The organism is Streptomyces sp. NPDC050997, from assembly GCF_040660135.1.
In the GTDB taxonomy this organism is placed as follows: domain Bacteria; phylum Actinomycetota; class Actinomycetes; order Streptomycetales; family Streptomycetaceae; genus Streptomyces.
The window spans coordinates 286886-333387 of record NZ_JBFAGK010000001.1; the positions used below are offsets into that span (position 1 = coordinate 286886).

The 46502-nt window shown below is 69.4% G+C and carries 40 protein-coding genes and 2 pseudogenes; 33 read left to right on the top strand and 9 right to left on the bottom strand.

The window, feature by feature from the left end; translation table 11 throughout:
- The 4 genes and pseudogenes from AB0H86_RS01295 to AB0H86_RS01310 form a co-directional block, all read right to left on the bottom strand.
- A pseudogene (locus tag AB0H86_RS01295) lies at positions 1 to 220 on the bottom strand (endo-polygalacturonase); the annotation flags it as partial.
- A 33-nt stretch (positions 221 to 253) separates the two neighbouring features.
- On the bottom strand, positions 254 to 1126 hold the full coding sequence (locus AB0H86_RS01300; protein WP_362431448.1) for a carbohydrate ABC transporter permease: 873 nt from the start codon (positions 1124 to 1126) through the stop codon (positions 254 to 256).
- On the bottom strand, positions 1123 to 2121 hold the full coding sequence (locus AB0H86_RS01305) for a sugar ABC transporter permease (RefSeq protein WP_362431451.1): 999 nt from the start codon (positions 2119 to 2121) through the stop codon (positions 1123 to 1125). Before AB0H86_RS01305 ends, AB0H86_RS01300 begins: the two co-directional genes overlap by 4 nt.
- On the bottom strand, positions 2118 to 3467 hold the full coding sequence (locus AB0H86_RS01310) for an extracellular solute-binding protein (RefSeq protein WP_362431453.1): 1350 nt from the start codon (positions 3465 to 3467) through the stop codon (positions 2118 to 2120). Before AB0H86_RS01310 ends, AB0H86_RS01305 begins: the two co-directional genes overlap by 4 nt.
- Before the next feature lie 508 nt (positions 3468 to 3975).
- On the opposite strand from AB0H86_RS01310, the gene AB0H86_RS01315 reads away from it, so the two are divergent.
- The 7 genes from AB0H86_RS01315 to AB0H86_RS01345 all read left to right on the top strand — a co-directional run bounded on the left by AB0H86_RS01315 (position 3976) and on the right by AB0H86_RS01345 (position 12744).
- Entirely contained in the window at positions 3976 to 4989 is a 1014-nt protein-coding gene (locus AB0H86_RS01315; RefSeq protein ID WP_362431455.1) for a hydroxyacid dehydrogenase, read from the top strand.
- Between the two features lie 201 nt (positions 4990 to 5190).
- Positions 5191 to 6279 carry a LacI family DNA-binding transcriptional regulator gene (locus AB0H86_RS01320; RefSeq protein ID WP_362431457.1) on the top strand — a complete coding sequence of 363 codons (1089 nt, stop codon included), beginning with the start codon at positions 5191 to 5193 and terminating at the stop codon, positions 6277 to 6279.
- A gap of 384 nt (positions 6280 to 6663) precedes the next feature.
- Complete coding sequence (locus tag AB0H86_RS01325) at positions 6664 to 7998, top strand: extracellular solute-binding protein (protein ID WP_362431459.1); 1335 nt, start codon at positions 6664 to 6666, stop codon at positions 7996 to 7998.
- 11 nt (positions 7999 to 8009) lie between these two features.
- A complete protein-coding gene (locus AB0H86_RS01330) occupies positions 8010 to 8894 on the top strand; it encodes a sugar ABC transporter permease (RefSeq protein WP_362431461.1) in 885 nt (294 codons plus the stop codon).
- Entirely contained in the window at positions 8894 to 9805 is a 912-nt protein-coding gene (locus AB0H86_RS01335; RefSeq protein WP_362431464.1) for a carbohydrate ABC transporter permease, read from the top strand. The genes AB0H86_RS01330 and AB0H86_RS01335 overlap by 1 nt, the downstream gene beginning before the upstream one ends.
- A 22-nt stretch (positions 9806 to 9827) precedes the next feature.
- Positions 9828 to 11459, top strand: a complete 1632-nt coding sequence (locus AB0H86_RS01340; RefSeq protein ID WP_362431466.1) for a family 43 glycosylhydrolase — start codon at positions 9828 to 9830, stop codon at positions 11457 to 11459.
- 184 nt (positions 11460 to 11643) lie between these two features.
- The gene (locus tag AB0H86_RS01345) at positions 11644 to 12744 is read left to right on the top strand and encodes a substrate-binding domain-containing protein (RefSeq protein WP_362431468.1); all 1101 of its coding nucleotides are present in this window, start codon (positions 11644 to 11646) and stop codon (positions 12742 to 12744) included.
- Positions 12745 to 12773: 29 nt separating this feature from the next.
- On the opposite strand, the gene AB0H86_RS01350 is transcribed toward AB0H86_RS01345, so the two are convergent.
- Positions 12774 to 13682: an SMP-30/gluconolactonase/LRE family protein gene (locus AB0H86_RS01350; RefSeq protein WP_362432238.1), complete on the bottom strand. Its 909-nt coding sequence runs from the start codon at positions 13680 to 13682 to the stop codon at positions 12774 to 12776.
- A 160-nt stretch (positions 13683 to 13842) separates the two neighbouring features.
- Here AB0H86_RS01350 and AB0H86_RS01355 point away from each other — a divergent pair.
- Both AB0H86_RS01355 and ribD read left to right on the top strand, forming a co-directional pair.
- A pseudogene (locus AB0H86_RS01355) lies at positions 13843 to 14047 on the top strand (VOC family protein); the annotation flags it as partial.
- A gap of 660 nt (positions 14048 to 14707) precedes the next feature.
- Positions 14708 to 15583 (top strand): bifunctional diaminohydroxyphosphoribosylaminopyrimidine deaminase/5-amino-6-(5-phosphoribosylamino)uracil reductase RibD, encoded by an 876-nt coding sequence (gene ribD, locus AB0H86_RS01360; protein WP_362432240.1) that lies wholly within the window; start codon positions 14708 to 14710, stop codon positions 15581 to 15583.
- Between the two features lie 304 nt (positions 15584 to 15887).
- Here the strand turns inward: ribD and AB0H86_RS01365 are convergent, their stop codons facing one another.
- Positions 15888 to 16511, bottom strand: coding sequence for a hypothetical protein (locus AB0H86_RS01365; protein WP_362431470.1), 624 nt, complete (start codon positions 16509 to 16511; stop codon positions 15888 to 15890).
- 721 nt (positions 16512 to 17232) lie between these two features.
- On the opposite strand from AB0H86_RS01365, the gene AB0H86_RS01370 reads away from it, so the two are divergent.
- On the top strand, positions 17233 to 17700 hold the full coding sequence (locus tag AB0H86_RS01370; RefSeq protein WP_362431472.1) for a GNAT family N-acetyltransferase: 468 nt from the start codon (positions 17233 to 17235) through the stop codon (positions 17698 to 17700).
- Here the strand turns inward: AB0H86_RS01370 and AB0H86_RS01375 are convergent, their stop codons facing one another.
- Positions 17701 to 18639, bottom strand: a complete 939-nt coding sequence (locus tag AB0H86_RS01375) for a LysR family transcriptional regulator (protein WP_362431475.1) — start codon at positions 18637 to 18639, stop codon at positions 17701 to 17703.
- Positions 18640 to 18752: 113 nt separating this feature from the next.
- Here AB0H86_RS01375 and AB0H86_RS01380 point away from each other — a divergent pair, with 113 nt between their 5' ends.
- From AB0H86_RS01380 to AB0H86_RS01390, 3 genes are all read left to right on the top strand, one after another.
- Positions 18753 to 19646, top strand: a complete 894-nt coding sequence (locus tag AB0H86_RS01380) for an NAD(P)H-binding protein (protein WP_362431477.1) — start codon at positions 18753 to 18755, stop codon at positions 19644 to 19646.
- 72 nt (positions 19647 to 19718) lie between these two features.
- On the top strand, positions 19719 to 20081 hold the full coding sequence (locus tag AB0H86_RS01385; RefSeq protein WP_362431479.1) for a darcynin family protein: 363 nt from the start codon (positions 19719 to 19721) through the stop codon (positions 20079 to 20081).
- A gap of 625 nt (positions 20082 to 20706) precedes the next feature.
- Positions 20707 to 21111, top strand: coding sequence for a VOC family protein (locus AB0H86_RS01390; RefSeq protein WP_362431481.1), 405 nt, complete (start codon positions 20707 to 20709; stop codon positions 21109 to 21111).
- On the opposite strand, the gene AB0H86_RS01395 is transcribed toward AB0H86_RS01390, so the two are convergent.
- Together AB0H86_RS01395 and AB0H86_RS01400 are read right to left on the bottom strand one after the other, a co-directional pair.
- Positions 21091 to 21780 carry a helix-turn-helix domain-containing protein gene (locus tag AB0H86_RS01395; RefSeq protein WP_362431484.1) on the bottom strand — a complete coding sequence of 230 codons (690 nt, stop codon included), beginning with the start codon at positions 21778 to 21780 and terminating at the stop codon, positions 21091 to 21093. The genes AB0H86_RS01390 and AB0H86_RS01395 overlap by 21 nt on opposite strands.
- A gap of 88 nt (positions 21781 to 21868) precedes the next feature.
- The gene (locus tag AB0H86_RS01400) at positions 21869 to 23026 is read right to left on the bottom strand and encodes a YihY/virulence factor BrkB family protein (protein WP_362431486.1); all 1158 of its coding nucleotides are present in this window, start codon (positions 23024 to 23026) and stop codon (positions 21869 to 21871) included.
- A gap of 443 nt (positions 23027 to 23469) precedes the next feature.
- Between AB0H86_RS01400 and AB0H86_RS01405 the strand changes: the two genes are divergently transcribed.
- The 20 genes from AB0H86_RS01405 (at position 23470) to AB0H86_RS01500 (ending at position 46479) form a co-directional block, all read left to right on the top strand.
- Positions 23470 to 25908, top strand: a complete 2439-nt coding sequence (locus AB0H86_RS01405) for a Pls/PosA family non-ribosomal peptide synthetase (protein WP_362431488.1) — start codon at positions 23470 to 23472, stop codon at positions 25906 to 25908.
- 87 nt (positions 25909 to 25995) lie between these two features.
- On the top strand, positions 25996 to 28104 hold the full coding sequence (locus AB0H86_RS01410; protein ID WP_362431490.1) for a non-ribosomal peptide synthetase: 2109 nt from the start codon (positions 25996 to 25998) through the stop codon (positions 28102 to 28104).
- 59 nt (positions 28105 to 28163) lie between these two features.
- Complete coding sequence (locus AB0H86_RS01415) at positions 28164 to 29156, top strand: TauD/TfdA family dioxygenase (RefSeq protein ID WP_362431492.1); 993 nt, start codon at positions 28164 to 28166, stop codon at positions 29154 to 29156.
- Positions 29153 to 30187 carry a 2,3-diaminopropionate biosynthesis protein SbnB gene (gene sbnB, locus AB0H86_RS01420; protein WP_362431494.1) on the top strand — a complete coding sequence of 345 codons (1035 nt, stop codon included), beginning with the start codon at positions 29153 to 29155 and terminating at the stop codon, positions 30185 to 30187. The genes AB0H86_RS01415 and sbnB overlap by 4 nt, the downstream gene beginning before the upstream one ends.
- 34 nt (positions 30188 to 30221) lie before the next feature.
- A complete protein-coding gene (gene sbnA, locus AB0H86_RS01425; RefSeq protein WP_362431496.1) occupies positions 30222 to 31193 on the top strand; it encodes a 2,3-diaminopropionate biosynthesis protein SbnA in 972 nt (323 codons plus the stop codon).
- Positions 31194 to 31363: 170 nt separating this feature from the next.
- Entirely contained in the window at positions 31364 to 32998 is a 1635-nt protein-coding gene (locus AB0H86_RS01430; RefSeq protein ID WP_362431498.1) for an acyl-CoA dehydrogenase family protein, read from the top strand.
- A gap of 421 nt (positions 32999 to 33419) precedes the next feature.
- Positions 33420 to 34706 carry a GAF domain-containing protein gene (locus tag AB0H86_RS01435; RefSeq protein WP_362431500.1) on the top strand — a complete coding sequence of 429 codons (1287 nt, stop codon included), beginning with the start codon at positions 33420 to 33422 and terminating at the stop codon, positions 34704 to 34706.
- 238 nt (positions 34707 to 34944) lie between these two features.
- Positions 34945 to 36240 (top strand): hypothetical protein, encoded by a 1296-nt coding sequence (locus tag AB0H86_RS01440; protein ID WP_362431502.1) that lies wholly within the window; start codon positions 34945 to 34947, stop codon positions 36238 to 36240.
- 114 nt (positions 36241 to 36354) lie between these two features.
- Positions 36355 to 36927, top strand: a complete 573-nt coding sequence (locus tag AB0H86_RS01445) for a GNAT family N-acetyltransferase (RefSeq protein WP_362431504.1) — start codon at positions 36355 to 36357, stop codon at positions 36925 to 36927.
- Positions 36928 to 37054: 127 nt separating this feature from the next.
- On the top strand, positions 37055 to 37138 hold the full coding sequence (locus tag AB0H86_RS01450) for a putative leader peptide (protein WP_309486338.1): 84 nt from the start codon (positions 37055 to 37057) through the stop codon (positions 37136 to 37138).
- Between the two features lie 125 nt (positions 37139 to 37263).
- The gene (locus AB0H86_RS01455; protein ID WP_362431506.1) at positions 37264 to 38961 is read left to right on the top strand and encodes a nitrite/sulfite reductase; all 1698 of its coding nucleotides are present in this window, start codon (positions 37264 to 37266) and stop codon (positions 38959 to 38961) included.
- Positions 38958 to 39137 (top strand): hypothetical protein, encoded by a 180-nt coding sequence (locus tag AB0H86_RS01460; protein ID WP_362431508.1) that lies wholly within the window; start codon positions 38958 to 38960, stop codon positions 39135 to 39137. The genes AB0H86_RS01455 and AB0H86_RS01460 overlap by 4 nt, the downstream gene beginning before the upstream one ends.
- The gene (locus AB0H86_RS01465) at positions 39134 to 39853 is read left to right on the top strand and encodes a phosphoadenylyl-sulfate reductase (protein ID WP_362431510.1); all 720 of its coding nucleotides are present in this window, start codon (positions 39134 to 39136) and stop codon (positions 39851 to 39853) included. The genes AB0H86_RS01460 and AB0H86_RS01465 overlap by 4 nt, the downstream gene beginning before the upstream one ends.
- On the top strand, positions 39850 to 40422 hold the full coding sequence (gene cysC / locus AB0H86_RS01470; protein ID WP_362431512.1) for an adenylyl-sulfate kinase: 573 nt from the start codon (positions 39850 to 39852) through the stop codon (positions 40420 to 40422). The genes AB0H86_RS01465 and cysC overlap by 4 nt, the downstream gene beginning before the upstream one ends.
- Positions 40419 to 41357 (top strand): sulfate adenylyltransferase subunit CysD, encoded by a 939-nt coding sequence (cysD, locus tag AB0H86_RS01475; protein WP_362431514.1) that lies wholly within the window; start codon positions 40419 to 40421, stop codon positions 41355 to 41357. The genes cysC and cysD overlap by 4 nt, the downstream gene beginning before the upstream one ends.
- 2 nt (positions 41358 to 41359) lie before the next feature.
- The gene (locus AB0H86_RS01480) at positions 41360 to 42694 is read left to right on the top strand and encodes a GTP-binding protein (RefSeq protein ID WP_362431517.1); all 1335 of its coding nucleotides are present in this window, start codon (positions 41360 to 41362) and stop codon (positions 42692 to 42694) included.
- Between the two features lie 222 nt (positions 42695 to 42916).
- The gene (locus AB0H86_RS01485) at positions 42917 to 44026 is read left to right on the top strand and encodes an ABC transporter substrate-binding protein (protein ID WP_362431519.1); all 1110 of its coding nucleotides are present in this window, start codon (positions 42917 to 42919) and stop codon (positions 44024 to 44026) included.
- Positions 44027 to 44037: 11 nt separating this feature from the next.
- On the top strand, positions 44038 to 44841 hold the full coding sequence (locus tag AB0H86_RS01490) for an ABC transporter ATP-binding protein (RefSeq protein WP_362431521.1): 804 nt from the start codon (positions 44038 to 44040) through the stop codon (positions 44839 to 44841).
- Entirely contained in the window at positions 44828 to 45733 is a 906-nt protein-coding gene (locus AB0H86_RS01495; protein ID WP_362431523.1) for an ABC transporter permease, read from the top strand. The genes AB0H86_RS01490 and AB0H86_RS01495 overlap by 14 nt, the downstream gene beginning before the upstream one ends.
- Positions 45734 to 45738: 5 nt before the next feature.
- A complete protein-coding gene (locus tag AB0H86_RS01500; RefSeq protein ID WP_362431525.1) occupies positions 45739 to 46479 on the top strand; it encodes a sirohydrochlorin chelatase in 741 nt (246 codons plus the stop codon).
- Positions 46480 to 46502 lie beyond the last annotated feature (23 nt).

Here is a 46502-nt window from a genome sequence, read left to right on the forward strand (position 1 = left end):
GCCCTCGCGGTGATTGGCGATGGTTTTGTCGGTGACCTCGGCGAGGTTTGGTGTTGGTGGGCATGCCGGCGGGGGGGGGGTACGACACCCGCTTCGGCGCGACGGGGGCGCCCGCGTCGCCGGCCCGGGCCGACGACGCGGTCAGGTCGGTGAGGCCGGCGGCGAGCACGGTGGCGCCCGCCGCCTGGAGGGCGGTACGGCGGGACAGGGGCGTGTTCATACGTGACTCCTTGCGACAGATCTGGAGAAGGGACTACTTGAGTCCGGTCGTGGACATCCCGGCGACGAAACCGCGTTGGGCGATCAGGAAGATCAGCAGGATCGGGACGACGTACATCACGGACCCGGCGGCCGCGAGGTTGTTGACGGGCAGCCCGCCGTCCGTCACGTAGGAGGTCATGATGGCGACCGAGAGCGTCGTACGGTCGCTGGACAGCAGCAGCATGGGGGCGATGAAGTCGCCCCAGGTCCAGGTGAAGGCGATGACGAAGCTCGCGGCCAGCACCGGCCAGGACTGCGGCAGGAAGATCCGCCAGAAGATCCCGGTGTAGCCGCAGCCGTCGACGATCGCGGCCTCCTCCAGCTCCCGTGGCATCCCGGCGAAGAACTGCCGGAACAGGAAGACCAGATACGGGGTCGCCGACAGCCCCCACAGCACCCATGGCCAGTACGTGTCGACCATGCCGACCTTGGCGAAGATGAGGTAGGTCGGGAAGAGGGTGATCATCTGCGGCAGCATCATCGAGCCGAGCAGGATGCCGAACAGCACCTTCTTGCCGGGGGCGTCCAGACGGGCGAAGCCGAAGCCGACCCAGGCGGAGCTGAGGGTGACGAGGGTGGCGTAGATGAGGGCGATGATGAGGGAGTTGCGGGCGTATCCGAGGAAGTCGATGTCGGTGAAGGCGTCGGCGAAGTTGTGCCACTGGATCTTGTCGGGCAGCCAGTGCACCGGGGAGGCGGCGAGTTCGGGCGTGGTCTTCAGACCCGTGATGACCAGCCAGCCGAAGGGACCGATCAGCAGGCCGGTGACCATGACGAGGACGGTGTAGAGGACGAGGCGGGACGCGCGCACCCGCACCCGGACCGCGGGGTCGAGGTTCTTGGGGGTCACGGTGGTGGCGGTCACTTCTTCGCCTCCGGGTCGACGTTGTAGAACACCACACCGGATGTGAGCTTGAAGATCAGACCGGTCGCGATGAGGATCAGGACGAAGAGCACCCACAGCAGCGCGGAGGCGTAGCCGTAGCGGCCGAGCGCGAAGTACTCCGCGAACACGTGCATCATGTACATGTAGTTGGTCTGCGGGATCGCGGTGACGCCGGCGGGGGTGGGGTTGGGCGCGATCAACAGCGGCATGATCGTCTGCACCGAGGCGATCATCCCGGTCACGGCCTGGAACAGCAGCACCGGCGACAGCAGCGGCACGGTGATGCTGCGGAAGGTCCGCCAGGCGCTCGCGCCGTCGATCCGGGCCGCCTCGTGCAGCTCTCGGGGCACGTCCTGAAGCCCGGCCAGGGAAATGATCATGACGTTTCCGGCTCCCCACAGCACGGCCATCAGGATCACGTAGCGGGCGTACGGGTCGTCCAGCCAGGCGACGGCGTCGATGCCGGCGAGGTTGAGGACGCCGTTGGCGGCACCGGAGTCACGGTTGAAGAGCGTCTTGAAGACGAGGCCCGCGCCGACCGGCGGTACCACGGCCGGCAGATAGAGCAGGGTGCGCCACAGTCCGCGGGCCCTGATCGGGCGGTTGACCAGGACCGCGAGGCCGAGGCCCGCGACGATCGACAGCGGCACCGAGGTGAGGGCGAACACACCGGTCCGGCTCAGCGAGTCCCATGTCACCGAATCGGACAGCAGCTCACGGTAGTTGTCGAACCCGACGAAGCTCCAGTGCGGGGAGATCCCGTCGAAGGTGGTGAAGCTCAGCCACAGCGCGTACGCCATCGGCCCGACGGTCAGCAGCAGGAAGCCGATGATCCAGGGCGAGGTGAACAGATAGAACGCCCGGTGTCGGCGGGCCGTCATGGAGGTCCGGGGCAGATCGCCGGAGCGGATGGCACCGGTGCGGGTGGCGGGCCGGGGCCGCCGCACGGCCTCCGGTATCTGACTGACTGTCATCCCACCTGCTCCTTACCGCGCTTCAGCTGTTCGTTGACCGACGAGTTGAGGCGTCCCGCGAGGGTGTCGACGGAGATGTGGCCGTTCATCGCGGCCGGCATGACCTGGTTGAGGAGGGCTTCGAGCGCGTCCCACTTGGTGTAGGGAGTGAACGGGGTCACCGAGAAGTGCTTCAACTCGGCCTCCTGCACCTTGAGGACGCGTTTTTGGTACTCCTCCTTCCGCGGCATCAGCGGGCGCAGCGACTTCAGCGTCGGGATCCCCCAGCCGCCCGCCGCGCGGGCCTTGGCCGGTCCCTCGCCGAAGAACCACTCGAAGACCCGCCAGGCGGCGTCCTTGTTCCGTGCCTTCTTCGGCATCCACATGCCCGTGCCCGCCTGGCAGGAGCTGAGCCGCGGGCAGCCCTCGAAGACGGGGGCGGGGGCGAGGCGGGACACCTCCGCGATCTTCGGCTCGGCGTTGATCATGCCGCCCAGCCAGTAGCCGCTGCCCGACATGGCCATCCGGTTCGCGACATAGGTGGGCCCGTCCCAGGCGTCGGGGTTGGGCTGGATGAGACTCGGCCCGACTCTGGCCCTGGCGTAGTCGACGTACCAGGTCAGGGCTCTGCGGGCCTCGGGGGTGGTGAAGTCGACCCGGGTGAAGTCCTCGGAGAAGATGTTTCCTCCGGCGGCGGCGACCAGGTTCGTCAGGAGGATGACGATGTTCACGCCGTTGTAGCTGCCGCCGTAGACGGTGGTCTGGCCGTTCTTCCGCTCGACCAGTCGCTCGGCCTTCTCCAGCCACTCCTCGTACGTGATCGGCTCGGTCTCGGCGGGGTAGTCCACGCCCGCCCGGTCGAACTGCGCTGTGTTGTACCAGTACATGGCGTCCTGGGAGAAGTCCTTCGCCATGCCGTAGCGGGGGCCCTTGCCCTGGGCCGCGCCGTCGTAGCGCCACAGGTCGTTGACCGGGTCGAGGTCCTCGACCCGGAGAACGGTGGACTTGGCGAAGTACGGGTCCAGGTCCTCGGCGACACCCCGGGCCGCGTAGAACGGCGCGTCCAGGGCACCGACACCGCGCACCAGGTCCGGCGGGTTGCCGCTGGTGAGCATCGCGATCAGCCGGGTGATGTCGTCCTGCACCACGGTGATCCTGACGCCGAGCTCCTTCTGGGCCTGCTGGATCAGCTCCGGGGCGAGGTCGTCGAGCTTGGCCATCACCGTGATGCTCTCCCCGTCTCCGGTCGCCGCACCGGCCACCTGCAGGGCGCAGCCGCTCAGCGCCGACGCGCCGGCCGCGGCGCCTCCCGCCGACAGGGCGAGGAAACGGCGGCGGCCCATCGGAGCACCGACACGAGGGTGCATGAACGCACCACCTCCCACTTCACCTTGTTCGATATTTCGATCCGAGGTCGAGCAAGCGACCTGGTGCTCACTCTGGACAACCGGTTGCCGAGCAGTGGGGCAGAGCTTCTTCCTGTCCGGAAACCGCGTCAAGAGCCTTGACGAACTTTCGAAAAGCTTGTGTAACCTCGACGTCATGGACCGACCGGTCGAGCGGAACCGGTGACACGCGCTCTGATCTGCGCAGCAAACGAGGAACGAGACAGGGTTCCGGCGACTGACCACGGAAACCGGTTGTCGAGACGATTCCCTACGACCTCGAGGGCCACCCCGGCGCTCCCCGGCGCTCCCATGGGTGCCCCCGGAGTCTCGGCAAGCGATTTCCTTACTTCGGACACTCACGAGCACCGGCCGAACCGGACCTCGCCCGACCCCCCTGCCCATCCTGCCGATTGACCGCCCGTCTCCGCCAGACCTACGGTAGAAGACGCTTTCTGAAAATGTTTCCACCCAGTGCGTCAGGAGAGACATGCCCAGCCCTCAGCCACCCAGGGCCGTGTTCGCCATGGATCCGGTGCACCTCCCCCTGCTCTTCCCCCCGCCACTCATGACCCGGCTGACCGGGGCGGCCGAACTCGACCCCGCGCTCGTCGTAAGGGACTTCACCGATCCCGCCGCCGCGGACGCCCTGGCCCGGGCGGAGGTGCTGATCACCGGCTGGGGCTGCCCCCGCCTCGACACCGGCGTCCTCGCCACCGCGCCCCGGCTGCGTACCGTCCTGCACGCCGCCGGCTCGGTCCGCTCCCTGGTCGGCGAGGCCCTGTGGGAACGCGGCATCACCGTCTCCAGCGCGGTCACCGGCAACGCCCTGCCGGTCGCGGAGTACACCCTCGCGATGATTCTGCTCGCCGGGAAGGACACCTTCACCCACCGCGAGCGCTTCCGCGCCGACCACACCTACCTGACGCCCGCCGAGACGGCGTCCACGGGCAACGTCGGCCGTCGGATCGGCGTCATCGGCGCCTCCCGGGTGGGCCGCCGACTCCTGGAGCTGCTGCGGCCGTTCGACTTCTCGGTCCTGCTGCACGACCCCTACGTCAGTCCCGCCGAGGCCGCCGCCCTGGGCGCCGAACTCCTGCCGCTGGAGGACCTGCTCGGACAGAGCGACATCGTGAGCCTGCACGCCCCGGACATCCCCGAGACCTACCGCATGCTCGACGCCGGGCGGCTGGCCCTCATCCGGGACGGCGGCGTCCTCGTGAACACCTCCCGGGGCGCCCTGATCGACCCCGACGCCCTCACCGGCGAACTGGTCTCCGGCCGGCTGCACGCGATCCTCGACGTCACCGAACCCGAGCCGCTGCCCGCGGATTCCCCGCTGTACCGGCTGCCCAACGTCTTCCTCACCCCGCACATCGCCGGCTCGCTCGGCAACGAACTGGAGCGCCTCGGCCGCATCGTCGTCGAGGAACTGGAACGCCTGGTCGCGGGCCTGCCACCGGCCCACGAGGTACGCCACGCGGACCTGGCGAGGGTCGCGTGAGAGCGCCCCGGACCGGCCCGGGCACCCGGGGGAAACAACCGGAAACAATGGGATACGGTTTCAGTACCGGCGTGGAACAGCAGACGCCCCACGGACTCCGGCAGGGTCCATGAGGTGCGCGCCGTCCTCCCGGTCCTCCCGGTCCTCCCGGTCCTCCCGGTCCTCGGGCGAGTCGGCCGCAACGGTGAAGGAGCCGCAACGGTGAGTCAGCGCAAGGCGACGGGCGACGCCGGACGGGCCACCATCCGCGATGTGGCGGAACAGGCGGGCGTCTCGGTCGCGAGCGTGTCGCGCGTCCTGTCGGGCAACTACCCCGTCTCGGAGGACCTGCGCCGCCGGGTGATGAAGGTGGTCGGTGACCTGGACTACGTCACCAACGCGCACGCCCGCTCCCTCGCCGGCGGGGGTACGCCGACGGTCGCCATCCTCATCAACAACATCACCGGCGCCGCCTTCGCCCATGTCGCCAAGGGAGTCGAGAGCGCCGCCACCCTGCGCGGCTGGCTCTCCCTGGTCGGCACCACCGGCGACGACCCCGAACGGGAACTCGCGCTGGTGAACCTGATGCGCCAGCAGGGCGTGGCCGCGGTGGTCCTGCTCGGCGGCGCCTACGACTACGACGAGTACCAGCTGCGCATGGCCCGCTTCGCCCGCTCCCTGGACGCGGCCGGCTCACACCTGGTACTGGTCGGCCGGCCTCCCCTGGAGGGCGACGTGCCGGCGACGACGGTCGACTACGACAACGAGGGCGGCGCCTACGCGATGGCCAGCCACCTCCTGTCGGCCGGCCACCGCAAGGTCCTTGTCCTGCCCGGCCACGCCGAACTCACCACCGCCCAGGGCCGGTTGAAGGGCGCCAGGCGCGCCTTCGAGGCGTACGGCGTGCCCTTCGAGCCGGGCATGGTGCGGCACGGCCCCTACGACGACGAGCACGGATACGAGGCGGTCGAGGAGAGCCTGCGCGAGGGCCTGGACTTCACGGCGGTGCTGGCCGGCACCGACGTGGTCGCCGCGGGCGCGGCACAGGCGCTGCGCGCGGCCGGCCTCCGGGTGCCCGAGGACGTCTCGATCGTCGGCTACGACGACATCCCGCTGGCCTCCCAGCTGACCCCCCAACTCACCACCGTGCACGTGCCGTACGAGGAGATGGGCCGGGTCGCCCTGCGTGCGGTGGCCGACCGGCGCGAGGGCGGCGGGGGTCGCCGCAAGGGCATCGACGGGGACCATCTGGTGCTGGGCACCCATGTCGTCGTACGGAACTCCGTGCGGCCGCCCGCGCCGCGTGGGTGACCTGTCGGTCCCGATGCAGATCGTTTCGTAAACGTTTTCCGCGAAGTTTTTGACGACGACTGAGACACCTCCGGCACCGCCGCGCACACTGACGCCTTTTCCTGAGAATTCGCCGCTGACCTGGGCAGATCTCTCCGGGCACGACAACCGGCGACGTGCGGCCGCCCCTTACTCGGCGGACAAACCGGCGTAACAAATTGCCGCGCACCTCTTGCTATGGACAGGACCGTCGGCCTACCGTCCCAGCAACCGCTTACTACAGCTTCCGCTTGGCCGAACTCCCACAACCGCGAGCCGATGGATTTCCGGCCGCCGTTCCCGGCCGACACCGAGCCGTCACCCCCTCCCCTGCCTGAGCCCTACTTTCCGAAGGAACACGGTCAGATGAACTTCACCAGCCGCCGGAGAAGGTTCGCCCGCACCGCCGTAGCGGGACTCGCGCTGACAGGTCTGCTCTCCGCGTGCGGCGGAGGATCGGACTCGGGGGGCTCCGACGACTCGGGCCCGGTCACCCTCCCCTTCTGGGGCTGGGCCAACGGACAGGAGGCCGTCGTCAAGGCGTTCAACGCCTCCCACAAGGACGTCCGGCTGAAGTACACGAAGGTCACCGACCAACTGACCATGCAGAAGCAGCTGACCAACGCGGTGAAGGCCGGCAACGCGCCCTGCCTGGTGCAGAACACGGCCGAGTACGTCACGAGCTGGGTCTCGCAGGACGCGCTCGCCGACATCGGCCAGTACGTCGACTCCAGCGAGGACAAGTTCAACGCCGGTTCCTGGGCGAGCGCGCAGGTGCAGGGCAAGACGTACGGCGTGCCGACCAGCTCCGCGCCGAACTTCACGATCTACCGCACCGACCTCTTCCGGAAGTACGGCATCGAGGCCCCGAAGACCTGGGACGAGTTCGTCGCCGCGGGCAAGGAGCTGAAGAAGCACGGAGTGAAGCTCACCAACTTCGCCGGTGAGGACCCGAGCACCCTGGAGGTGCTCGCGATGCAGGCCGGGGCGCACTGGTACGCGATCGACGGCAACTCCTGGAAGGTGAACTTCCAGGACGAGGGCACGCTCAAGGCCGCCAAGGTGATCCAGGAGATCATCGACAACGACCTCAATTCCAAGCTGTCCTTCGCGGACTACGCGGCCGTGCAGCGCAACTACGACAACGGCGGCACCGCGACCCGGCAGATATCGACCTGGCAGATGGCCGGCATGGTGCAGAACTTCACCAAGTCCTTCGGCGACTGGGCCCTCGCCCCCTGGCCGGCGTTCACCGGCGAGACGGCCAAGACCCCGGCCGGCACCAACCTCACCGGCAGCGTGACCCTGGTGACCAAGGGCTGCGCCCACCAGAAGCAGGCCGCCGAGGCGGCGCTGTGGATGTCCACCGACACCGGCGCGGTCAAGACGATGGCGAGCCCGGAGACCGGCAACGGCGTGATGCCGGCGCTGAAGGACAGCGACACCTACGTCGGTGACGCGATCTCCGAGAAGCTGCTCGGCAAGAACTACGAGCCGGCCAAGAACGTCGTCACCGACAGCCTGGGCACGGTGACCACCGACTGGGTCTACGGCCCGAACTGGACCGCGATGTTCACCGAGATGCAGAGCGGCTGGGCGAAGGTCGTCAACAAGGAGGAGAAGGTCACCGACCTCCTGGCGCACATGCAGGAGTGGACGGTCAAGGACCTGAAGTCCCGCGGCATCAGCGTCAAGGGCTGAGGCAGTACACGATGATTCGCTCCCTGCGCTGGAAGGGCGCCGCCTTCACGGTGCCCTTCCAGCTCGGCTTCGTCTTCCTGTACCTGCTTCCGATCGGCTACGCCGTCTATCAGTCGCTGTTCAGGGTGCAGCAGTCCGGACTCGGTCTCGGCGGCTCCACGGAGGAGTTCTCCGGCCTCGACAACTACCAACAGGGCCTCACCGACTCGGCGTTCATGGGGTCGGTGCTGCGGGTGGTGCTCTTCGCCGTCGTGCAGATCCCGGTGATGCTGTCGGTCAGCCTGGTCCTGGCGCTGTTCCTCGACGCCGTCAACGCACGGCTGGCGAGCCGGTTCCGGATCCTGCTGCTGGTGCCGTACATGATCCCCGGGGTGGTCGCCGCCCTTGTGTGGATCAACCTCTACAGCCCCGACGTCGGTCCGCTGTCGCCGCTGGGCGAGGTGTTCGGGTTCGACTGGAACTTCTTCGCCCCCTCGATGGTGTGGCCGTCCATCGGCAACCTGCTGACCTGGCACGGCATCGGCTACAACATGGTGATCCTCTACTCGGCGCTCCAGGGCGTGCCCCGTGAGCTGTTCGAGGCCGCGCGTCTGGACGGTGCCTCCGAGCGGCGGATCGCGCTGAGCATCAAGATCCCGTACGTGCGCGGCGCGTTGGTGCTGACCGGGATGCTGTCGGTCATCCAGATGCTGCAGATCTTCAACGAGCCCGCGCTGTTCCGGAACGTCACCCCGCAGACCGTCAGCGACAGCTTCACCCCGATCATGATCATCTACAACCAGGCGTTCACCGCCGGCAACTACCACTACGCCGCCGCCCTGTCGGTGCTGCTCGCCCTGATCCTCGGCGTCGCCTCCTTCCTGTTCTACCGGCTGACCTCGAAGGAGGTGGACTGATGCTGATGACCGACAACGGCACCAGGCAGCAACCGCGTTCGGTCCGGCGGCTGACCGGCCCGGACCCCGCCGCGCGCGGCCGCGGCGGCCAGCGTTTCCTCCTGGTCGGGCTGGTCCTGGCCAGCGTCTACAGCCTGTTCCCGGTGTGGTGGCTGGTCGTCGCCTCCACCAAGGACCGCACGGGGCTGTACCAGTCGAACGGACTGTGGTTCTCCGGCTGGCACCTCTGGGACAACCTGCATCAGCTGTTCACCTACGAGAACGGTATCTTCCTGCGCTGGACGGCCAACTCGTTCCTGTACGCGGGAGTCGGCTCCCTCGGCGGCACCCTGCTCGCCCTCGCCACGGGCTACGGCCTCGCCCGCTTCGACTTCCCCGGCCGCAACCTGGTGTTCGCGTGCGTGGTGGGCTCGTTCCTGATCCCGATCGCCCTGCTCACCCTCCCGCTGTACCTGCTGTTCTCGGAGATCGGCCTGGTCGACACCCCCTGGGCGATGCTGATCCCCTGCCTGATCAACCCGTTCAGCGTGTACCTCGCCAAGGTGTACACGGAGGCCACCATCCCCTTCGAGCTCCTTGAGGCGGCCCGTATCGACGGCGCCGGGGAACTGCGGATCTTCTTCAGCATCGTGCTGCGGATGATGACGACCGGTGGCGCGACGGTGTTCCTGCTCGCGTTCGTGAACACCTGGAACGCCTTCTTCCTGCCGTTGACCGTGCTGCGCGGCGAGGAGAACTGGACCCTGAACCTGGGCCTGTACAACTGGTCCGGCAAACGCCTGGAATCCGGTGTCGACCTGACGAGTCTCGTCCTGACGGGCGCGCTGCTGTCCATCGTGCCGATGGCGATCATGATGGTCGCGATGCGCCGCTACTGGCGCAGCGGCGTGACGCTGGGGGCTCTCAAGTGACCGCGATCCAGGGGGCCTTGAGGTGACCCGTCTGACCAACCCGGTCATCCGGGGCTTCGCCCCGGACCCGTCCCTGGTGCGGGTCGGCGACTGGTACTACGTGGCGACGAGTTCCTTCGAGTGGTTCCCCACGATCCCGATCCACCGCTCCCGGGACCTGGCGCACTGGGAGTACGCGGGGCAGGTGCGAGGAGCGGCCCCCGGCGACTCGCTGGCCGGGGTCCCCGACTCGGGCGGCATCTGGGCGCCCTCACTGAGTTGGGACGGGGAGCGCTTCTGGGTGACGTACACGATCGTCCGCTCGGTCGGCACGCCGTACTTCGACACGGACACGTATGTCAGTACGGCCACGGACATGGACGGCACGTGGACGGCACCGCGCCGTGTGGCGAGCCACGGCTTCGACCCCGCGCTCTTCCACGAGGGGGGCAGGGTGTGGCTGCTGAACCTCCAGAACGACCACCGCCCGGGCGGCAGGCGCTTCGCCGGGATCGTCCTGACCGAGCTGGACCGGGACACGCTGAACCCGGTCGGCGCCACACACCTGCTGCTCCAGCACGAACGGCTCATCGAGGGGCCGAAGTTGGTCCGTCGCGAGGGCTGGTACTACCTGGTCCTGGCGGAGGGCGGCACCGGGTTCGAGCACGGCGTACGGGTGGCACGCGCTCGTGAGCTCACCGGCCCGTACGAGCTCGACGACCGGCCTCTGCTGACGTCCCGGGACGACCCGTCGCTGCCGCTGCAGAAGGCGGGCCACGGTGAGCTGGTGCGAACGCCCGGCGGTGACTGGGTGTTGAGCCATCTGACGGCCCGTCCGGTCAGCACCCCCGACGGTCCGCGCTGCCCGCTGGGCCGCGAGACGGCGGTCCAGGCGGTGACCTGGGACGCGGAGGGCTGGCCCCGGATGCGGCACGGGGGTTGGCATCCGGAGGTCGACGTCGAGATCGACGTACGCGAGACAGGCGACGTACGCGAGGCACTCGACACACCGACCGATCCGGTTGACCCGACACCTCAACTTCCGCACCACATCGGCCCGTTGGGCTGGCCGTGGAGCTCTCCGCGCGCCGCGCCCGATCCCTCCTGGGCGGACACCACTACACGGCCCGGCTGGATCCGGCTGCGTGGTCGGCACGGACCCGAGTCGCGCTGGGCGCACAGCCTGCTCGCCCAGCGCGTCACCGAGCACCGGGTCGAGGCGGAGGTCACCGTCGAAGCACGTCCACGCGCTTTCACGCAGGCCGCCGGGCTGATGCTCCGGTACAACGCCGAGGCGTATCTCGCCCTCGACCTGACCTGGGCGGAGCCCGAGGGCGAGGGGCAGCGGGGGCAGCAGTGGCGCGGGGAGGGCCGTACGGTCCTCAGTCTGGTGGAGCGGGAGGAGTTCGGGACCCGGCAGGTGGCCGTGGTCGATGTCGACCCGGCAGGGCCGCTGACCCTCGGGGTGACGGTCGACGGCGGTCAGGCGCGGTTCTGGTACGTCCGCGGCGGGGCACGGACACGGGTGGGGCCGCCGCTGGACTTCACCAGACTCTCCGACGACTACGGGTCCAAGCTGCGCTTCACCGGGTCGATGGCCGGCATCCATGCTGTGGACCTCGTCGACGCGGCGTTCTCGGCCGACTTCACCGGGTTCCGGCTCACCTGCCGGTAGTCGTTGGCCGCGCCCATGCCGACCGCCGGCACGTTCGACGTTTCGAAAGTTCAGGACCGTGAAGTCCGGCGAAGCTCGGCCTCTTCCCGACTTCGCGCGGTGAACCTAGGGTAGGAAGCGCTTACTGTTTCCGCTCTGGTCGAAACTTTCATGGCCCTCGGGCGGGCCGGAGAGGTGGTTCCCGATGGTCCGTACGGGGAGTGCGAGCGTGGCGGCCGGGCCGACCCTGGCGGTCGTGGCCCGCGAGGCCGGGGTGTCCGTGCCGACCGCCTCCAAGGTGGTCAACGGCCGCGAGGACGTGGCTCCCGAGACCCGTCGCCGGGTCACGGAGGCCCTGGACCGGCTCGGCTACGTCCGCAGACCCAGGTTCGACGCGGCGAAGTCGTCGGGACTGGTCGACCTGGTCGTGCACTCGCTGGACAGCTCCTGGTCGGGGGCGGTGCTGCACGGGGTGGAGGCGGCGGCCCACGACGCGGGCCTCGAGGTGGTCGTGTCGGCGGGCCTGACCCGGACCCGCACCAGCCGCCCCGAGCGCGGCTGGCTCGACAAGCTCATCGCCCGCGGCTCCTCGGGCGTGCTGTTCAACCTGGCCGAGCTCACCGAGTCGCAGTACGCGTGGCTCGACCAGCACGGCATTCCGTACGTACTGATCGACCCGGTGCTGGAGCCCCCGGCGGGCGTGGCGTCGGTCGGGGCCGCGAACTGGCAGGGCGGGGTGACGGCGACCGAGCATCTGCTGGCCCTGGGACATGAGCGGATCGCGGTGATCGCGGGTCATCAGCGCAAGATGTGCAGCAGCGCCCGGGTCGCGGGCTACCGCTCGGCGCTCGCGTCCGCCGGGATCCGGCACCGCCCCGAGTACGTTCGCCTCGCCGGCTTCGACGAGAGCGTCGCCCGCCGACGCATGCTGGAACTCCTCGACCTGCCCGAGCCGCCCACGGCCGTCTTCGTCTGCTCGGACCGTATGGCGCTCGGCGTCTACGCGGCCCTGTCCGAGCGGGGGTTGCGGGTTCCGCAGGACATCAGCGTCGTCGGCTTCGACGACCTCCCCGAGGCCCGCTGGCTCGCCCCTGCCCTCACGACGGTCCGGCAACCGCTGTCGGAGATGGCCGCGACAGCGCTACGACTGCTGGTGCGGATGATGGACGGTGACCGACCGGAGAGCACCCGTACGGAGCTGTCGACGCGGTTGGTGGAGCGGGCGAGTACGGCGGGGGTCGGTAGGGCGGGGGCTGGTAGGGCGGAGGCTGGTACGGCGAGAGTTGGCGTGGCGTCACCGGCCTGAGCCGACCTCCGGCACCTCTCGTAGCGCGCCTAGAGACGCGGCGCCCCCGTCACCGACATCACCAGCGAGTACAGGGACGTGGTGGCCGTGATGAACAGGCGGTTGTTCTTCGGGCCGCCGAAGGTGATGTTGGAGACGGTCTCGGGCACGCGCAGCCGGCCGATGAGGGTTCCGTCTGGGGCGTAGCAGTGGACGCCGTCGTCCAGGGCGGCGGCCCACAGCCGGCCCTCGTCGTCGAAGCGGATGTTGTCGAAGCGGACGTCGCCCCGCGCCTCGGCGAAGACCTTCCGGTCGGCGAGCGTGTCGTCCTCGCGGATGTCGAACACGTCGATCCGCGCGGCCCGCGAGTCGGAGACGTACAGCCGTTTCTCGTCGGGAGACAGGATGACGCCGTTGGGTCCCTCGAAGCCGTCGGCGGCGAGGTGTACGCCGCCCGTCGCGGGGTCGATCCGGTACACGTTGCACGCGCCGATCTCGGACTCGGCGCGATGGCCCTCGTAGTCGCTGATGATGCCGAAGTCCGGGTCGGAGAACCAGATCGTGCCGTCGGAGCGTACGACGGAGTCGTTCGGGCTGTTGAGCCGCTTGCCTGCGTACTGCTCGGCGAGGACGGTCACGGTCCCGTCGGGCTCGGTGCGGGTCACGCGGCGGTTGCCCTGCTCGCAACTGACCAGGCGGCCCTGCCGGTCGAGGGTGTTGCCGTTGCTGTTGCCCGCCGGGGTGCGGAAGACGCCGACGGTGCCGGTGGCCTCGTCCCAGCGCAGGATGCGGTCGTTCGGGATGTCGCTCCAGATCAGCTGGCGCCAGGCGGGGAGGTACAGCGGACCCTCGGCCCAGCGGCATCCGTCGTACAGCACCTCCAGCCTGCTGTCGCCGTTCGCCCAGCGTCCGGCACTGAAGTGGTCGTCCAGGATCTCGTACGGGCCGTTGGCGGGCATGGCGTCCTCTCGGAAGGGTGCACCCATGGTGACCAGGATGTGGCACGAAGGCGAGGACCGCGCGGTAGGCCGAGGCCGCTGGACGCCGGTCAGCCCCTTCGCGGCCCATCCCATGCCATCACCGCCTCCTCCCCTGCCATCACCGGCCACACTGGCCCGTATGCCTGTCTCTCTGCGCCACATCGCCATCGACGCCCACGACCTGCCCGCGCTTGCCCGGGTTCTGGGCGGAGATACTGGGCTGGCGGATCCTGTCCCAGCGGGAGCGGGAGGTGGTGATCGGGCCGGACGAGACCGCCCCGGTGGGCATCTGCGTCATGCCGGTGACGGACCGCAAGGTCGTCAAGAACCGCCTGCACCTCGATAGTCCTGATCTGTCTCCAGACACTCAGGGCATGTGACGGCTCGCTGCCACTCGGTCACCCTGCCGGTGGCGCCGCATACCGGCTTTCCCTCGCTGAGCCTGTGAACGGTCAGCACGTCATCCCCGACCGTGCCCGTGAGTTCGCCAGTGGGCGCCAAGAGGTCTCGGTCGTCGGTCATGGTCACTAGCTGGTCTCCCTGGTTGCGTTGCGGGGGTCGTTCGGGTGGCCGGAGAAGGTGTGGGTGTGCATGTCGATCACGACTTGGCGAGCCATCACGGCACTGTTGTTCGTCGCTATCGCGTCAGTCAGGCTTGCGCGTAGCCGGGCGCAAACCGGGCACCTGTCGGGGTCTGGCCGTGCCGCTTTTTGAAACTGCACTCGTCGATCTTCCAGACGCCTACCAGCGTGACAGAGGTCTCGCACAAGCACGCCTGGCACTTGCATACGCGGGAATACGAGAGTACGACTCAGCGGCAGCGCAAGCCACCTCCGCACTGAGCATCGCGCGCAGTTCCGGATCGTTGCGCACGATGCACGAGACAGTCTCCGCAGTTAACGCACTCGGGGAAGTTCATACGTCACAGGCAGTGTCTCAACTGTTTGACACCATTAAGGAAGAGGGGAATTTCTGAAGTGGCGAATGCGTACGAGATAGCGGCTATGCGTCGCGCAATCGCAATTTCGGCTCAGGGGTTGGGGTCAACCAGCCCGAACCCGCCCGTTGGCTGTGTCGTTCTCGACAGCGAGGGGCGAACAGTCGGCGAGGGCTATCACGTACGCAAGGGTGAATCGCATGCGGAGGTCAATGCACTTACCGCCGCCGGAAAACTTGCAGAGGGCGGAACAGCCGTCGTCACGCTGGAGCCGTGCAACCACTACGGACGCACACCACCATGCCGCGAAGCATTGATCGATGCGAACGTAGCGAGAGTACTCATTGCCGTAATGGACCCAACGTCTCGCGGCGAAGGCGGGGCAGCGCTCCTACGGAGAGCCGGAGTGGAAGTCGAACAGGAATTCCTGAAAGATGAGGCACTTCTAGTTCTAGGCACTTGGCAAGCCTCCCTGAATGATGGCCGCCCATTCATTACATGGATCTACGAAGCGGGCACAGATGGGAAACCAACCCTTAATTTCACGCAGGATGTCGCCTTTAAAGAAATGAATTCACTCCGGGGATCTTACGATCTCGTGATTAGCCAAGAAGGTGGTATCCAAGAAGGGGTACCAGGGGGTCACGGAAACGACGTGTTTCATCTTCCGTGTAGAGCGCTGAGCGACAATGCCGATGAAATGGTGAAAGTACTTGGCGACACAGGAGCGCGATCTATTTTGCTATCCGGTACAGTCGACCAATTTTCTCGAATTGCTTCAGCGGGAATGGTTGATCAGGTAAACTCATACCTGCCGCGAACGTCACCCTCATGGTCGCCAGGGAAGGATGTTGGCAGAGTCACCGCAATTCCAGATGGATTTCGACTGACCGAGGTTACCCGGACGGCATCACATGTCCGACTGACAGGACGCAGAACCTAGTTAAGGTGAAAGCAAAAAAATCCCCACTCCCCCGAATCAAGGAGTAGGGATTTCCCGCGTACTACCATTTGGCTAACCTTCGCCGCGCCAATGGCGGTAACTGCGGCGTGAGTTTTCTGCCCCCCTGCCGTTCATTTGCGGGAGGGCGAGGGGGTCCCCGCCTGGTCGGCTACGAACGGCGAGGCTTCACGCGCTCGGCAGCCTGACCGCCCGACTGGTGCTTCGCAGTCTCCTTCGTCGCCTTTCAGGGTGGCGGAAGAGGTTAACGGTTCATATCCGGTGACGCCCTCCTCCGTTTTCGGACCTACGGAATGGCGGGGAAGGTCCACTCCTGTCCGGCCTGACCCTGAGTCATTCCAATGACACGGCCCTCTTCGGCCGCCGTCAGGTAGGAGCTGTTCGTGGGCGCATGCTCGTGAGCGGACGCCGACCAGATCAGGCCCTTGTCGGTCTGGAACTTGAACGACCTGAGGGGCTCGCTGGACGCCTCACCGCACCAGCCGAACGACAGATTCCATCCGGGCTTCTCGCCAGGCTGCTCACTGGTGCCCAGGATGTTACCAAGGCCGCCGAAGTTGATGTTCTGGTTGAGTGCAAGGCAGCGGTCGCCGTCCACACCGAGGCTTTCCAGCTGCTTGCGGGTGGCGTCGTACTTCCACTCCTGGTCCTTGGTGTTTACACACGGCTGGAGTGCGGCGCCCTGGATGTACCGTCCGGCATTGGGGTTCTTGCTGCCGTCCCCGAAGGTGTCGGACTCCTGTCCGAGGAATGCCTGAACGCATTCGCCGGTCTTCTCGTTCTTGATCTTGAAGTGGCCTGAGGGGAACCCCGCACCGGGCTCCTCCGGCGCGCCGTACGCGGCGACTTCGATACCGCTGGCCACGGCCACCGCCGTGAGCGCTGCCGCGATCCACATCCGCTTCTTCATGCAGTCCGCCCTTGTTGTTGAAACAAATTCCGCAGAGCTCAACTCGACTGAGGTGCTCCGGTAACGGTGTGCCGACCGCTCAACTCTCTGTGGCATCCAGAGCTGCCCGCACGCAACAGTCCTTCGCCTCCAGCAGCTTGCGCAGCCCAGCCACGAGCTCCGGACTGTCAGGAAGCTTCTCCGTCTTGACGATCCTGCCCCGGCTTTAGCCGTGGGCGGATCGTCGATCCCTCCCCACGGTTGCAGTCGGTGGGGGGATCAGCGCGCGGGTGCAGGCGGTACGGGGACTCGACCGGTGACAATCGTGCCGAGCCGTGCCCTGGGTTGGACTGGCATCAGTGGTCATGATCCGTCCGTCTCCGAGACGTAGGCTTCGCGCGCCTCGTCCAACTCGCGGGCGAACTCTGCGCCTTGTGCCGTCGCCTGTTGTCTACCGCGCTCACAACGTCGTCAGGATCTGGGCGTCATACCAACGCGTGGTCCGCCCGAAGGAGACGCTCATCGGCTAGTGCTCCGACCGGGAGGGTTCACCGCGGCGCAGGTAAGGGCGAGTGGATGGGGCCGCAATCTGGCCGGGGCACGCATCGGCCACTGCGAAAACAGTTGGACGCGTCCTGGACTCTCCACGACGATTCGCGCTGTGACAGACAAAGCCGAGCGCCGGACCCCGGCCTCCACAAGCCCGAAGTCCGTGCGATTCGTTGAGTTGTCGAGCACGGCCATGACCGCCTTGCTGAAGGACGACCTGACTCGTGCCAGTGCCGAAGCAGGTGTCGCTCTCACCGAGTACTTCGTCACCGACACGGCGAAGTGGGTGTGGCAGTACCGGGTCAATCAGCTGGCCTCGGACCCCGGTTGCGCGGGATGGCTCACTCAGGTCGTGGTGGCCGAGCCGGAAGGTGCCGTCGTAGGGCATGCCGGGTTCCATGGGCCGCCGGACGAGGCGGGCATGGTGGAGCTCGGTTACTCGGTGGACCCCGTCCACCGTCGTCAGGGCTACGCCAGGGCGACGCTGACCGCGTTGGTGCACCGGGCCGCTGCCGAAGCCGGGGTCAGGACCGTGCGGGTGACGATCAGTCCTGACAACACCGCGTCCCTGGCCACGATTTCCGGGTTCGGCTTCGTGGAGGTCGGAGAGCAGTGGGACGAGGAGGACGGCCTCGAACTCATCTTTGAGGTTCCTGTCTGATCAGGCTGCTTCCGATGTGCAGAGAGTCCGGCGGACGGCGTTGCGGAGCCAGTGGTGGGCTCCGTCTGCTGTGTGCCGGGGGTGCCAGGCCATGCCGATGGTCAGTGGTGGCAATGCCAGGGGAATGTCGAGGAGGTGCAGTCCGAGGGCGCCGGCGTCGTAGGTGAGGGGCGAGGGGGCAGCACCGGGGGGTGCGGCGGGTACGAGGCAGACGATGTCGCTGCGGGCGGCAAGGGTCATCGCGGCCAGGTGGCTGGGAAGGACCACGCTGACTTTCCGGTGGAGGTTCTGCTCGGCCAGGGCGGCGTCGAGGGGGCCGCTGAACCGGCCGAGGCGGCTGACCGTGACGTGTTGGGCGGCAGCGAGCCGGACTGGGGTAAGCGGCCCTTCGGTGAGCGGATGGCCGGCCCTGACGGCTGCCACCATGCGGAGGCTGACCAGTTCCTCGACCTGGGTTTCGGGGTCCACGTGGTCGATGGATCCGATCTCCAGGTCGATCCGGCCGTCGCGCAGGGCGGGTCCGGCCTCCAGTTCTTCGCCCCGGATCCGGAACGAGACCCCCGGCGCCTCCCACTGGGCCAGCTGCAGCAGTCCGGGGGCCAGTGCCGCGCCGACCAGGTCGGCTGCTTGGAGGGTGAAGGTGCCGCGGAGGCCGGCGGGGTCGACGCTCGCGCCAGGACTGAGCAGCGCTCCGAGGCTGCGTACCACTGTGGCGGCTTCCTCGCGCAGGGCCTGGGCGCGTGGGGTGGGAACCATGGTCTGTCCGGCCCGGACCAGGAGGGGGTCCTGAAGGATGCGGCGAAGACGGCCGAGGGTGCGGCTCATGGCGGCGGGCGAGGTATGCAGACGCGCGGCGGCTCGGGTCACGCTGTGCTCGGCCAGCAGAGCATCCAGCGCGATGGCGAGATTGGCGTCGATGACCGGATCCGGGCTGCTCACCAGCATTATTCCATTTCAGTCAATGATCCCGTGCTGAAGTTCCCATTGTGGCAGCACGGAGGTCCTCAGCAGGATGAGGGGCGTACCGAACCAGCGCGACCTACGAGGTTTTCATGATCGTCATTACTGCTCCCACCGGGAACATCGGCCGTCACCTGCTCTCCCGGCTCCTGGAGTCCGCCCCCGCCGCGGGCGAGGAACTGCGGGTGATCGTGCGCGATCCCGCCCGGCTTCCGGACGCGGCGCGCGGACACGTCGAGGTGGTCACCGGCTCGCACGCGGAAGCCGAGGTCCTCGACCGGGCCTTCGAGGGTGCGGACGCCGTCTTCTGGCTCGTCCCCCCGGACGCCTCCCTGACCCCCCAGGACGCCTACAGCGGTTTCACCCGCCCCGCCGTCAAGGCGCTCGCCGCCCACGGCGTCGGCCATGTCGTCGGCGTCTCCGCGCTCGGCCGCGGCACCCCGCTCGCCGACCGGGCCGGCCTCGTCACCGCCTCCCTCGCCATGGACGACCTCATCGCCGGCACCGGCGTCGCCTACCGGGCCCTGGCCAACCCGTCCTTCTTCGAGAACCTCCTGGAGGAGTCCGACTCGATCCGCGAGAAGGGCGTCTTCACCGACTCCGTCGACGCCGACCGCGAGGCCCCCTTGGTCGCTGTCGCCGACATCGCGGCCGCTGCCGCCCACCTGCTGCTGGACCGCTCATGGACCGGCACCGACAGCGTCCCGGTCCTCGGGCCGCAGGACCTGTCCCCCAATGACCTGGCCCGCATCATGACCGAACAGCTCGGCCGCCCCGTCCGCTACGAACGCCAGCCGCTCGACCAGCTGTACACCACCCTCGTCGGCTACGGCCTCAACGAGGCATTCGTCCAGGGCATCGTCGACATGAAGCGGGCCAAGGACGAGGGTCTCGACGCCGGCGTCGCCCGCACTGCGGACACCACCTTCCCCACCAGCTTCGAGCAGTGGTGCGCGCAGACCCTCAAGCCCGCCGTCCTCGCCTGAAGCCCACCACCCGCCGCCGGAACACACAGAGCCCGGCGAACCAAGACCACCCGCCACTTCGGAGGCACCCTGATGTCTGTTGAAAAGACTGAACCACCCGTCACGGCCTTCATTCTGGTCAAGACCACACCCGAGTGGCTCGCCCTGACCGTCCAGGAACGCGTCGACGCCTTCACCACCCAGGTCATGCCGGCCATCAAGGCCAAGACCACCGGCGTCCGGTCACGCTTCTACGACACCGAGTTCTACTCCGCGCGCGTCACCGACGTCTGGGTGTGGGAAGCCGAAGACCACCACGCCTACCAGCTCCTGATCGACGCACTGCGCGAAACCCCGTTCTGGGACCGCTACTTCGAGGTCATCGATCTCCTCGTCGGCACCGAGAACGGCTACGCCCGAACCTACGGAGTCGAACCCGTCGCCACCATCACCTGACACACCCACCGTCAGATCCGCTCGCTGTGCGGCAGTCCACAGGACACGTGCGATGTGTGACGGCTCATGCGGACACCGCGCAAGTTCCCACATGACGAGCAGCGCGCGGCGAAGCTGTGGGACGACTCCAAGCAACTCGTCCACCTGACCGCCGAGGAGGAGCCTGCGCAGCTGCGATAAACGCACCACCTGGACCACCCCGGCGCCCGTCAGGCGATCCAAGTCGTACGGTGGCGACGCAACTTGAGCACCGGGAAGCTGACCATCGAGCGGGTCTACCTGATCACCAGCCTGAGCGTCTTCGACGCCACCTGCGCGACCGCACGTTCCGCGAGGACGACTCCAAGGTCCGCAGCGGCACCCTGCCCCGTGCCATGGCCTCCTTGCGCAACCTCGCCATAACCCGGACAGATCTCGATCACGCAATGACCCCGGCCGGTACGCCTCCCCCGCTGTCGTGCACCTCGACCCCCACCACCCCGCACCTCACCGTCACCCCCGCCAGCTGGTCCGCTTTCCTGAGGCTCGCCGACAACGCGGGGGTGCTGAATTCGGAGGTCGACTGCGCGCGGCGGTGTCCGATTCTTTCAAGACGTTCCGCCGTGGCGCTGCCTAACGTGGCCGCATGAGTCCACGATTCGATGCCATCGGTTTGGTGACCTCCGACATGGCCGCCTCCGTCGCCTTCTACCGCCGTCTCGGTTTCGCGTTCCCCGAGGGGGCCGAGGACGCGCCCCATGCCGAGGCCGAACTACCCGGCGGGTTGCGGCTGTTGCTCGACACGGAGGAGACCGTGCGGTCCTTCCTGCCCGGGTGGCGGCCGCCGACCGGGGGCGGGCGCACCTCGCTCGCGCTGCGGTGCGACAGCCCGTCCGAGGTCGACTCCGTGTACGAGGCCCTGGTCGGCGCCGGTCACCACGGTGAGCTGAAGCCTTGGGACGCCGTCTGGGGGCAGCGGTACGCCGTGGTGCTCGACCCGGACGGCAACGGCGTCGACCTGTTCGCGCCGCTACCCGGAGCGGGCCAGTAGCCGGCTGAGCGGCATACCCGCCAACTCCCGTACGTCTCTTGCCAGATGGGCTTGGTCCGCGAACCCGGACCGGGTCGCCGTCTGAGCGAAGGGGACCCCGGCGCGGGCCAGCGCGAGGGCGCGTTGCAGTCGTAGCACGCGGGCGAGGGTCTTGGGGCCGTAGCCGAAGGCCGTCAGGGAACGGCGGTGCAACTGGCGGGCGCCGACGCCGAGTTCGTCGGCGGTGGCGGCGACCGGGCGGCCCGCGTCGAGGGCGGTGACGAGCCGCCGTAGCAGCGGGTCGGGAGGTTCTGCGGCCCAGGCCCAGCGCAGGGCCACCTCCTCCAGGCCGCTCGCCGGGTCGGCGGCCGCGTTCACCTGGGCGGTGAGCCGCCGCACCTCGGAGGCCGGCCGCAGGTCGGACAGCGCCACGCGCCGGTCGCGCAGTTCGTGCGCGGGCACCCCGAGGAGGGTGGGCGCGGTGCCGGGGTAGAAGCGGACGCCCGCCCAGCTGCTCGGGGCGCCCGGAGTGACGTACGCGCGTGTGTCGGGCCCGGCGACCAGGAGCCGCCCCTCGTTCCACAGCAGATCCATGCACCCGTCGGGCAAAACGGACCGCGTTCCGGTCCCGGACGGGGTGTTCGTCCACACCACCGCCCCGGCCTGCCGGGACGCCCACTCCGTGTACACGTACGCCAGGCTACGCCGTGGGCAGGCCGGCCACCCGGCCCTCCGTGCCCTGCGCCGGCGCCTACGCGGCCCGCCCGGCGCCCGCTCGCTAGGAACCCTCCGGCTTGTGCGGTGGGTGGGGGTTCTTCACGTGGGTGCGCAGGCGGGAGGTCACGTCTTCCGGGGGCAGGAAGCGGGACCAGCGTTCCGGGAACTCGGAGGGCATGTCCGGGTCGTCGGGGTCGTAGGGGGCGTTGGGGTCGGACTCGCGGGCCGCGGCGGCGCGGGCGACGTACTCGGCGACCTGGGCCTCACGCAGGCGTTCGTTGGCGGCGCGGGCCGCGGCCGTCGCGGCGGCCGGCCAGACCCGGTCGATGGCCGCGTTGACCGCGGCGCCGACGAGGACGGCGAACGCGGACACGCCGATCCACAGCAGCACGGCGACGGGCGCGGCGAGCGAGCCGTAGATGGTGGGGCCCTCGACGGTGTTGGTCAGGTAGATGCGCAGCAGGAAGCTGCCGAGCACCCACATGCCGAGGGCGACCAGGGCGCCGGGCACGTCCTCGATCCACGGGGAGCGCACGGGCACCGACACGTGGTAGAGCGTGGTCAGGAAGACGATGGACAGCACGATGACGACAGGCCAATAGAACACCTGTACGACCGTCGTGGACCACGGCAGGATGTTCACCACCGCGTCCGGCCCGGCCACCATCAGCGGCAGCGCGATCGAGCCGATCAGCAGCGCCACGATGAACAGCAGGAAGGCCATCAGGCGGGTCCTCACGATGCCCCGGACGCCGTCGAGGCCGTACATCACGGTGATGGTGTCGATGAAGACGTTCACCGCGCGGGAGCCCGACCACAGGGCGAACAGGAAGCCGATGGAGATGACGTCGGGCCGGCCGCCCTTCATCACGTCGTGCAGGATCGGCTGGGCGATCTGTGTGACGCCCTTGTCGGACAGGACCGTGCGCGAGGCCTCCAGGAGGTTGGTCTCCACGCTCGCGATGGTGTCGGCACCGGTCCAGTCGTCGACGTAGCCGAGCAGCCCGATCATGCTGAGCAGCAGCGGCGGCACGGACAGCAGCGTGAAGAACGCGGCCTCGGCCGCCAGGCCCAGGATCCGGTACTCCATGCACGAGTTGACGGTGTCCTTGATCAACAGCCAGGCGGTCCTGCGCTTCGAGACGTTCCGGTAGAGGGCGCGCGCCCGGTGGAGACGGCCGGAGGCGGGCGGTTCGGGGGATTCACTTGCTGGCTGCACGATCTAACGGTATCCGCCGCGCGGCGCTCCACTCATCCCGCGGTGTCCCGCCCGCGAGACCGGGGCGCGAGATGATCGTTCATTAGTAAATCGAACCGTTTTTCTGTCATGTCCGCGTTGGCCTAAATGTCGCACCCGAAAGACGGAACCCGTGAGAGCGAACCCGCCGACCGTCCACTGAAATCCCTGGTCGGAGACAGAATCCGAGCGTAAACCCGTTCGATCGGTTCGAAGTGCGCCGCCGAAAAAGCGCCAATGACCGAAATGCCCTTGAAGCGTTCATGAATTCCTCGCAAGAATTCGACTGCTCGAAGCGGCCCCTGACCAGGGCACCATCGCATCCCGTGGCCATCTCACCCCTTTCACGCGGGCATCACGTTCCTCTTCTGTCTCATCTTTTCGCATTTCATGTACGACATCAGAAACAGCATCAAGGAGCGCCCGTGGGGGGAAATTCCGGCGCCGGCACCGAAAGCGTTCTCGCTGAGGTACTGGCCGGTGTAGTACGCAAGGAACAGATTCCGGTCGACAGCCACTTCTTCGACGATCTGGGCGCCAACTCGCTCGTCATGGCCCACTTCTGCGCCCGGGTCAGGAAACGCCCGGACCTGCCGTCGGTGTCCATGCGGGACATCTACGGGCATCCGACGATCCGCCGACTGGCGGCGGCTCTCGCAGAGACACCGGCCGAGGCACCCGTCACCGTCTCGGCCGAGCCGCCCGAACCGGGCAGCACCGCACGGTACGTACTGTGCGGGACCCTGCAGTTCCTCGTCTTCGCCGGGTACTGCCTGCTCGCCGGGACAGCCACCGCCCGCGGCTACGACTGGGTCTCCGGCGGCGACGGCGTGGCCGCGGTCTACGGCCGCTCGGTGGTCTTCGGCAGCGCCCTGTTCGCCGCCGCCTGCGCCCTTCCGGTGCTGGCGAAGTGGCTGCTGGTCGGCCGCTGGAAGGAGACCGAGTTCCCGGTCTGGAGCCTCGCCCACCTGCGCTGGTGGACGGTGAAGGCGTTGCTGCAGGCCAACCCGATGATCCTGTTCGTCGGCAGCCCGCTGTACGTGCTGTACCTGCGGGCACTGGGCGCGCGCATCGGCCCCGGCGTGACGATCCTGTCCCGCTCGGTACCGGTCTGCACCGACCTGCTGACCGTCGGCGCCGGCACGGTGATCCGCAAGGACTCCCACTTCCTGTGCTACGAGGCGCGCGCCGGCCGGATCCGCACCGGTCGCGTCACCCTGGGCAGCGGGGTGTACGTCGGCGAGAACACCGTCCTCGACATCGGCACGACGATGGGCGACGACTCCCAGCTCGGCCACGCCTCCGCCCTGTACGACGGCCTCACGGTCCCGGCGGGACAGCGCTGGCACGGCTCACCGGCCCAGCCCACCGACATCGACCACGTCCGGATCCCGCCGGCGCACTGCTCCACCGCGCGCCGGTTCGGATACGGACTGGCGGGCCTGCTCCAGACCCTGCTGCTGTACGTCCCGCTCGGCCTCGGCGGCGCGTATCTGCTGCTCACCGTGGCCCCCGAACTGGAGGTGCTGTTCGCCCCGGACTCCCAGGACCTGGCCTCGGCCCGCTTCTACGTCGAGGCACTCGTCCTGTCCCTCGCGCTGTTCACGGGCTTCCTGGTCGTCGGTGTGGCCGTCGTGACCCTGGTGCCCCGGCTGCTGCGGCCGTTCCTGCGCCCGGACCGGGTCTACCCGCTGTACGGCTTCCACTACTCGGTGCACCGGGCGATCGCCCGCCTGACCAACATCAAGTTCTTCAAGTGGCTGTGCGGCGACAGCTCGTACATCGTCCCCTATCTGCGGGCCCTCGGGTACGACCTCTCCACGGTGGAGCAGACCGGCTCCAACTTCGGTACGGAGGTTCAGCACGAGACGCCCTATCTGGCCACCGTCGGCAGCGGCACGATGGTCGCCGACGGGCTGTCGATCGTGAACGCCGACTTCTCCGCCACGTCCTTCCGCGTCTCACGCGCCACGATCGGTCCGCACAACTTCCTCGGCAACCACATCGCCTATCCGGCGGGCGGCCGCACCGGCGACAACTGTCTGCTGGCGACCAAGGTGATGGTCCCGCTCGACGGCGAACTCCGCGAGGGCGTTGGCCTGCTCGGCTCGCCCCCCTTCGAGATCCCGCGCTCGGTGGAGCGCGACACCCGTTTCGACCATCTCCGCGAGGGCGACGAACTGCACCGCCGGCTCAGCGCGAAGAACCGTTACAACCTGCGCTCGATGGGGCTGTTCCTGTTCATCCGCTGGCTGCACTCGTTCGGCCTCACCGTGCTCGGCTTCGCCGCCGTCGACCTGTACGGCGTCCACGACGCCGTCGGCGGCCCGCTGATCGGCGCCTACCTGATGGCCGCCCTGGCGTTCACCGCCCTCTACTACGTCCTGGTGGAACGGCTGATCGGGCGCTTCCGGCCACTGCGGCCCCTGCTGTGCTCGATCTACGACCCGCGCTTCTGGTGGCAGGAACGGCTGTGGAAGGTGCCCGACAACCACCTCATGGTGTTCAACGGGACCCCGTTCAAGAACCTCGTCTGGCGGCTGCTGGGCGTCCGGCTCGGCCGCCGGGTCTTCGACGACGGCTGCTATATCACCGAGCGCACGCTCACCGCGATCGGCGACGACTGCACACTCGCCGCGCACACCAAGGTGCAGGCCCACTCGCAGGAGGACGGCACCTTCAAGTCCGACCACATCACGATCGGCGCCGGCTGCACGCTCGGGACCGGCGCGCTCGTGCACTACGGCGTCTCGATGGGAGACGGCGCCGTACTCGCTCCCGACTCCTTCCTGATGAAGGGCGAGGAGATGCCGCCGGGGGCGCGGTGGGGCGGCAATCCCGCGGCTGCACAGAGGCGCTCGTAAGAACAACACAGCGCCACAGGAACAACACCCGCAACTGTCGCAACAAGCGTAACCAGCACAACAGCAAGGACAATGGGGGAATCAGACATGGCAACAGTTCCGCGCTGGGCGCTCGACCCGGTGCCGGGTACGGCCGAGTACGAGGTAACGCTTCCGGCGGGGGTGGCAGGCGGGCCCGCCGAGTTGCTCGCCGCCCACATCAGGGTGCTGGCCGCGCTGTCCGGCGAGAGCGAGACCGGCACCGACGACTCCGGGCTGCGGGTGAGTGTCACCGGCCGCACGCTGCGGCTGCGGTACCGCACCGATCTCCTGGACGCCGAGGCGGCCGCCCGGGTCGCGGGCTACCACCTCACCGCCCTCGCCGAACCCGAGCGGCGAAGCCTGCTGTCCGAGGACGAACTCCGGTACCAGCTGGAGGGATTGGCGGGCCCGAGCCGGGAGCTGCCCGACCGGCGGGTCCACGAACTGTTCGAGGAGCGCGCCGCCGCCCACCCGGACGCGGTAGCCGCCGTCGAGGGCGAACGGTGCTGGACGTACGCCGAACTCAACTCCCGGGCCAACCAGTTGGGCAGGGCCCTGCTGGCGCGGGGCCTGGAGCGCGAGGGCGTGGTCGCCGTCGTGATGGAGCGGAACCTGGACTGGATGGCGGCCGTGCTGGCCGTCCTCAAGGCCGGCGGGGTGTATCTGCCCGTCGAGCCGCACTTCCCGGCCGCGCGGGTCACGGCCACGCTCGAACGCGCGGGCTGCGACCTCGTCCTCACCGAGCGCGGCAGCGACACCGCCGTCGAGGGGACGGCCCGGACCCTGTTCGTGGACGCCGCGTACGCCGAGGCCCACCCGGACGGCGATCTCCAGGTGCCCGTCCCGGCCGGTCAACTCGCCTACATCTACTTCACGTCCGGCTCCACCGGTGAGCCCAAGGGCGCGATGTGCGAGCACGCCGGGTTCCTCAACCATGTGCTCGCCAAGCTCGACGACCTCGGTATCGGCGCCGGGGACGTGGTCGCGCAGACCGCGCCCCAGTGCTTCGACATCTCCCTGTGGCAGCTGCTGGCCGCGCCGGTGGCCGGCGGGCGGACCCTGCTGGTCGGTCAGGAGACGATCCTGGACGTGCCCCGGTTCGTGGACACGGTCGTCCGGGGGCGGGCCAACGTGCTCCAGCTCGTGCCGTCGTATCTCGAGGCCGTACTCGACGAGTTGGAGCAGCGGCCGCGTGAACTGCCGGACCTGCGCTGTGTGTCGGTCACCGGCGAGGCGGTGAAGAAGGAGCTGGTCGAGCGCTGGTTCGCGGCCCGGCCCGGGATCCCGCTGGCCAACGCGTACGGGCTGACGGAGACCTCGGACGACACCAACCACGAGGTCATGCTCCGGGTGCCCGACGAGGACCGGGTGCCGCTCGGGCGGCCGATCGCCAACGTGCGGGTGTACGTGGTCGACGAGGATCTGACGCCGGTGCCGCTGGGGGCGCCCGGCGAGATCGTGTTCTCCGGGGTCTGTGTCGGCCGTGGGTACGTCAACGATCCCGAGCGCACGAAGGCCGCGTTCACCGATGACCCGTACCGGCCCGGTGAGCGGCTGTACCGCAGCGGCGACCACGGGCGCTGGCTGCCCGACGGGAAGCTGGAGTACCTCGGCCGCCGGGACAGCCAGGTCAAGATCCGCGGGTTCCGGATCGAGATCGGCGAGATCGAGAACGCGCTGCTGCGGGTGCCCGGCGTCCGGGACGGCGCGGTGGTCGTGGTGCGCGGCACCCGGCTGGCGGCGTTCTGCACCGGCCCGGAGCCCGTCGGCGCGGTCACGGTACGGGAGCGGCTGGCCGCCTCGCTGCCCGCGTACATGGTCCCGGCGGTCGTCCACTGGCGAGAGCGGCTGCCGCTGACCGCCAACGGCAAGACCGACCGCCGGACGCTCAGCGCGCTCGCCGAGGACCTCGACGCGGGGAACGACGAGGACAGCGGGACGCCGGACCTGCCGGGGACGCCGGACGAGCGGCGGATGGCCGCCGCCTGGGCCGAGGTGCTCGGTGTCCCCGCGGACCGGATCGGCCGCCTCGACCACTTCTTCGACCGCGGCGGCACCTCGCTGGCCGCGGTGAAGCTGGCGATCGCCCTGGACCGGGCGATCACCCTCAAGGACGTCACCCGCCATCCGGTCCTCGCGGACCTGGCCGGGCTCCTCGAACGACCGGCCTCGTGAACCGCGGGCGCCCATCCCCGATCGACCGCTCAAGCGCACCACCCGAAAGGAACACCGAGATGTCGTCCTCGCCTCCGACGCTGCTGCCCGACGTCAAGCTCGCACCCGGCAGTCCGCCCCTTGTGCACGCCGATGCCGCCGGCGATCCGGCGCGCTGGACCGCCGTGCACCGCGACGCACTGCGGGCCGCGGTCGCCGGGCACGGCTCGGTCCTGGTCCGCGGGCTCGGCCTGGCCGACGCCGTCGGCACGGAAGCCGTCTTCCGTCGGCTGGCCGGCCCCCTGATGGCCGACCGGGAACCCTTCGCGCCCCGGCGCCGGTACGCGGACGGCGTGTACTCCTCCACCAAGTGGCCGGCCAACCAACAGATGTGCATGCACCACGAGTTGAGCTACGCGCTGGAGTTCCCGGGCCTGCTGCTGTTCGCCTGCCTGGAGGCACCCGGCACCGGCGGCGCGACCTGCGTGGCCGACGGCTCGGCCGTGCTCGACGCGCTGCCCGTCGAACTGACGGAACGGTTCGAACGGGAGGGCTGGCTGCTGAACCGGACGTACAACGACGAGATCGGCGCGTCGGTGGCCGAGGCCTTCGGCACCGACGACCGCGGCGCCGTGGAACGCTACTGCCGCGGCCACGGCATCGCCTGGGAATGGCGGCCCGACGGCTCCCTGCGCACCAGCCAGCACCGCAGCGCCGTGATCCGCCACCCGGTCAGCGGCCGCCGCTGCTGGTTCAACCAGATCGCCTTCCTCAGCGAGTGGACGATGGATCCCGAGGTCCGCGAGTACCTGGTGGACGTGTACGGGCCCGACGAACTGCCGTTCACCACCCGCTTCGGCGGCGGCGACCCGATCGACGAGGACATCGTCCGCACGATCAACGAGGTGTACGAGGCCCACACCGTGCGCGAGCCGTGGCACGCCGGTGACCTGCTGCTCGTCGACAACATCCGCTCCGCGCACAGCCGGGAGCCCTTCGACGGCCCGCGCGAGGTGCTGGCCGCGCTGGGCGACCCGGTGCACCGCTCCGACTGCGAGGTGAGGACCGTATGAGCACCGTACAGAGCGTGCCGCCGTTCGCGGTGCTGACCGGTGAGCAGGTCCAACAGGCGCTGCACGGACGGGAGTCGGAGATCGGCGACCTCGTGGAGGCCGTCTACCGGCTGCATGGTGCCGGTGAGTCGGTGAACCCGCCGTCGTACTTCCTGCGCTTCCCGGACCGGCCTTCCTCGCGGATCATCGCGCTGCCCGCCTCGCTGGGCGGGCCGCTGCGGGTGGACGGTGTGAAGTGGGTCTCCAGCTTCCCGGAGAACATCAGGTCGGGGCTGCCGCGGGCGTCGGCGGTGCTGATCCTCAACGACCCCGACACCGGCTATCCGTATGCCTGTCTGGAGAGTTCGGTCATCAGCGCCACCCGCACGGCGTCCTCGGCGGCGCTCGCGGCCCACCGGCTCAGCGCCGGGCGGGAGCGGCCTCGGCGGGTCGGATTCGTCGGCACCGGTCTGATCGCCCGCTACATCCACACCCATCTCACCGCCACGGGCATGGAGTTCGAGGAGACGGGCGTGTACGACCTGTCCGCCGACAGCGCGGCAGGCTTCCGGGGATACCTGGAGCGGTCGGGCGCGCAGGGGCGGATCACCGTGCACGAGGAAACCGAATCCCTCGTCCGGTCGAGCGACCTGGTGGTGTTCGCGACGGTCGCGTCCGCGCCGCACGTCCACGATCCGCTGTGGTTCGCGCACCATCCGCTGGTGCTGCACGTGTCGCTCAGGGATCTGGCACCGCAGATCCTGCTCGGGTCCGCCAACTTCGTCGACGACGTCGAGCACTGTCTGAAGGCGGACACCTCCCCGCACCTGGCCGAACAGGTCACCGGGAGCCGGGAGTTCGTGGACGGCACGCTTGACGACGTACTGACCGGGCGGGTCGCCGTCCCGACGGACCGCACGGTGGTGTTCTCGCCCTTCGGGCTGGGGGTGCTCGACCTCGCGGTCGGCAGGTTCGTCCACGACGAGGTGGCCCGGCAGGGCGAACTGCGCGTCGTCGAGGGGTTCTTCCACGAGCTGCGCCGGTACGGCTGACCGGCGGCATGTGGTGCACGAGGAGGGGGGCAGCATGCCCGTCATTTCCGATCCCGCGCAGTTCAACGAGGAGGAGCTCTACGTCGACCTGCGGGCCGCGTTGGGACTTCCGCTGTATCTGAAGTGCGAGGGGTTCAATTTCGCCGGGTCGGTCAAACTGAAGGCCGCGGCCGAGATGGTCGACGCGGCCGAACACGAGGGCCGGCTGCGACACGGCTCGGTACTGGTCGAGTCGTCGTCCGGGAACCTGGGCGTGGCACTCGGCATGATCGCGGCGAGCCGCGGTTACCGGTTCCTGTGCGTGACCGACACGCGTTGCAACCGGGCCAGCGTCCGCCTGATGGAGGCGCTCGGCAGCCACGTCCACATGATCGACGAGCCGGACCTGCACGGGGGGTTCCTGGGCGCCCGAATCGCGTACGTGCGGGCGCTGTGCGCCGCCGACGAGAGATACGTGTGGCTCAACCAGTACACCAACCAGGGGAACTGGCGGGCGCACTTCCGCACCACCGCGCCCGCCATCGCCCGCCGCTTCCCGCACCTGGACGTCCTGTTCGTCGGCGCCGGTACCACCGGGACCCTGATGGGCTGCGCCCGCTGGTTCTGGCAGTGGGGGCGCCGGGTGCGGGTGGTCGCCGTCGACAGTGTCGGCTCGGTGACCTTCGGCGCCACCCCGGGCCGGCGGATGATTCCCGGGCTCGGCACCAGCGTGCCGCCGCCGCTGCTGGACGAGTCGTACGTCGACGACGTGGTCCACGTCGAGGAGACGGACACGGTCCGGGTGTGCCGTCTGCTGGCCGGACGGGGCTTCCTCTTCGGCGGTTCCACCGGGACCGTGGTCAGCGGGGCCGGCCAGTGGCTCGCCCGGCACGACGGCCGCGAGCTCACGGCAGTGGCCCTCGCACCCGACCTCGGCGAGCGCTACCTCGACACCGTCTACCGCGAGGGCTGGCCCTCGGACCTCAAGGAAGCGGAGGTGCCGACGGCCTTGGCAGGGCTTGCCTGAGGGCCTCGCCTGAGGTCATCGCCGGAGGCCATCGTCATGACAGGGCCCGGGGAGTGGACCGGGTGAGGCGGGCCGTGCGGCCGTGGACCGTACCGCCCGCCTCACCCACCCGTGCCGCCCCGCGCCCTGTCATGGCGATGACCTCCGCCATTGGGGGGTAGGTTCCCTTTATGGCAGGCAGCACCCACACCGTGACCAATCAGCCTCCGCCGCTGGTCGGATACGACGTCTTCACCGCCGACCGCGCCCTGACGGCCGCGGTGGAGCGGCACACCCACCCCGATCTGCTCGACGAGGTGCGCGGCGACCTCTCGGCGCTCGGCCGGGCCTCCGGTTCGGCACAGCTGCAGGAGTGGGGGACGCAGGCCAACGAGAACCCGCCGCGGCTGCGCACCCACGACCGCCACGGCCACCGCCTCGACGAGGTCGACTTCCATCCCGCCTGGCACCGACTGCTCGGCAAGGGCGTCGCGGCGGGCCTCACCGCGGCCTGGACACAGCCCGCCGGGCATGTCCGGCGGGCCGCCGCGTTCCTGGTGTGGACGCAGGTCGACGCCGGCAACCTCTGCCCCCTGTCCATGACCCACGCCGCGGTGCCCGCCCTGCGCACCGACCCCGCGCTCGCCGCGGAGTGGGAGCCGCGGCTGACGTCCATGGTCTACGACCGCGCGCTGCGACCGGCCTCCCTCAAGGCCGGGGCGTTGTTCGGGATGGGCATGACGGAGAAGCAGGGCGGCAGCGACGTACGTGCCAACACGACGGCCGCCACCCCCCTCGCGGAGGACGGGACGTACGAGCTGACCGGGCACAAGTGGTTCTGCTCGGCGCCGATGTCGGACGGGTTCCTGGTGCTGGCGCAGGCGCCGGAGGGGCTCACCTGCTTCCTCGTGCCGCGTGTGCTGGCGGACGGCGACCGCAACGTCTTCATGATCCAGCGGCTCAAGGACAAGCTGGGCAACCGGTCGAACGCCTCCGCCGAGGTCGAGTTCGACGGGACCTGGGCGCGCCGGGTCGGCGAGGAGGGGCGGGGGGTACGCACCATCATCGAGATGGTGGCGGCGACCCGCCTCGACTGTGTGCTGGGGTCGGCGGGCCTGATGCGGCAGGCCGTGGCGCAGGCCGTGCACCACTGCACGTACCGCGAGGCGTTCGGCGACCCGCTCGTCGACCAGCCGCTGATGCGCAACGTGCTGGCCGACCTCGCCCTGGAGTCCGAGGCGGCGACCACCCTCGCACTGCGGCTCGCGGCGGCCTACGACGACGGTGGCGAGCAGGAGCGGGCGCTGCTCAGGATCGCCGTGCCGGCCGCCAAGTACTGGGTGACCAAGCGGTGCCCGTCGGTGGCGGTGGAGGCCGCCGAGTGCCTGGGCGGCAACGGGTACGTCGAGGAGTCGGGCCTGCCCCGGCTGGTGCGCGAGTCGCCGCTCAACTCGATCTGGGAGGGCGCCGGGAACGTCCAGGCGCTGGACGTGGTGCGGGTGTTGCAGCGGGAGCCGCAGGCCCTGAACGCCTACCTCGTGGAGGTCGGCAAGGCCCGGGGCGCCGATCACCGGCTGGACGCGGCGGTCAAGGACCTGCTGTCCGAGCTCGGCGATCTGGAGGGCGTTGCGGGACGGGCGCGGCGGCTGGCCGAGAGGCTCGCGCTGGTGCTCCAGGGCTCACTGCTCGTGCGGTACGCGCCGTCGGAGGTCGCCGACGCGTTCTGCGCGGCCCGCCTGGGCGGTGACGGCGGCGCGGCGTTCGGCACCCTGCCGAGCACCTTGGACCTGGCGTCGGTGGTGGAACGGGCACGGCCGGATTCCTGAGCCGTCGGCAGCCCGCCACGGCCGCGATGACTGCGATTGCTGCCATTGCTGCGACGGCTGCGACGGCCGGATCTGCCGATGGCTTGATCTGTCGATGGCTTGATAAGCGCTCCGTGGGCACGCCCTGCGAGCGTCCGTGCGCGGAACGCGGGGGTGGTGCTGCGCCGACACGGCACCACCCCCGTCGCCGGCCCGTTCCAGGCCGGTGACGCCGCCCGGGGGCGGCGTCGCTCAAGTTTCAAACACAGTGCGGCCGACCACCAGGGTTGCAAGGGGTTGCAACTTGTTGGTGTCTGTGTGCGGACTGTGTCCCTCCGCCCTGGGCAGGCGGCACTATGAGACAGACAGTCAAGACGGACCGGTCGGCCGTGGCCGAAAGACGACACCCACCGGTTGTTCCGAGCCTTCTCCGGGAGGACCAGTGGCGCTCTCGCCGACCGACGTGACGCAGCTCGCCGCCGTGGACTCGGCGCGGGCGGCACGGGTACTGAGCGAGGTCCGCTCCGCGAGGCTCTCCGGGCAACGCGCGCCCGTCGCGCCGCGCCCGGTGATCGAGCAGTCCTGGGGGCGGATGCTGCGCGGCGGGGTCGATCCCGACCACGACTTCAGATCGGGGCTGCTGTCCCACGAGGAGCTGCGGCGGCGCCGGGAGACCACGGCCCTGCGGCATGTGCTGCCGGTGCTGCGGGAGGGGCTGCTGTCGGTCGCGGACGCCGCCCACCACATCATGGTGGTCGCCGACGACGAGGGCCGGGTGCTGTGGCGTGAGGGCAGTTCGCCCGTGCTGCGCAAGGCCGACGCGCTCGGCTTCGCACTCGGCGCCGACTGGCGGGAGGACGTCGTCGGCACCAATGGCGTGGGCACTCCGGCCGTCGTACGGCGTCCCGTCCAGGTCTTCGCCTCCGAGCACTTCGTGCGCTCGCACGCCGCCTGGACCTGCGCGGGCGCCCCGATCACCGATCCGCGGGACGGTCGGCTGATCGGCGTGGTGGACGTCAGCGGACCACTGGAGACCATGCACCCGGCCACGCTCGCCTGGGTGGACTCGGTGGCCAAGCTCGCCGAGTCGAGGCTGCGGGAGCTGCACGTGGCCTCGCTGGAGCGGCTGCGCGCGGTGGGCGCCCCAGTGCTGGCGGGGCTCGGCGTGCGGGCCGTGGTGGTGGACCGGGACGGCTGGACCGCGACGGTGACCGGGATGCCGTACACGAACCGGGTACCGCTGCCCAAGTCGCCGTCGCCTGGCCGTCGGTGGCTGCCCTCGCTCGGACTGTGCGCGCTGGAGCCGCTGGCGGGCGGCTGGCTGATCCGGGTCACCGAGGAGCCGGTGACCGGCGGCAGTACCCGGATCACGCTGAACCTGGCGCGGTCCCGGCGCTGTTCGGTGACCGTGTCGGGCTGCGCGGGCTCGTGGAGCCACGAACTGACGCCCCGGCACGCCGAGTTGCTGTACCTGCTGGCCCGGCACCGGACCGGTCGCAGTGCGGCGGGCCTGGCCGAGGACATGTTCGGCGACCCGGCCCGCACGGTGACGGTGCGCGCCGAGATGTCCCGGGTACGACGCTATCTCGGGGGGCTGCTGGAGCACCGGCCGTACCGATTCGGTGAGAACGCCGAGGTCGAGGTGCTCCTGCCCGCCGACCCACGCGACCTGTTGCCGCACTCGACCGCTCCGGCGGTGGTCACCGCTCGGGCCACCGAGCCGACCTGACGAGCCACCGAGCCGTCGTGACAACTCGGTTCCCGGAACAGCACAGAACATCACGGATCGTCCAACAATCTGAGCCGTCGTGACCACCTGAGCGCGCCAGGAGTGCATCTTCCGCATAATTGCAGGGTCTTCGTCCCCCATGGGCTCCGACTGCCGTAGCATCCCTCTCGGGCCACCCCACCTGCTCCTCGGTCAACGTACGGATCACCAGGCGCAGTTGCCCGCCTCGGGAGGACGCATGAAACAGCGCGGCAGACACCGTCGGCGCAAGCGGGGCAGGGCGTTCCGCGCCTTCCTCGCCGGCACCGCCCTCGCGCTGACCGGCGCGGCGACCATGATCAGCGCCTCGCAGGCCACGGTCGACGGCAACCCCGGGGCCCTGAAGCCGCTCTCCTCGGCCACCGACACCGCCGCGCTGGGGCTCCAGGCGAAGCAGGTACCACAGCGCTCCCTGGACCGGCTCGCCTCGGCGATGGGCCGGCCGGTAGGCGTCGGCGCCGTCCTCGACAACGCCGTCGACAGCCTGCGTGACCCGGACTCCTGCACGGGTGAGGAACGCGCGGCGCTGCCCGTCGAGCCCGCCGCCACCCGCGCCTACTGCTGGACCGGCGCCGACGCCGGATCCTGGCGGGCCGGCGCGGTCACCACCTCCGGGGACGCCGACGACGACGGCGTCTGGGGCCAGAACCGGGTGATCCTCTCCGGCTGGACCCAGGACACCGGCACGGACGGCCGCGATCTCGCCCGGGTCGCCTTCGTCGACGCCAACGACCTGCGCCACCTCCGCTACACCTCGGTGCTGCTGGTCGTCCCGGTCGACGGCGGCCGTGACTACCGGGCGCTCGGCTCGCGGCTGTCCGGCATGGTCTGGTACCAGGACAAGCTGCTGGTCACCGCCGACGACGAGGGGCGCGACGCCCTGTACGTGTACGACATGAACCGGGTCCAGCGCACGACGGTGGACGCGAAGGCGGTGGGCCGGGTGCGCGACGGCTGGTCGGCGCACGGCTACCAGTACGTGCTGCCCGCCGTCGGGTCGTACCGGCTGACCGGCGGGGACAGCGCCGCCCGCCCCGAGAGCATCTCCCTGGACCGCACCACGACACCGGACAGCCTGGTCGCGAGCTCGCGGCCCGCCGACGACGGCGACCGGCCCACCCTCCTGTGGCGCTACTCCTTCTCCACTGCCTCGACGCAGACCTCCTGGTCCGGACTGCTGGCCACCGACACCACCGGCCGCACCGGTCCGACCGAGGCGTACCGGACCGAGGGCTCCGACGTCGGGGGCGTCCTGTCGTACCACGACAACTGGTTCGTGGCCCGCGCCGGCTCGGGCGACGGGCACGGCACGCTGTGGCGGCAGACCGAGGACGGCGCGCAGGCCACCCGGTGCGGGTCCGAGGAGCGTCGCAACTGCTGGAGCCCGGACACACCGTCCCTCTCCTACTGGGAGGAGAGCGGTGAGGTCTGGACCCAGTCGGAGCGGATGCTCTTCGCGCTGCCGCTGGCCTCGATGGACAGGGCCCTGGAGTAGCCAGGCGGCTCACGCGCTTCGGCCGGGCAGCTCACACGCTTCGGCCGGGCGCGTCCAACGCTTAGGCCGGGCGGCGATCGACAGACCGATCGGGCTCGTGATTCCCTGACCGTCATGACCAACACCCCCGTGACCACCTGGTCCCTGGAGCAGACCTCCCCGACCGACCTCCTGCCGGCCGCCGCGCCGGAGGGGGATGTGCGGATCGTGCGTTCCGAGGTCCCCTCCCCCGAGTTCAGCCGCTTCCTGTACGCGTCCGTCGGCGGGGACGTCCGCTGGATCGACCGGCTGGGCTGGACGTACGCCCGGTGGCAGGAGCACCTGAACCGGGCGGGCGTGGAGACCTGGGTGGCCTACGACCGGGGGACGCCCGCCGGGTACGCGGAACTGGACGCGCAGGACGACGGGGTCGTGGAGATCGCCTACTTCGGCCTGATCCCGGCCTTCCGCGGGCGGCGGATCGGCGGGCATCTGCTGTCGTACGGGGCCGCCCGCGCCTGGGACCTCGCGGACCGCCAGCCCGGGGTACCGCCGACCAAGCGGGTATGGCTGCACACCTGCAGCCTGGACGGCGAGCACGCGATGGACAACTACCTGCGGCGCGGCTTCAAGCTCTTCGACACCAAGGTCGAGGAGAAGCCGCAGGTGGCGGCACCGGGCCCCTGGCCTGGCGCCTACCCTGTCTGACCTGCGCGGACAAGACCGCACACCCGCCATGTGACCGACAACACCCTAGTCTCGCGATTCGGGACAAGGGTGTCCGCATGATGGACAAAGCTGGACTGTGTCCAGATCGCCATGACACGCTTCCGTCATGTCTGGAACTGGAATTGCCTTGGTGAGTCGGCGGCACGTCGACCTCGGCCGCATGTCCAGCGCCATCTGTCCGGCGAGCTGACAGCCCCGGCACAGCCCGACATTTTCCTTAGGCTCATTCCTGCGCAACGCCGCGCACGTACACCCATGCGCCCACATGCGCAGGTCAGAGCAGCTCACCCGCCTGTCCCGAAGGACGTATCAACCATGGCCGCCACCCCGCAGAAGCCTGCCGACGCGACTCCCCGCCGCAAGGTGAGCCGTCACCGCGGTGAGGGTCAGTGGGCCGCGGGGCACCACACCCCGCTCAACGGCAACGAGCAGTTCAAGAAGGACGACGACGGTCTCAATGTGCGGACACGTATTGAGACGATTTACTCGAAGCGCGGCTTCGACTCGATCGACCCCAACGACCTGCGTGGCCGGATGCGCTGGTGGGGTCTGTACACCCAGCGCAAGCCCGGGATCGACGGCGGCAAGACCGCGATCCTGGAGCCGGAGGAGCTGGACGACAAGTACTTCATGCTGCGCGTCCGCATCGACGGCGGCCGGCTGACCACACGCCAGCTGCGGGTCATCGGCGAGATCTCGCAGGAGTTCGCGCGCGGCACCGCCGACATCACCGACCGGCAGAACATCCAACTGCACTGGATCCGGATCGAGGACGTGCCCGAGATCTGGGACCGCCTGGAGGCGGTCGGTCTGTCCACCACCGAGGCCTGCGGTGACACGCCCCGCGTGATCCTCGGCTCGCCCGTCGCCGGTATCGCCGAGGACGAGATCATCGACGGCACCTGGGCCATCGACGAGATCCACAAGCGGTTCATCGGCAGCAAGGAATTCTCCAACCTGCCCCGCAAGTTCAAGACCGCGATCTCCGGTTCCCCGCTCCTGGACGTCGCCCACGAGATCAACGACGTGGCGTTCGTCGGAGTCGAGCACCCCGAGCACGGCCCCGGCTTCGACCTGTGGGTCGGCGGCGGCCTGTCCACCAACCCGAAGATCGGCGTCCGGCTCGGCGCCTGGGTTCCGCTGGACGAGGTCCCGGACATCTGGGCGGGCGTGGTCGGCATCTTCCGCGACTACGGCTACCGGCGCCTGCGCACCCGCGCCCGGCTGAAGTTCCTGGTCGCCGACTGGGGCCCGGAGAAGTTCCGCCAGGTCCTGCAGGACGAGTACCTCAAGCGCCCGCTCGTCGACGGCCCCGCGCCCGCCGCGCCCGTGGAGCGCTGGCGCGACCACGTCGGCGTGCACCGGCAGCAGGACGGCCGTTTCTACGTCGGTTTCGCCCCGCGGGTGGGCCGCGTGGACGGCACGACGCTCACGAAGATCGCCGAGCTCTCCGAGGCCCACGGCTCGGGCCGGGTCCGTACCACCGTCGAGCAGAAGATGATCGTGCTCGATGTCGAGGAGGCCCAGGTCGAGTCGCTGGTCGAGGCCCTTGAGGCCCTTGACCTGACCGCCAAGCCCTCCCCGTTCCGGCGCGGCACCATGGCCTGCACCGGCATCGAGTACTGCAAGCTCGCCATCGTCGAGACCAAGGTGCGCGGTTCCGCGCTGATCGACGAACTGGAACGCCGCATCCCGGAGTTCGACGAGCCGATCACCATCAACCTCAACGGCTGCCCGAACGCCTGCGCCCGTATCCAGGTGGCGGACATCGGTCTCAAGGGTCAGCTGGTCCTCGACGAGAACGGCGACCAGGTCGAGGGCTACCAGGTACACCTGGGCGGCGCGCTGGGTCTGGAGCCCGGCTTCGGCCGCAAGGTGCGCGGTCTGAAGGTCACCTCCGAGGAGCTCCCCGACTACGTCGAGCGGGTCCTCAAGCGCTTCCAGGAGGAGCGCGAGGAGGGTGAGCGCTTCGCCGCCTGGGCCGCGCGCGCATCCGAGGAGGCCCTCTCATGAGCGAGCGGGCCGCCCCCTTCTACTGCCCCTACTGCGGCGACGAGGACCTGCGTCCGAACGACGAAGGTCACGGTGCCTGGGAATGCGCGGCGTGCAACCGCGCATTCCAGCTGAAGTTCCTCGGGCTGCTGGCCCGGGGTGTTCAGCGGGCCGACAACGGACGGGACCAGATATGACGACGGCTCAGGAAGCCCGTACGACCGAGGAGTTGAAGGCGCTCGCCGAGCAGGCGGGCCGCGACCTGGAGGACGCCGACGCGCTGGAGATCCTCCAGTGGGCGGTCGACACCTTCGGGGGGCGCTTCTGCGTGACCTCCTCGATGGAGGACGCGGTGGTGGCCCATCTCGCGTCCAGGGCGAGGAAGGGCGGCCCCCCTGTCGACGTGGTCTTCCTCGACACCGGCTACCACTTCCCGGAGACCATCGGCACCCGGGACGCCGTGGAGGCCGTGATGGACGTCAACGTCATCACGCTGACGCCGCGGCAGACGGTCGCCGAGCAGGACGCCGAGTTCGGCCCCAGGCTGCACGACCGCGACCCCGACCTGTGCTGCAAGATGCGCAAGGTCCAGCCGCTGGAGGAAGGCCTCAAGGAGTATTCGGCCTGGGCGACCGGGCTGCGCCGCGACGAGTCCCCGACCCGGGCGAACACCCCGGTCGTCGGCTGGGACGAGAAGCGCCAGAAGGTCAAGATCTCCCCGATCGCCCGCTGGACCCAGGACGACGTGGACGCGTACGTCACCGAGCACGGTGTCCTCACCAACCCGCTGCTGATGGACGGCTACCCCTCCGTCGGCTGCGCGCCCTGCACCCGCCGCGTCCTGGAGGGCGAGGACGCGCGAGCCGGCCGCTGGGCGGGCCGCAACAAGACCGAGTGCGGACTGCACGGATGACCACTGTGCTGTCGACGAATCAGGAGAACCAAGTGACGACCGGAGCCACCGTCTGGCTCACGGGTCTGCCGAGTGCCGGCAAGACCACCATCGCGTACGAGCTGGCGGGCAGGCTCCGCGCGTCGGGCCACCTCGTCGAGGTGCTCGACGGCGACGAGATCCGCGAGTTCATCTCGTCGGGCCTCGGCTTCTCCCGCGAGGACCGGCACACCAACGTGCAGCGCATCGGCTTCGTCGCCGAACTGCTGGCCCGTAACGGTGTCAAGGTGCTGGTCCCGGTGATCGCGCCGTACGCCGACAGCCGCGAGGCGGTCCGGGGGCGCCACCAGGACGGCGGGGCGGCGTACGTCGAGGTGCATGTGGCGACCCCGGTCGACGTGTGCAGCGAGCGGGACGTCAAGGGTCTGTACGCCAAGCAGGCGGCGGGCGAGCTGACCGGGCTCACCGGGGTCGACGACCCGTACGAGGAGCCCGTCTCCCCCGATCTGCGCATCGAGTCGCAGCACCAGACCGTCCAGGAGTCCGCGGCCGCGCTCCACGCGCTGCTCACCGAGAGGGGACTGGCATGACGACGACCGCAACCCAGGTCGAGGACGGTACGGGCACCCCGCACGCCCTGTCGCACCTGGACGCGCTGGAGTCCGAGGCGGTGCACATCTTCCGTGAGGTGGCGGGCGAGTTCGAGCGGCCGGTGATCCTGTTCTCCGGCGGCAAGGACTCCATCGTCATGCTGCACCTGGCGCTGAAGGCGTTCGCTCCCTCGGCGGTCCCCTTCTCGCTGCTGCACGTGGACACCGGGCACAACTTCCCCGAGGTGCTGGAGTACCGGGACCGCGCGGTCGACAAGCACGGTCTGCGGCTGCATGTCGCGTCCGTGCAGGACTACCTCGACCGGGGTGTCCTCAAGGAGCGCCCGGACGGCACCCGTAACCCACTGCAGACGCTTCCGCTGACGGAGAAGATCCAGGCAGAGAAGTTCGACGCGGTGTTCGGCGGCGGTCGCCGTGACGAGGAGAAGGCCCGCGCCAAGGAGCGGGTCTTCTCGCTGCGGGACGAGTTCTCGCAGTGGGACCCGCGCCGTCAGCGGCCCGAGCTGTGGAACCTGTACAACGGACGGCACGCTCCCGGCGAACACGTCCGCGTCTTCCCCCTGTCCAACTGGACCGAACTCGACGTGTGGCAGTACATCGCCCGCGAGGGCATCGAGCTGCCGGAGATCTACTTCGCCCACGAACGCGAGGTGTTCCAGCGGGCCGGCATGTGGCTGACGGCCGGCGAGTGGGGCGGCCCGAAGGACACCGAGACCGTCGAGAAGCGCCTGGTGCGCTACCGCACGGTCGGCGACATGTCCTGCACCGGCGCCGTCGACTCCGACGCCACCACGCTGGATGCCGTGATCACCGAGATCGCCGCCTCCCGGCTCACCGAACGCGGCGCCACCCGCGCCGACGACAAGATGTCCGAGGCCGCGATGGAAGACCGCAAGCGCGAGGGGTACTTCTAAGCATGAGCACGCTCACGACCGAGGAACTCTCGGAGACCACCCTGCTGCGGTTCGCCACCGCCGGCTCCGTCGACGACGGCAAGTCCACCCTCGTCGGCCGCCTCCTGCACGACTCCAAGTCGATCCTCACCGACCAGCTGGAAGCCGTCGAGCGCGCCTCGGCGAGCCGCGGCCAGGAGGCCCCGGACCTCGCGCTGCTGACCGACGGCCTGCGGGCCGAGCGGGAACAGGGCATCACCATCGACGTGGCCTACCGCTACTTCGCCACCCCGAAGCGCCGGTTCATCCTCGCCGACACCCCCGGCCATGTGCAGTACACCCGCAACATGGTCACCGGCGCCTCCACCGCCGAACTGACGGTGATCCTCGTCGACGCCCGCAACGGCGTCGTCGAACAGACCCGCCGGCACGCCGCGATCGCCGCCCTGCTGCGCGTCCCCCACGTGGTCCTCGCCGTCAACAAGATGGACCTGGCCGACTACCAGGAGACCGTGTTCGCGGGCATCGCCGAGGAGTTCACGGCGTACGCGACCGAGCTGGGTGTCCCCGAGGTCACCGCCATCCCGATCTCGGCGCTCGCCGGTGACAACGTGGTGGAACCGTCGGCGAACATGGACTGGTACGGCGGGCCGACGTTCCTGGAGCACCTGGAGTCCGTGCCGGTCGCCCACGACCTCAGCCACTGCCACGCCCGGCTGCCCGTGCAGTACGTGATCCGGCCGCAGACCGCCGAACACCCCGACTACCGGGGGTACGCGGGCCAGATCGCCGCCGGTTCCTTCCGGGTCGGCGAGCAGGTCACGGTGCTGCCGTCCGGCAGCTCCACGAAGATCTCCGGCATCGACCTGCTCGGCACGCGGGTCGACGTCGCCTGGACCACCCAGTCGGTGACCCTCCTGCTGGAGGACGACATCGACATTTCGCGCGGTGACCTGATCGTGCCCAGCAAGGACGCGCCGCCGACCACCCAGGACATCGAGGCGACCGTCTGCCATGTCGCCGACGCGCCCCTGACCGTCGGCCACCGGGTGCTGCTCAAGCACGGCACCCGCACGGTGAAGGCGATCGTCAAGGACATCCCGTCGCGGCTCACGCTCGACGACCTGTCCCTGCACCCGCATCCGGGACAGCTCGTCGCCAACGACATCGGCCGGGTGAAGATCCGTGCCGCCGAGCCGCTGCCGGTCGACGCCTACGCGGACTCCCGGCGCACCGGCTCGTTCATCCTGATCGACCCGAACGACGGCACCACGCTCACCGCGGGCATGGTCGGCGAGTCGTTCGCGTCCCCGGAGCCCGTCAAGGACACCACCGAGGACGACGGGTGGGACTTCTGACATGAACTCCATCGATTTCTACTCCTCGTTCGCGAAGGAGGGCGGCCGCGTCGGCAGCGGTGACCTCGGCAGCGGGCAGGGCGGGGTGGCGCGATGTGTGCGCTGACGTACGCGCACTGCCTGCGCGCCCGCACCCCCCACCGCCGTAGACGAAAACCTGCCGACCTCCCGGCCACGACCTGAAAGACCGTGACCGCCGGGCCAACGAGGGGAACGCCTCCCGTGCCTGCCAACCGCTCATCCCTGCTGCGTCGCGGCATAGCCGCCATGACCGCCCTGCCCCTGCTCACCCTCGCCGCCTGCGGTTACGGCTCCGAGGCCAAGGACGACGACACCGCCAAGGTCGCCGCCGGGGCGAAGAAGATCGACGGTCTCGACTCCGTCAAGATCGGATACTTCGGCAACCTGACGCACGGCACCGCCCTGGTGGGTGTGCAGAAGGGGTACTTCCAGAAGTCCCTCGGCGCCACCAAGGCCCAGTACCAGATCTTCAACGCGGGCCCCTCCGAGATCGAGGCCCTCAACTCCAAGTCGATCGACATCGGCTGGATCGGCCCGTCCCCGGCGATCAACGGCTACACCAAGTCGAACGGCAAGAACCTGCGCATCATCGGCGGTTCGGCGTCCGGCGGCGTGAAGCTCGTGGTCAACCCGAAGAAGATCAAGTCCCTCAAGGACGTCAAGGGCAAGAAGATCGCGACTCCCCAACTGGGCAACACGCAGGACGTGGCGTTCCTCAACTGGATCGCGGACCAGGGCTGGAAGGTCGACGCGGAGAGCGGCAAGGGCGACGTCTCGGTCGTCCGCACCGACAACAAGGTCACCCCGGACGCCTACAAGTCCGGCTCCATCGACGGCGCGTGGGTGCCCGAGCCGACCGCGTCCAAGCTGGTCGCCGAGGGCGCCAAGGTGCTGCTCGACGAGGCGGACCTGTGGCCGGACAAGAAGTTCGTGATCACGAACATCATCGTGCGGCAGGACTTCCTCAAGGAGCACCCGAAGGCCGTCGAGGCCGTGCTGAAGGCCTCCGTCGACGCCAACAAGTGGATCAACGCCAACCCGGACGCGGCGAAGGCGGCGGCGAACAAGCAGCTGGAGGCGGACTCGGGCAAGGCGCTGCCGGCCGAGGTCCTGGACCCCGCGTGGAAGTCGATCCAGTTCACCAACGACCCGTTGGCCTCCACCCTCAACACCGAGGCGGAGCACGCCGTCAAGGCCGGTCTGCTGGAGAAGCCCGACCTGAAGGGCATCTACGACCTCGTTCCCCTCAACAAGGTCCTCAAGGCCGAGGGTGGCAGCGCGGTCGACGACGCCGGCCTCGGCACGAACTGACCGCTGACCCGATGAGTTCCCAGGAGGTGACGACCATGGCCACGACCTTCGCCAAGGCCGCCGAGACGGTGGAGCACGCGGCGCGCATTGAGCATGTCTCGAAGTCCTTCGCGGGCCCCGCCGGGCAACAGCTCGTGCTGGACGACATCAGCATCGATGTCGCACCGGGCGAGTTCGTCACCCTCCTGGGGGCCTCGGGCTGCGGCAAGTCCACACTGCTGAACCTGGTGGCCGGGCTCGACGAGCCCACCGCCGGGTCCATCACGACCACCGGCCGCCCGGCCCTGATGTTCCAGGAGCACGCCCTCTTCCCGTGGCTGACCGCGGGCAAGAACATCGAACTCGCCCTGCGACTGCGGGGAGTTCCGAAGAACGAACGCCGTGCCAGGACCGAGGAGCTGCTCGAACTCGTCCGGCTGAAGGGCGCGTACGGCAAGCGGGTGCACGAGCTGTCGGGCGGTATGCGCCAGCGTGTGGCGCTGGCCCGGGCGCTCGCGCAGGAGAGCAACCTGCTGCTGATGGACGAGCCGTTCGCGGCCCTGGACGCCATCACCCGGGATGTGCTGCACGACGAACTGACGCGCATCTGGGCGGAGACGGGCGTGTCCGTGCTCTTCGTGACGCACAACGTGCGCGAGGCGGTACGGCTCGCGCAGCGCGTGGTGCTGCTGTCCTCCCGGCCGGGCCGGATCGCGCGCGAGTGGACGGTCGAGATCCCGCAGCCGCGCCGCATCGAGGACGCGCCCGTGGCAGAGCTGTCCGTCGAGATCACCGAAGTACTGCGTGGGGAGATCCGCCGCCATGGCCAGCACTGACACGAAGACGACCGACGGGAGCGGCAAGAACGGCTCCGCGCTGGCCGGCATCGAGGCGGGCCTCGACGCGCTGGAGAGCTCGGTCACCGGACGGCCGCCGTTCCGTCAGACCTTCCGCGAGAAGATCCTGCCGCCGATCATCGCGATCATGGTCGTCCTGGTGGTCTGGCAGGGGCTGATCTCCCTGAAGATCGTCGACGATCCGTCGAAGCTGCCCTCACCCGGAGCCGTGTGGGCCGAGGTCGAGGACGCGTGGCTCAAGGGCACGCTGCTCGAGTACATCTGGACGAGCGTCTCGCGGGGTCTGTTCGGCTTCCTGCTCGCCCTCGTCATCGGCACGCCGCTCGGCCTGGTCGTGGCACGGGTGAAGTTCGTGCGCGCGGCGATCGGCCCGATCCTGTCCGGCCTGCAGTCGCTGCCGTCGGTGGCCTGGGTGCCGGCCGCGGTGATCTGGCTGGGGCTGAAGCCCGAGATGATGTACGCGGTGATCCTGCTCGGCGCGGTGCCGTCGATCGCCAACGGCCTGGTGTCCGGCGTCGACCAGGTGCCGCCGCTGATCCTGCGCGCGGGACGGACGCTGGGGGCGACCGGTCTGCGCGGTACCTGGCACATCGTGATGCCCGCGGCGCTGCCCGGCTATGTGGCGGGGCTGAAGCAGGGGTGGGCGTTCTCCTGGCGTTCGCTGATGGCCGCCGAGATCATCGCGCAGGCGCCGGATCTGGGCGTGGGCCTCGGCCAGCTGCTGGAGGTGGGCCGTACGAACAGCAGCATGGCGACGGTCTTCCTGGCCATCGTGCTCATCCTGTTCGTCGGCATCGCGATCGACCTGCTGATCTTCAGTCCGCTGGAGCGGTGGGTGCTGCGCACCCGAGGCCTGCTGGTGAAGAGCTGAGCCCCATGGACAAGAAGCCGGTTCTTCTCGTCATCGCCCACGGCAGCCGCGACCCGCGGCACGCCGCGACGGTGCACGCCCTCGTCCGGCGGGTGCGCTCCCTGCGCCCCGACGTACGGGTGGAGACCGGCTTCCTGGAATTCAACATCCCGTCCGTGCAAGGGGTGTGGGAGTCGCTGGCGGCACAGGACGTGGGAGAGATTGTGGCGCTCCCCCTCCTCCTGACCCGTGCCTTCCACGCGAAGTCGGACATCCCGGCGGTCCTGCGGGACGCGCCGCCGCGGCTGCGGATCCGGCAGGCGGAGGTGCTCGGCCCCTCCCCGCTGCTGCTCACCGCCCTCGAACGGCGGTTGTACGAGGCGGGCTTGACGCCCGCCGACAAGTCCTCGACCGGGGTCGTACTGGCCTCGGCGGGGTCCACCGACCCGGAGGCGATCGCAGTGATCGCTGAAATCGCGCGGGAGTGGCGGCACACCGGTTGGTGCGCCGTGCGACCTGCGTTCGCCTCCGCTGCTCTTCCCCGAACCGAGGACGCGGTACGAGAGCTGCGCGCCCTCGGCTGCGAGCGGGTCGCCGTCGCGCCGTATGTCCTGGCGCCCGGTTTCCTCCCCGACCGGATCGCCCGGGGCGCGGCCGAGGCGGACGTCCTGGCCGAGGTGCTCGGCCCGTCGCCGGAGGTGGCGCGGGTGCTGCTGAAGCGGTACGAAGCGGCCCGCATGCCGCTGCTCGCGGCCGTGGGGGCGTGACGACACCCGACGTGGGGGTGACG

Coding starts and splice junctions, on each gene's coding strand:
- AB0H86_RS01305 (WP_362431451.1), bottom strand. CDS start 2,121: ATGACAGTCAGTCAGATACCGGAGGCCGTGCGGCGGCCCCGGCCCGCC.
- AB0H86_RS01310 (WP_362431453.1), bottom strand. CDS start 3,467: ATGCACCCTCGTGTCGGTGCTCCGATGGGCCGCCGCCGTTTCCTCGCC.
- AB0H86_RS01315 (WP_362431455.1), top strand. CDS start 3,976: ATGCCCAGCCCTCAGCCACCCAGGGCCGTGTTCGCCATGGATCCGGTG.
- AB0H86_RS01325 (WP_362431459.1), top strand. CDS start 6,664: ATGAACTTCACCAGCCGCCGGAGAAGGTTCGCCCGCACCGCCGTAGCG.
- AB0H86_RS01330 (WP_362431461.1), top strand. CDS start 8,010: ATGATTCGCTCCCTGCGCTGGAAGGGCGCCGCCTTCACGGTGCCCTTC.
- AB0H86_RS01335 (WP_362431464.1), top strand. CDS start 8,894: ATGCTGATGACCGACAACGGCACCAGGCAGCAACCGCGTTCGGTCCGG.
- AB0H86_RS01345 (WP_362431468.1), top strand. CDS start 11,644: ATGGTCCGTACGGGGAGTGCGAGCGTGGCGGCCGGGCCGACCCTGGCG.
- AB0H86_RS01350 (WP_362432238.1), bottom strand. CDS start 13,682: ATGCCCGCCAACGGCCCGTACGAGATCCTGGACGACCACTTCAGTGCC.
- ribD (WP_362432240.1), top strand. CDS start 14,708: ATGCGTCGCGCAATCGCAATTTCGGCTCAGGGGTTGGGGTCAACCAGC.
- AB0H86_RS01365 (WP_362431470.1), bottom strand. CDS start 16,511: ATGAAGAAGCGGATGTGGATCGCGGCAGCGCTCACGGCGGTGGCCGTG.
- AB0H86_RS01370 (WP_362431472.1), top strand. CDS start 17,233: ATGACCGCCTTGCTGAAGGACGACCTGACTCGTGCCAGTGCCGAAGCA.
- AB0H86_RS01380 (WP_362431477.1), top strand. CDS start 18,753: ATGATCGTCATTACTGCTCCCACCGGGAACATCGGCCGTCACCTGCTC.
- AB0H86_RS01385 (WP_362431479.1), top strand. CDS start 19,719: ATGTCTGTTGAAAAGACTGAACCACCCGTCACGGCCTTCATTCTGGTC.
- AB0H86_RS01390 (WP_362431481.1), top strand. CDS start 20,707: ATGAGTCCACGATTCGATGCCATCGGTTTGGTGACCTCCGACATGGCC.
- AB0H86_RS01410 (WP_362431490.1), top strand. CDS start 25,996: ATGGCAACAGTTCCGCGCTGGGCGCTCGACCCGGTGCCGGGTACGGCC.
- AB0H86_RS01415 (WP_362431492.1), top strand. CDS start 28,164: ATGTCGTCCTCGCCTCCGACGCTGCTGCCCGACGTCAAGCTCGCACCC.
- sbnB (WP_362431494.1), top strand. CDS start 29,153: ATGAGCACCGTACAGAGCGTGCCGCCGTTCGCGGTGCTGACCGGTGAG.
- sbnA (WP_362431496.1), top strand. CDS start 30,222: ATGCCCGTCATTTCCGATCCCGCGCAGTTCAACGAGGAGGAGCTCTAC.
- AB0H86_RS01430 (WP_362431498.1), top strand. CDS start 31,364: ATGGCAGGCAGCACCCACACCGTGACCAATCAGCCTCCGCCGCTGGTC.
- AB0H86_RS01440 (WP_362431502.1), top strand. CDS start 34,945: ATGAAACAGCGCGGCAGACACCGTCGGCGCAAGCGGGGCAGGGCGTTC.
- AB0H86_RS01445 (WP_362431504.1), top strand. CDS start 36,355: ATGACCAACACCCCCGTGACCACCTGGTCCCTGGAGCAGACCTCCCCG.
- AB0H86_RS01450 (WP_309486338.1), top strand. CDS start 37,055: ATGTCTGGAACTGGAATTGCCTTGGTGAGTCGGCGGCACGTCGACCTC.
- AB0H86_RS01455 (WP_362431506.1), top strand. CDS start 37,264: ATGGCCGCCACCCCGCAGAAGCCTGCCGACGCGACTCCCCGCCGCAAG.
- AB0H86_RS01460 (WP_362431508.1), top strand. CDS start 38,958: ATGAGCGAGCGGGCCGCCCCCTTCTACTGCCCCTACTGCGGCGACGAG.
- AB0H86_RS01465 (WP_362431510.1), top strand. CDS start 39,134: ATGACGACGGCTCAGGAAGCCCGTACGACCGAGGAGTTGAAGGCGCTC.
- cysC (WP_362431512.1), top strand. CDS start 39,850: ATGACCACTGTGCTGTCGACGAATCAGGAGAACCAAGTGACGACCGGA.
- cysD (WP_362431514.1), top strand. CDS start 40,419: ATGACGACGACCGCAACCCAGGTCGAGGACGGTACGGGCACCCCGCAC.
- AB0H86_RS01480 (WP_362431517.1), top strand. CDS start 41,360: ATGAGCACGCTCACGACCGAGGAACTCTCGGAGACCACCCTGCTGCGG.
- AB0H86_RS01490 (WP_362431521.1), top strand. CDS start 44,038: ATGAGTTCCCAGGAGGTGACGACCATGGCCACGACCTTCGCCAAGGCC.
- AB0H86_RS01495 (WP_362431523.1), top strand. CDS start 44,828: ATGGCCAGCACTGACACGAAGACGACCGACGGGAGCGGCAAGAACGGC.
- AB0H86_RS01500 (WP_362431525.1), top strand. CDS start 45,739: ATGGACAAGAAGCCGGTTCTTCTCGTCATCGCCCACGGCAGCCGCGAC.